Genomic DNA, 57671 nt, shown 5'->3' with positions numbered 1-57671 from the left:
CAGGATCTCGGCCTGCGTCTGCGTGTGGCGCTCCTCGCTCCAGGCGCCGATCGCGATCAGGTGCTCCTTCAGCCGAAGCAGCGGATCGCCCAGCGGCCAGCCGTCGGATTCCTGCTTGGGCCGATAGGCGGAGGGGTCGTCCGAGGTCGAATGCGCGCCGGCACGGTAAGTGACGTATTCGACGAGCGTCGGCCCGAGATTGCGGCGGGCGCGCTCGATGGCCCATTGCGCCGCGGCGTAGACCGCGAGGTAGTCGTTGCCGTCGACGCGCAGAGCCGGGATGCCGAAGCCCAAGCCGCGCGCCGCGAAGGTGCCCGAGCCGCCACGCGCGATGCCCTGGAAGGTCGAGATCGCCCATTGGTTGTTGACGACGTTGAGGACGACGGGCGCCTTATAGGTCGAGGCGAAGACGAGCGCGGCGTGGAAATCCGATTCGGCGGTCGAGCCGTCGCCAACCCAGGCGGCGGCGATCTTGGTGTCGCCCTTGATCGCGGAGGCCATGGCCCAGCCGACAGCCTGGACGAACTGCGTGGTGAGGTTGCCCGAGATCGAGAAGAAGCCGCTCTCCTTGGAGGAGTACATCACCGGCAGCTGGCGGCCCTTCAGCGGGTCGCGCCCGTTGGAGTAGATCTGGCACATCATGTCGACGAGCGGATACTCATGGGCGATCAGCAGCCCCGCCTGGCGATAGGTCGGGAAGTTCATGTCGCCGTCCGACAGCGCGATGCGGAAGGCGCAGCTCACTGCCTCCTCGCCGGTGTGCTGCATGTAGAAGGAGGTCTTGCCCTGGCGCTGGGCCATCTGCATGCGCGCATCGAAGCTGCGCAGCGTCATCATGTGGCGCAGGCCCCGGATCAGATCGTCGGGGCTGAGATCGGGCACCCAAGGGCCGACAGCCTGACCCTCGCGATCCAGCACGCGGATGATCGAATAGGCGAGGTCGCGAATGTCCTTGGGGTCGACATCGACCGGCGGGCGCTCCACCGAGCCCGCCTTGGGGATCACGACATGGGAGAAGTCGGGCTGCTCGCCTGGGCGGGACGCCGGCTGCGGCACGTGAAAGCGAAGGGGTGTGTCGGTCATGCGCTCCGTCCCTGATCCGCCATATCGTCCGGTCGGCCAGCATTCCGCCGTCCGGGCCGGACGGCAAGCCGTCCGTTTCCGCGGGGCTTTGGTCGCAAGCGGCGACGCATCCCTCTTGCCGTCAGGCTAGCCCGGAGCCGGCGGAGATTCCTGTCGAAATCAGTTGCGTCCGGAACCGTCTACGGAAATATCTTCTGTCTTCTACTCACAAAGCAGGATGATGTTCCGTGATACCGCGCAACCGCCGGAGCGATGAACCGGATGCCACCGATCTGCGGATTCTCTCCGCGCTGCAGGAGGACGGCCGTCTGACCGTCAATGCGCTCGCCGAAAAGGTCGGGCTTTCGCCCTCGCCCTGCTGGACCCGGGTGAAGCGGCTGGAGGAGAGCGGGGCGATCGAGAAATACGTCGCGGTGCTCGACCAGAAGGCGCTGGGCTTCGGCAATGTCGTCTTCGTCGAGATCACGCTCGACAAGCATGACGACAAGATCCTCGACCATTTCGGCGAGGCGCTGACCCGGATTCCGGAGGTGGTCGAGGCCTATCTCGTCACCGGTGAATACGACTATCTCGTCAAGGTCGTCGTCAGCGGCACCGACCATTACGAGCGCTTCCTGCGCGAGACGCTCTACCGCATCCCCGGCATCCGCCAGACGCGCACGACCTTCGGCTTGCGCACGCTGAAGCGCGCGATCTCGATCGACCCGCTGAAGATGCCGCGGCCGTGAGGGGATTGAGCCCGCCCGAACCCGCGAGGTCGTCCCGGGCTTGACCGGGACCCATTCCGGAACCTCTCCGTCAGCGCTCCGGAATGGATCCCGGATCTCCGCTTCGCTGCGTCCGGGATGACCCGCGTTTCAGTCGGACAACAACGTGCCCGCTATCCCAGCACGAACCCCTCATCCGCAGCCGCCAGCGCCACCGCCGCCTCCAGATCGGGCGCGGCCGCGGCGTGGATGGTGAACAACCCCTCGCCGGCCGTGACGTCGTCGCCGACCGCGCGCAGCAGGTCGATGCCGGCGCTCTTGTCGAAGGGGGCGCCGGCGCGGCGTGCGATGCCGGCGATGCGCCAGCCGTCGATCTCGCTGATCCGCCCGGCGCGGGGCGCGCGCATGGTGTGGGTCAGGGCGGCGGGCTTCGCCACGATGTCGCGGCGGCCCTGCGCCGCAATGATGCCGTCCAGAGCGGCGCGCGCCGCGCCCGAGGCAAGGAGTTCGGCCGCCCGCGCGCGGCCCTTGTCCCGGGTGCCGATGGCGGGGTCCCAGGCGAGGATGCGGCCGGCGAAGTCGAGCGCCTTCTCGCGCAGATCGGCCGGAGCCTGCGCATCGCCCTCCAGCACCCAGAGCACGTCGCGGACTTCGAGCGCAGGCCCGATGCCGCGCCCGATCGGCCCCGCACCGCAGGTGGCGACCGCCTCGACATGCAGGCCGACGGAACGCCCCACGCTCTCGAACAGCGCGCCGAGTTCCCGAGCCTCCGCCTCGCTGTGGAGCTTGGCGCGGCGGCCATAGGGCAGGTCGACCACGACATGGGTCGAGCCGGCGGTGAGCTTCTTCGAGATGATCGAGGCGACCGACCAGCGGTTGGAATCGATGCCGAGCGGGCGCGTGATCGCGTTCATCACGTCGTCGACGGCGGAATGGTTGAGGCGGCCATTCCAGGCGATGCAGGCGCGCGCCTGCGCCACCGTGCGGCGGACATCGTCCTCCGTCAGATCGACCCTGGCCAGCACCTCCATCGCATCGGCCGTGCCGGCGGCCGAGGTGATGGCGCGCGAGGAGGTCTTGGGCATGGCCAGCCCATGGGCGGCAACGATCGGCGCGACGATGAGCGTAATCCGGCTGCCGGGGATGCCACCCATCGAATGCTTGTCGACGACGATCGGCTCGTCCCAGCGCAGCGGCGTCGAGAACCCGGCGCGCACGCTCGCGAGCGCCGCGACCTCGGCATCGCTGAGCGAGCGTGTCGCGGCGACGAGGAAAGCCGAGATCTCGCCTTCCGGGTAGCGGCCCTCGACGATGTCGCGCAGCAGCATGGCATAGTCGGCGGCAGCGAGTTCGGCGCCCTGGATCTTGGCGCGCAGCGCATCGCGGCTGTGCTGCGGCGGCGTGCGCGTCAGCGTGATCTCGCTGCCTTCGGGCAGGCCAAGCTGCGCGAAGGCCTCGCGCGACAGGCCGATCTCGTGCGGCTGCAGCAGCCAGCCGGGCTCGACGACGTTGACGCGGGCGCGGATGCTGCGGCGGGTTCCATCCCGCTCGATGGGGCCCGCCACATCGACCTTGCCCGGCCCGTCGAAATCCGCGACGCCGATGAGGCTGTCGCGTGGCAGATAGGCGATGCTGTCGCGCCAGCCATCGATCGGTACGGGTTTGAGCGAGAGGCGGCGCGTGGCGGCGTCGATGGCGGCGAGGAAATGCTCGATGCCCTCCTCGACCGTTCCGTCATTGGAGACGGTGATGGTCTCGATGCCATCAGGCCATTGCGGCGGCTTGCGGGCGAGCCGCGCGGCGATGTCGTCTGCCGTCTCGCGCCCGCGGGAGGCGAGGCGGCGGGCGAGCGTCTCGGGCGAGGCGGTGACGTTGATGATGATCAGCCGCGGCACGGCGCCGGCGAGCGTCTCCAGAACGCCGCGCGAGCCATTGGCGACGATGTGGCGGCCGGCGAGAAGCTCATCCCGCAGCCCGGCGCGCAGCCCGTAATGCAGCCCATGCGCCTGCCAGGAGACCAGCAGCCCGCCGGCGGCCGCGAGCGCGGCGAAACTGGCCTCGTCGATCGCCTCGTGATCCTCGCCGCCGGCATCGGCCGGGCGGGTGATCAGGCGACGCGCGAAGCCGAAGCGCCCACCCTGCGCCAGGGCCCGCCGGGCCCCGTCCATCAGTGTATCCTTGCCGGCCCCGCTTGGCCCGACGACGACGAAGAGGATGCCTGGCCGCATGGAGTTCCGGTCGCCTTCAGGCCTCGTCGAGCCCGATGTCCACGGCGGGCGCCGACTGGGTGATCTTGCTGGTGGAGATGTAGTCCACGCCGGTCTCGGCGATGGCGCGGATCGTCTCGTAGCGGATGCCGCCCGAGGCCTCCAGCTTGGCGCGGCCGGCGACATAGGCCACCGCCTCCTTCATCTCCGGCACAGGCATGTTGTCGAGCATGATGACGTCGGCACCGGCGGCGACCGCCTCGCGCACCTGCTCCAGCCGGTCGCACTCGACCTCGAGCTTGGTCAGGACAGGCAGCTTGCGCCGGGCGCGCTCGACCGCCTGGGCGATGCCGCCGCAGACGGCGATGTGGTTGTCCTTGATCATCACGCCGTTATCGAGCCCGAGGCGATGGTTCAGCCCGCCGCCGCAGGCGACCGCGTGCTTCTCCAGCATGCGCAGGCCGGGCGTGGTCTTGCGGGTGTCGATCAGCCGGGCGTTCGTGCCCTTGATGATGTCGACATAGCGCGCGGTCTCGGTGGCGATGCCGGAGAGCCGCTGGACGATGTTGAGCGCCGTGCGCTCGGCGGTGAGGATGCCCTGGGCCGGCCCCTCGACGAGGATCAGCGTCGCGCCCTTCTCGACGCGGTCGCCATCCGCGGCCTCGACCTTGACCGACAGCCGCGGCTCGTAGCGGGCGAAGACGGCGGCCGCGACGTCGATGCCCGCCAGCACCATCGGCTCGCGGGCGTTCATGCGGAAGGCGCCGGTTTCCGTCGGCTCGATCATGAGCTGGACGGTCAGGTCGCAGGAACCGATGTCCTCGCTCAGCCAGAGGTCGATCAGCCGCTGGGTGGTGAAACGGTCATACATGCTCAGCCCCTGCCCTGTGCCCCGCCAGCTCGCGCAGGCTTCGCCATGGGGAGCGAATAGCACGGCCTCCCCGATTTGATGACTGTTTGTGTACCAACGATGCGAAGCGAGCTTGCACGTGTCAAGCAGCGATTGGAACGATGTCTTGCGAGGACTGCCGCCCAGGCGTCCGGCACGACGATTTCAGCGAAAAAGGGGCTGCTGTCGCGTGCAGGTTGTAAAGATTGACTGACGCATACGTGGCCTGATCGAGCGACGAACAGCATTGACAACCCGTATGCACACCAACAAACTCTGGCTCGTGCTGCGCAAGTCAGCATTCGACAAGGCGGCTTGAAGCCGCCGGGGAACGGCCGCTACGTCATATCATCCGCCGGCGGCATCGGCCGGCGGTCTTCGGTCGCGCGGCCCGCTGTCGGGCCGTGGCCCGACACCGAGCTGGGAGGATGACCATGAAGAGACTGGCTTTCGCATCGCTGGTGGTGGGTGCGCTGGCGCTCGGGGGGGGGCTCGCCGCTGCGCAGACCGCTCCCGCCAAGAAGATCACCCTGACCGGCGGATCCGTCGGCGGCGCCTGGAGCGCCATCGGCAACGCCATCGGCGAGACGATCCGGCGCGAATCGCCGGGCGCCTCCTTCGGCTACGAGCCTGGCCGTGAGGCTGCCAACATCCAGCTCGTCTCGACCGGCAAGGTCGAGCTCGGCATCGCCCATGCGCAGCTGATCAAGCGGGCGCAGGCCGGCGAGGAGCCGTTCAAGGCCCCCGTGACCAATCTGCGCGCCATCGCTCTGATCGACCCGCAGGCGGCCGTGCAGATCCTCGTGCGCGAAGACGCCGGCATCGAGAGCTTCGAGAGCATCCTCGCCGCCAAGAAGCCGGTGCGGATCGCGCTCAACCAGCGCGGCACGCTGATGGCCGTGACCGGCGAGGAGGTGTTCAAGGCCTATGGCATCACCGCCAAGGACATCGAGGGCTGGGGCGGGCGCATCCACCATGTCGATTACAATGCCGGCCTGGAGATGATGAAGAACGGCCAGGTCGACATCATCATCAACATGCTCGCCTTCCCGTCCGGCCAGATCAACAGCGCGACCCGCGAGATGAAGGTCAAGATGCTCGGCATCAGCCCGGAGGCGAGCGCCAAGCTCGGCGCCCTGCTCGGCACGGCGGCGATCACGGTTCCCGCCGGCACCTATCCGTTCCAGCCCGCCGCGATCCCGACGGTCACGGGCAGCGTCGTCCTGTTCGCCTCGACGGAGATGAAGGACGAGGATGCGGCCCTGATCGTCAACGGCATGCTGAAGCATTTCGACTATCTCAAGCAGGCGCATGCGACGCTCGCCCGTCTGGAGCCGGTCAACCTGACCCAGGTGGCCCCGCTCGCGCTCCATCCCGGTGCAGAGAGCGCCTTTCGGAAGGCCGGCGTATTGAAGTGACGGCGGCCACCGCGCCCGCTCGCCGCCGCTGTCCCGAGGTACGCCGATGCCCGTCCTGCTGAAGCTGCTCGCACCGGGTCGATCGCGCCGGCTCGACGGGCCGGAGCAATGGGCGGTTCATCTCATCGGCGTCGCCATCGGGCTCCTGCTGCTGGCGATGGCCTTCGGCTGGTACGTCAAACGCGAGATCGCGCTGTTTCTCTTCCTGGGCGGCGTGCTGGCGCTCGCCTTCCTGACGACCACGGCCAACCCGCTGCGCCCGACCGGCCGCTCCTGGCCGGCCTGGGGGCTGACCGCGTTGTCGGTGCTGTGCTGCGGCTATTTCATCGCGATGCAGCCGGTCCACGAGATGCGGCTGCCGATGATCGACGAACTCTCCCGCCTCGACATCGCCGCGTCGCTGGTGCTGATCGGCCTGGTGATGGAGGCGACGCGGCGCTGCATCGGCATGATCCTCGTCGTGCTCGTCGCGACCTTCCTGGCCTATGCGATCTTCGGCAACCGACTGACGGGTTCTTTCGCCCATCGCGGCTTCAACGCGCAGGAGATCGTCGACCACCTCGTCTTCTCGACGAACGGCCTGTTCGGGCCGGCGCTCGAGGTCGCGGCCTTCCTGGTCGTCGTCTTCGTGATCTTCGGCGCGCTGCTCGACCGGATCGGCGGCGCCGATTTCTTCTACGACGTCGCCAACAGCCTCGTCGGCAAGCAGGTCGGCGGCGCGAGCAAGGTTGCGGTCGTGTCGTCGGGCCTCTACGGCTCGATCTCGGGATCGCCGACGGCCGATGTCGTCACCACCGGCTCGTTCAGCATCCCGCTGATGATCAAGACCGGGGTCAGCCGGACCTATGCGGGCGCGGTCGAATCCGCGGCCTCGACCGGCGGGGCGCTGTTGCCGCCGGTGATGGGCTCGGCCGCCTTCCTGATGACGGACTTCACCGGCATCCCCTATGCGACGATCGCCCTGTCGGCGCTGATCCCGGCGCTGCTCTACTACCTGTCGGTCTTCCTCGCCGCGCATTTCAAGGCACATCGCGACGGGCTCCAGCCGATGTCGGAAGGCGAGACGCCCTCCATCCTCGCCGTGCTGCGGCGCGACTGGGCCTTTCTGCTGCCGATCGGCCTGCTGGTCTGGGGCGTGCTGAGCCTCAACCGGCCCTCCTTCGCCGGGGCCATCGCCTGCGCGGCGCTTCTGCCCGTCGCGCTGCTGCGGCAGCCTAACCCGTTGCGGCTCGCCCGGACGCTGTTCTTCGGCCTCAGCGACGGCATGCGCGGGATGATCGGCGTCGGCGTCGCCTGCGCCATCGCCGGGCTCGTCGTCGGCACGCTGTCGATGACGGATCTGACCGGCAAGATCAGCTCCGGGCTGTTTCACATGTCCGGCGGCAGCCCGATCCTGACCATCCTCGTCGCCGCCATGGTCATCATCGTGCTGGGCATGGGCATGCCGACCCCGGCGGTCTATGCGCTGTCTGCCGTGCTGGCGGCGCCCGCCCTGATCGCGCTCGGGATCGCGGTGCTGCCGGCGCATCTCTTCATCGTCTACATCGCCTCGATGTCGGCGATCACGCCGCCCGTGGCGGTGGCGGCGTTCGCGGCGGCCTCGATCGCCAAGGCCAATCCGGTGATGATCGCGATCGTCGCCTGCCGGATCGCGATGGTCGCCTTCCTCCTGCCCTTCGTCTTCATCTATCAGCCCGCGCTGCTCCTGATCGGATCGACCGAGCAGATCGTGATCTCGGCCGGCACCGCGGCGCTGGGCGTGCTGGCGCTCAACGCGGCCTTCGAGGGCTATTTCATCGTCATGCTGGACCGCGTGAAGCGCGCCCTGCTGCTGATCGCGGGGGTCTGCCTGTTCCTGCCGATCGCGACGACCGAAATCGTCGGATCCGTGCTGCTCGCCGCCGTGACGGTGTGGCTGTGGGCCGGCCGCAAGGCCGCGCCGCGGATGCCGAGGATCGCCTGACGCGATCAGTTTCCGAGATCGCGCGCGACGCGGAAACCGGCAACCTGGTCGCGAATGCCGGGCTCGCTGACGATGCGGGAATCCAGCGTGCGCGCCGCCGGCGGATCGGCCCATGAACCGCCCCTGAGGATTCGGCCCTCCTCCTCGCGGCAGATCGGCGGCGGGAAGGGCTGGCCCGGCACCGACGGGTCGGGCGGGCAGGTGTCGACCCACTCCCAGAGATTGCCGCTGAGATCGCCGAGCCCCCAGGCGCTGGCGGCGAAGCGGCCGACGGGTGCCGTATTGCGGAAACCGTCGCGGCATGGCGCCACCGTCCAGGACGGGTTGGCCAGCTTGGCGGTCTCGTCGGCGCCGTTGCCGATGGCGCAGAGGCGCGCCGGGTCGGCCATCTCCTTGGCCGAGGCTGCCGCGACATGGTGCCATTCGGGGTCGGTCAGAAGCCGGTAGCGCTGGCCGCTGCGCTTCGACAGCCAGGCGAGATAGGCCTTGGCGTCGCCATGGCTGATGCAGGCGACGGGGTCGTCATCGGTCTGCGGGAAGCCCGGGTCCTGCCAGGACAGCGTCGGGTCGAGCTTCCAGACGGGCGCGCGGACATGGCAGCCGAGTTCGACGACATGGCCCGACTGCGCCACGAAGGCACGGTACTGGGCTTTCGTGACCTCGAAGCGCCCGACTGCGAAGGGTTGCGGCACGGTGACCTCGACGAGGCGCGGCTTGGCGCCGGTCGAGAGCTGCATGCGGACATCGCCATCGGGCACCAGCACGAGGTCCGGGCAATCGGCGCAGTCGCGAAAGACTTCGCCAGATCCCGGCTTGACCCAGAGCCGCGTGCTGCCGGCCGCGAGATCAATGAAACCAAGGGCCACCAGCCGCGCCGTGATCCGCGCCTTATCGACCCCGGCGGCCAGCAATTCGAGCAGCGCCGCGCGGTCGGTGGTGGCAGCGATGCGCTTGGCCATATCGGCGGCGGGATCCGGCGGTGGCGCGACCGGGATCAGCTTCAGCGTGGGAACGGGAGTGCCCGCCGGGGGCAGGCCTTGCTGAGCCCGAACCGGACCCGCCGCCGTCAGCAGACCCAGCGCGGCGACACCCGCGAGCCATGCCGGGGCGGCGCCGGGCCGGCAGCGCTGCTGCAAGCCCGGCGCCTGGCGAGCCGCGCTCATGCGCAGGGCGCGGTCTTGAATTCGACGCGGCGATCGACCGCCGTGCTGGCGTCGTCGCGCGGCAGACCGACCAGCGCCTCGCGAAAACCGACGCCGGAGGGGCGCAGGCGCTGGGCAATGCCGGGCGCCTGGCCGGCCATCAGCGTGGCGATGCGCTCGGCACGGTCGCGCGAGAGGCGGTCGTTCAAGGCTTCCGGGCCGGTGCGGCTGGCATGGCCGACGACATCGAGGCAGACGCCCGCCTTGGTCGCCCGTGTCGCGATCTCGCGCAGCCAGTCGGGATAACGGGCCGACAGCCTGCGGTCGGCGTTGAAGGCGGTCGAGTTCGGCTCGAACAGGAACTTGACCCCGAGCTGCCCGAGCGAAAAGCCGCGCTCGACCATCTGGCCGAAGGTCTGGTCGGCCTCGCTGGTGGCGCCGAGCGCCGCATAGGAGAGATAGAGCCCGTTCAGCACGCGCAGCTGGTCGCCGCCGGGCTGCTGCTTGGCCTCCTGGTAGAGATCGCGGGCGCGGGCATGGTCGCCGGCCTCGTAAGCCGCACCGGCCTCGCGGATGCGGGCTGCGGCGCCGAGCTGGTCGAGATAGGCCGCCGACACCGGCGTGCCGGGCTGCGACTTCTGGCAGGCCTCGATATAGGCCCGGGTCGCCGCATCCAGCCCCCAGACCGGGGTGTCGGCATAGGACGCCGCCGGGGCGATATCGACATCGCCGACGACGGAGCGGGCGACGCTGCGGGCATAGACCGTCTTGGCCTCGCGCTCGACCAGGGCAAAGCAGATCCAGAAGGCGTCGCGCTCGCCGCCGGGCTGGCCGGCATTGTTGATGGTGTTGAAGGTGCCGATGAAGACGAAGCGGGCCTTGGCGACGTTTTCGGGCGTGAAGGCGAGGATCTTCACATGCGGGTAGCGCTCGGCGACCAGCGCCGCGATGCGCCTGTCGAACCCGCGCGTCGCGGCCGACTGGATGCCGGTGACGCCGTCGATCAGCGGATCGATGACCAGCGTGACCTCGCCGCCGCTGGCGGGAAGCTTGGCGAAGAGATCGGTCGCGGCCTTCATGAAGGCCTGTTCGAGCGGCACCAGCGCCGGAGCGCGGGCCGCGGCGACGGGCTGGGCGATCGCGGCCGGCGCGCTGCCGACGGCGGCGAGAGCCAGCATGACGGCGGTCGTCAGGCAACGAAGGGTCATGCGGCGGCTCCGGCGAACACCGTCGAAGTCCTGCTCTGCGCCCGGACGCCGACGAAGATGGATCGAGAACTGGACCATAACGTGATCTCCTTTTTTCGAGCAATCCTGCGGCCCGGTGCTGTGCCGAGCGGAGGCGCCATGAGAAGAGATTGCATCGATATCATCGCGATGACTGTCCCCCGGGGAACAGCGGCGCAGCCGACCCTGCGGCATCAGCCTGCGGATGACGAGGTGAAGACCGCGATCTCGCCCAGGCCGCGCAGTTCGACGCGGCCGAGCGGGCGCACCAACGCCGCGCCGCAGCGCTGGCCCGCCACCGGCCCGATGCAGATCGACGAGCCCAGCTCCTTGTTGAGGGCTTCGAGCCGCGCCGCCGTGTTCACTGCATCGCCATGGGCGGTGTAGTCGAGCTTGGCGCCGACGCCGACGTCCCCGACGATCGCGATGCCGGTCTCGATGCCCTGCCGCGTCCGGCCGAGCCCGATCGCCGCCGCGAGACCGTCGGCGCGATAGCGTTCCGTCCAGTCGAGGATCTCAACGGCACAGGCCAGCGCGCGCCGGGGATGGTCCGGCAGGTCCAGCGGCGCGTTGAAGAAGGCGTGGACGGCGTCCCCGACCAGCTTGTCGACCATGCCGCCATGCTCCCCGACGATGCGGGTAACGCCCTCGAAATAGCCGTCCAGCACGCTTACGAGCTGTTCGGGCCCGCTGTCGCGCGTCGTCTGGGTGAAGCCCTCGATATCGGTGAAGAGCGCGGTGATCTCGCGCCGCTCGCCCGACAGCTTCAGGCTGGACGGGCTGGCAACGATGCGCTCGACGACGCCCGGCGCCAGATGCTGCTCGAAACGCCGGCGCAGGCGGGCTTCGCGCAGACGCGTCTCGGAGAAACTGGCGAGCGAGGTCGCGAGGAAGGCGAGCAGCCCCGCAAGCGCCGGCAGCAGCGGGTCGAAGAGCAAGTCGGCCGCCGCGAGCGCCATGGCGAGGCCCAGCAGCGCGACCAGGAGCGCCGCCATGACCAGCGTGGCCATCGCCGGGCGCAGGCGGCGGGCGAGCCCGACCGCGGCGACAAGGACCAGCAGCGCGGCCAGGACTTCCATCGCAAAGGCTCCAGCGGGACGCTGCGGCACGACGCCGGCCGCGAGCTGGCGGATCGCATCCGCCTGCAGAAGCGAGGACGGCGTCAGCGGATCGCGTGCGCTCGCCCGCAGGGCCCCGAGTTCGGGAGCCGCGCCGCCGATCAGGACGATGGCGCCCGCCAGCGCCGCGAGATCGGCCTGGCCCAGCAGCAGATCGGAGGCGCGCAGCGTCACGGCTGTGCCCGAACCCGGCACGAGACGCAGCAGACCATCGGGCGGGAGCGGACGCGTCAGCGCGCCGATGCCGAGCCGCAGCGGCGCGGGCGACAGAAGGTAGCCCGAGGCGCCCGAGGCCAGCCGCAAGGCCTCCAGCGCCAGCCCCGGGCGAAGACGATCGTCGACCGCGACGAAGAGCGGCACGCGCCGCACCAGACCATCCTGATCCCCGGGCAGCGACAGCGTGCCCGAGCCCGCTGCCTGCGCGGCCAGCGCGGGCGGCGGGCCGGTGGCGCCGCTTTCGCGCCAGAGCGATGGCAGCATGACGCCGTCCCGGCTCAGCACCGGCACCTCAGCGACCGCATCGCGCCCGCGCGGATCGAGAACCCAGCCGAGCGCGACGGGGCCCGCGCCGGCCGCTTCGGCCAGCGCCTTGTCGCCATCCTCCAGCGTCGGCGCCAGCGCGGCGAGATCCGCCCGCCCGGTGGTGAGCGCCAGCTGGCGCGCGAGCGCGGCCGGCGAGCGCGTGTCGTCGCCCGCCAGCAGGATATCGAGCGCGATGGCGGCAGGCCTGGCCTCGGTCACCGCCGCGATCAGCCGCGCGATCGTCTCGCGTGGCCAAGGCCAGGGGCCGACGGCCTCCAGGCTGGCGGTGTCGATCGCGACGAGGGCGATTTTCGTGTCCGAGGCGGCGATGCGACCGCCGGAAACAGCGCCCAGCATCGCGTCGAAGAGGCGCTCCTGCGGCCATTCGCGCCAAGCGGACGGCGCCGCCAGCGACAGCAGCACGACGGCGAGGCCGGCGATCAGCCCCGCGAGGACCGGGCGCGACAGCGCGGGCCGGCGTTCAGCCATCGCCGATGCCGGCCAGCTTCGCCAGCAGGTCGGGGTCGCAGAAGATCCGGTCTGCAGTGCGGTGGATCGCGCCCGCCTGTTCCAGCGAGCCCAGCGCGGCATTGACCTTCGGCCGGCTGGCGCCGAGCAGCTGCGCCAGCTCGCCCTGCGAGAAGGCCATGTCGAGCGGGACGCGCTTGCCCGGCGCAGGCTTGCGACCCGCCAGCCCGACCAGGAGAAAGCGCGCCAGCCTGACCTCGATCGAATAAAGCGCGATGCCTTCGAGCTGGTCTGTGGTCTGGCGCAGCCGGCGGCACAGGAAGGCGATGATGCCGGCCGACAGGGCGGGATAGCGCGCGACCAGCTGCTCGAAGGGCGCCCGTCTCAGACTGTAAGCCAGCACCGCCGTCAGGGCGACCGCGTCGGCGCTGCGCGCACCGCCGTCGAGCACGGCGATCTCGCCGAGCAGTTCGCCGCCGACGGCGTGGCGCACGCTGAGTTCGCGCCCGTCCTCCGTCGTGACCGCCAGGCGGACCCGGCCCTCGGCGACGAGGATGAGGCGGTCGCCGGCATCGCCGCGGGCAAACAGCATCTGGCCCTGGTCGAAGCGCTGTTCGCGGAACTCGGCGGCGCAGGCGAGCAGCGCCTCGGGCGACAGCCGCGCGAAGATCGCGGCCTCGCCCAGCATCGCGGCGATGGCGGCCTGGTCCATCTCAGGCGATCTGCGCCAGGGCGTCGCGGATGCGGGCCTCGCCCCAGGCCCGTGCGGGTGTCGGCGGTGCGCCCCGGCTGGCGATGTCCGTGCCCTCGCCCGAGGTGAGCACGACCTCGCGGCCGCCGGCCCGCACCGCGACCTCGCCGCGGGCGACGAAGACGCCGAAGACGCCGTTGCTGGGCCCGGCAAAGAAGCGCGTGCCCCGCACGGCGATCAGCCCGTAGGACGACCGCACCCGGATGCGGCCCGTCTCGCTGCCGGGCGGCTTGTCGACCAGAAGCGCGCCGGCGCCGAGCGTGATGGTGCCGCCGGCATCGACGATGAAACGGTCGATGGTGATGCGGGCGTTCTCGCCGAGACGCAGCTCCGTCGCCCGGCCGAGCCGGAAACCGGCGCGAGCGCCATCGCCGGTTTCGACGCGGTCGCCGACGAAGACCGGGCCGTCGGCCGAAAGCCTGCGGCGGGCCTCGTTGCGTTGGGCCATGGCGTCCCCGCGCAGATCGGTCACCAGCCCGGCCGCGGCCGGTCCCCCGGCCTGTGCCAGCGCCGCGGCAGGCAAGCCCGCGATGCCCAGCAGCGACGTCGCCTGCAGCAGGCGCCGACGATCGATCGTCGCGGCGCCATCATCCCTTACCCCGCCCTGCGTCATCTGGATGCCTTCGCCTCGTCGTCCCGGCCGTGCCCGTCCCGGCCTCAGCTGCATCTTCCCCATGATCTCGCCCATGCGGTCAAGGCATGCCTGCAAGACCACCGCATGCGCCCCGCCAGGGAGACCCCCGACATGATGGTCGCTGCGGCCGTGTTTCGGGTTCATTCCCGCTCTCGCGCTGCACAATATTGCCGTTCGCCCTGCGCCGACTGCGTCTCGCCCCCGCCGTTGCTGCCATGGCGGGCGCGCTCCGCCTGCGTCATCCTCGCGACGTTGACCGGCCGCTGCGTGCCGGCTTTGAACGAGGGCTGCCGATGATCCAGGACCATCCCGACCGGACCAGCGGCGCCCAACTCGTCGTCACCACCGCCGACGGCGCCTCGCTGCGCGTGCTGGTGGAAGGGCGGGGACGGCCGCTGCTGCTGGTCACGGGTCTCGGCGGCAGCGCCGGATTCTGGACCGGCAGCGCCGAGGCCCTGGGCCGCTCCTTTCGTGTGGTCCGCTTCGATCAGCGGGGAATCGAGGCCAGTACGCGCGGAAGCGCGCCCTGCAGCATCGAGGAACTGGCGCGCGACTGCCTGAGCGTCCTCGACGGGGCGGGGATCGAGCGTGCCGTGGTGCTGGGGCATTCGACCGGCGGTTGCATCGCCCAGTCGCTCGCGAAGCTGGCGCCCGCACGGATTGAGGGCCTGATCCTGAGCGGTAGCTGGCTGAAGCCGAGCCGCTACATGGCCGGCTATTTCGGCGCCCGCCGCGAGATCCTCGCCAGCCATCCGCAAGCCTATGCCGCCAGCTCGGTGTTGTGCGCCTATCCGCCGGCCTGGATCGAAGCGAACTGGCACATCTACGAGGCTGCGCTCGCGGCGGCGCCGAAAACGGCTGCCGCGCAGGCCGTGATGCGCGAGCGCATCGATGCGCTGCTCGCCTTCGACGGCGCCGCGCAGGCCGGATCGCTCGCCATGCCCACCCTGGTGCTGGGCGCGCGCGACGACATGGTCGTTCCGGCCTTTCTGCAGGAGGAACTCGCCGCCGCCCTGCCCGGCTGCAGCAAGACGATGCTCGACACCGGCGGCCATCTCTTCCCGATCTCGCGGCCCGACGCGTTCACCTCCACCATCGCCGACTGGATCGGCCGGCTCGCCTGAAGGCGCCGCGACGCCGTGGGCCCGCGTCGAATTGGCCCCTAGCCAGGGCGCGGGGTTGGACTATTCCCGGAGCGAGGCCCGGGCGCAGAACCGTCGGGGCTCTGCTCCAACGAGGACATCCATGCACGCCGTCGTCCGTTTCGCGCTACTGGCCACCCTGATCGCCCCCGTCATGGCCCTGCCCGCCGCCGCCCAGGATCTCGCTGCCGGCGAGCGCTCCTGGAACAAGTGCCGCGCCTGCCACCAGATCGGCGAAGGCGCCAAGAATATCGTCGGCCCGCAGATGAACGGTTTGTTCGGGCGCGTGGCCGGCTCGGTCGAGGGCTACAGCTATTCGGCCGCCAACAAGAATTCGGGCATCACCTGGGACGAGGCGGTCTTCGCCGACTACATCAAGGATCCGCGCGCCAGGATTCCCGGCACGAAGATGGTGTTCGCCGGCATCAAGAACGAGAAGGAGATCGTCGATCTGACCGCCTTCCTCAAGCAGTTCGGCGCGGACGGCAAGAAGCTCTAACATCGCAGCCGGCTCCGCCCCGCCGGCGATCGATGCGCGGCGGGGGTATGCGCGGCGGGTGCGGGTGACTGTTCCCGCCCGCGCGCATCGGCAGCATGATGGCGTCCAGCCCGGCTCGGCTCGAGCCCGGTCGTGATGCGCCTCAGGAGCTCCGCCCATGCCGCTCGACCCCGCCCTTCGTGACCGGATCCTCGCCTCCGTCGAGGCCGGGTTCGCCGAGCAGATCGCCTTCACGCAGGAGCTGATCCGGTTTCCCTCGCTGCGTGGCGAGGAGCATGCCTGCCAGGATTTCGTCTTCCGGGCCCTGAAGGACCGCGGCTTCACCCTGGACCGCTTCAAGATGGACGAGGCGGCGATCAAGGCCCATCCGGGCGGCGCGCCGTTCTCCGAACATCACTCCGACGCGCCGATCGTGGTCGGCATCCATCACCCGCGCGCGGAGACCGGGCGCTCGCTGATCCTGCAGGCGCATGTCGATGTGGTGCCGACCGGCCCCGTCGACCAGTGGACCCATGCGCCCTTCGACCCCGTGATCGATGGCGACTGGCTCTATGGCCGCGGCAGCGCCGACATGAAGGCCGGGCACGGCGCCAATTTCGCCTGCCTCGACGCGCTCAGGCGCATCGGCCTGCAGCCAGCGGCAACGCTGTATCTGGAATCGGTGGTCGAGGAGGAATCGACCGGCAACGGCGCTCTGATGACGCATCTGCGCGGCTATCGCGCCCAGGCCGCGCTGATCCCGGAGCCGGAATACGAGATGCTGGCGCGGGCCAATGCCGGCGTGATCTGGTTCCAGTTCGAGGTGCGCGGCGTGCCGGTTCATGTCCGCGAAATGGGGGCCGGCGCCAATGCGATCGACGCCGCCTACCGGGTGATCGCCGCGCTGCGCAGGCTCGAGGAGGAGTTCAACGCCGAGAAGGCCGGCCGCGCGCATTTCGAGGACCAGGCGCATCCGATCAACCTCAACATCGGCAAGATCGAGGGCGGCGACTGGGCCTCCTCGGTGCCGTGCTGGTGCCGGGTCGATTGCCGCGTCGGGCTCTACCCCGGCGTCACAGCGCAGGAGATCGCGCAGCGCATCGAGGACTGCATCCGGGCGGCGTCGCGGGCCGACAGTTTCCTCGCCAACAACCCGCCCAAGGTGACCTTCAACGGCTTCTGGGCCGAGGGCTATGTGCTGGAACCCGGCAGCGAAGCCGAAGCCGTGCTCGGCCGCGCGCATCAGGCCGCGCTCGGCAAGCCGCTGCAATCCTTCATGACGCCGGCCTATCTCGATGCCCGCGTGCATGCGCTCTACGACGAGATTCCGGCGCTCTGCTACGGCCCGATGGGCGAGGCCATCCATGCCTTCGACGAGCGCGTCAGCCTCGCCTCGCTGAAGCGGATCACCGGGTCGATGGCGCTGTTCGTCGCGGAATGGTGCGGGCTGGAAACCGTGCCCGGCTGAGCGCGGCCTCTCTGCCGCATGCCCCTTGTTTCACCGGCCCGAGCCCCCAAATGCAGCATGTCGGCGTGTGGAATGCTCTTTCCATCTTAGCGCTTCGGCGCAATATCTGTATCGCTGACTGAATGCGCCGAATCGGTCGCGTCGGCGGGCTATGGAAAGGGAGGGCACGACCCAGCGATGAAGAAGTCGAAGCGTCCCCCCGGAGAGATCCGGGCGCAGATCGCGGCCATGCCGGTCCGTCGCCTCGCAGGCGGCGCGCCGGAAGTCATGCTCGTGACCTCACGCACGACCCAGCGCTGGATCGTTCCCAAGGGTTGGCCGATCAAGGGGCTGACGCCGGCGGAGGCCGCGGCGCGGGAGGCCTTCGAGGAAGCTGGCGTCATCGGCCGGATCCTGCCCGAACCGGCCGGCCGCTACACCTACTGGAAGCGGATGTCCGACCACTTCATCCTGTGCGACGTGACGCTGTATCTGCTCGAGGTGGACCGCCAGCTCGACACCTGGCCGGAGCAGGCGCAGCGCCGCAGCCAGTGGTTCAGCCTCGACGATGCCGCCGATCTCGTCGACGAGCCGGAACTCGCCACCGCGCTGCGCAACGTCACGCTGGCGCTGGCCGCCTGAACGGAAACGGCCTGCCGTCGGCTCAGCCGCCAGGCTGCGGCGCCGGCAGGAGTTCGTCGCGCGCCTGGCGCGCCCTGGCTTCCTTGGTCTCCAGCAACCGGCTCTCGCGTAGCGCATTGGCGCTCTCCAGGATCGGGTAGCCGATCGAGGCGATGTGGCCGTGGATCCGCTTGAGATCGCGGATGATGTCGAGATGGATGGCGCTGGTCTCGATCGATTCGGGGCGGCCGCTGCGCAGCCGCTGGAAATGGCTTTCGGTCGCCTGCCGCTCGGCATCGCGCATCGTCGCCTTCTCGGCGAAGAGCTGCCGCGCCAGCGCCAGATCCCGCGTCGCGAAGACGTTGAGCGCGAGCGCGAGCCCCGATGCGACGCGCTGGTGGAAGCCGCGGATCTCCGCAAGCCCCTCGGCCGAGAAGGCATAGCGCTTGCGGATCTTCTTCTCCGCGAGTTCGCGCAGGTTCTTGTCGATGATGTCGCCGATATGCTCGAGATTGGTGATCAGCGTGATGATTTCGAGCAGGCGGCGCCCTTCCTCATCCGTCAACTCGTTGCGCGAGACCCGCACGAGATAGAGCTTGATCGCCTCATGGATGGAATCCACCCCGTCATCGGCCTGCGCGATGGCGCGCGACAGCTTGAGCTCGTCCTTCTCCAGCAGCGTCATCGTATCCCGCAGCATCGTCTCGACGCGATCGCCGAGATGGAGCGCCTCGCGCATCGCGCAGGCCAGCGCCTCGGTCGGGCTGTCGAGCACGTTGGGGTCGAGATAGCGTGGCGCGACCGCGGTCTCGGCCGTGTCCTTGTCGGGCATCAGGCGGCCGACCAAGGCGGCAATGGGGGTGACGAAGGGCAGGAACAGCAGCGCACCGATGAGGTTCAGCGCGACGTGGAACTCGATGGCGAGGCGGATGTCGGGCAGGGGCAGCGCCAGCAGCCAGCCAGAGAGTGGGCCGACGAAGGGCAGCACCATCAGTGCGAGTATGAAGCGCGTCACCAGATTGGCGACAGCGGCCCGGCGCTGCGCCATGGGAGCGCCGAGCTGGTCGAGCACAGGAATAAGGGCGTTGCCGAGATTGGCGCCGATGACCAGCGCCACAGCGGTGGCCGGCGGGAACAGCCCGGAGGCGGCGAAGGTCGCGATCAGCAGGATGATGGCGATGCTGGAGTGGGTGAGCCAGGTCGCCGCGACCGCAACGAGCACGGCCAGCAGCGGCTCGTCGCCCAGCGCGCCGAGCAGGGTCCGGAAGGTCGGCGACTGCGCCAGCGGGGCGGCCGCCGCGTTGAGCTCGATCAGCGAGAGCAGGATCAGGCCGATGCCGACCAGCACGCGGCCGATGTTGCGGGCGCGGTCCATCGCCTCATGGCCCAGATACAGCGCGACGCCCAGCGCCAGGCACAGGCCCCACAGCCAGCCCAGATCCAGCGAAATGACGAAGGCGGCGACCGAGGTGCCGAGATTGGCGCCCAGCAGCACCGCCAGCGCCATGGCCGGGGCGATGAGCTTGCGTCCGGCGAAAGAGGACACCAGCAGCGACGTCGCCGTCGAGCTCTGCAGGACCATCGTCACGGCGACGCCGCTGCCGAAGGCCGCGAAGCGGTTGCGGGTGAAGCTCTGGAGTGCCTGGCGCAGCGACGAGCCGAAGGCGCGCATCGCGCCCGTGCGCACCAGCCTGACCGCCCAGATCAGCAGCGCCACGCCACCGGCGAGGTGGATCAGGATCGCGGTGGCGCTGTCGCTCGTGCTCGTCATCGTCGGGGCTTTTCTCCGGGGTCGAGCCCCACGCTAACGAACAATCCTGTCTTTTTCATTAGCCAACTCAACACTCATGGGCGGAAAAAGTGCTGATTTTACGGCAGCCCAGTCTCATTTTTTCAGCATTCCGGCGCGGCCGGGCCGTCAGATCCCAGCGGAGGCGATCATCCGTCCGGCCCGCGACCGGTCAATCACCGCGAGGCCGGCAGCTGATGCCCGTCATCGCCTCCAGGTCCCCCCTGAGTGCGGGCGTGCAGCACAGCACGGGGTTGCCCGTGGCAATGCCGTCCCCGGCGAAGAAATCGCTCACCGCGGCGCCCGCCTCGCTGGCGATGACCAGCCCCGCCGCGACGTCCCAAGCGTTGATGTGGAGTTCGGCATAGGCCTCGCTGCGGCCGATGGCGACATGGCAGATGCCGAGCGCGCCCGAGCCCGAGCGCTTCATCGCCGCGCCGGCCTTGTAGCCGCGCTCGATCACCGCGAGGTAGCTGGCAGCGGGCACGCGGGTCGACCAGCCCAGTTCGACAGAGGCGCGGTTGATGTCGCTCGCGCCGGAGACCCGGATCGGCTGGCCGTTCATGGTGGCGCCCTGCCCCCGGCGCGCGGCGTAGACCTCCTCGAGAGCGGGTGCCGCGATGACGCCGATCTGCGGCACGCCGTTGCGCAGGAAGCCGATCGAGATGCACCAGTTGCGGTCGCCGCGGGCGAAGTTCGCCGTGCCGTCGATCGGGTCGATGATCCAGACCGCGTCGGACGCCTGCCCCCCACCCTCCTCGCCGATGATCGCGTCGGTGGGAAACAGCACGGCAAGGCGCTGGCGCAGGAAGTCCTCGACCGCGCCGTCGGCCACCGTCAGCCAGTCCTGCGCGCCCTTCATGGTGATGCCGAGGCTGTCGCTCCGGTTGAAATAGCCGAGCGCCATCCGGCTCGCCTCGCTGACGAGGCCCAGCACCGCATAGTAGCGCAGTTCGAGATCGGCCGGGGTCATGTCAGGCCTCCGTCAGCGAAACGGCGACCGGCAGCCCGGTCCTGGCGGATTGCGTGGCCGCGTCGGCCAGAATCTGCGCCTTCAAGCCGTCCAGACCCGAGGGTGTCGGCGCCTTGCCGCCCTTGCAGGCCGTGAAGAAGGCCTCGAGTTCGGCGCGGTAGGCGGCGGCATAGCGTTCGAGGAAGAAATTCTGCACGGGATCGGCGCGGAAGCCCGTGCTCGTGGCGCTTTCGACCGTCGTCTCGTGGATGTTGCCGGCGCGCAGCATGCCCTTGGAGCCATGGACCTCGATGCGCTGGTCGTAGCCATAGGTGGCGCGGCGCGAATTGGAGATCTGCGCGATCCGGCCCGAGGCCGTCTTCATCAGCACCGCGGCGGTATCGACATCGCCGGCCTCCCCGATCGCGGGATCGACCAGCGCCGCGCCGAGCGCGAAGACCTCGACCGGCTCTTCGGCGAGGAGGAAGCGGGCCATGTCGAAATCATGGATCATCATGTCGCGGAAGAGCCCGCCGGAGCGCTTCACGTAGTCAACGGGTGGCGGCGAGGGATCGCGCGAGATCACGCTGACGATCTCGATCGCGCCGGCCTCGCCCGCCCGCAGCCTGGCCTCCAGCGCAGCGAAGCTCGGATCGAAGCGGCGGTTGAAGCCGATCATCAGCGGCTGGCCCGATCGTTCGACCGCAGCCAGGCAGCGGCGGATGCGGGCGGCGTCGAGATCAACCGGTTTCTCGCAGAACACGGCCTTTCCGGCGGCGACGGCAGCCTCGATCAGATCGGCATGGGTGTCGGTCGGCGTGCAGATCAGCACGGCGTCGATGCCGGAATCCGACAGGATGGCTTCGGCGGTCGCCGCCTTCGCGCCGCTGGCGGCGGCGAGCGACGCCGCCGCGTCGGGCATGGCATCGGCGACGGCGACGAGCTCGGCGTCCGCGCGCGCCACGACGTTCAGCCCGTGGATCCGGCCAATCCGGCCCGCCCCCAGCAATCCCACCCGCATTCTCGTCGATCCCGTCGTCATCTTGTCCGTCCTGTCGTCTGTCCTGTCGAGGCCCCGATGGCGGCCATCGTCTCGGGGCGCAAGGTCTCAATCATGCGCGCCCAGAATCGTCTGGTCGAAATCGATGTTCGCGCCGGTCATCAGGCCGGACTCGGCCGACGCCAGATAGGCGACGGCGCGCGCGACCTCGCGCGGGTCGATCAGGCGACCGAAGGGCTGGCCGGCGGCGGCTGAATCGAGCCAGCCATCCTGCGCGCCATGGCGGCTGCGCATGATCGCGTCCTCGCCAGGCGTCGCCATCCAGCCGATGTTCAGCCCATTGACGCGGATCCGGTGCGCCAGCAGCCCATAGGCGACGTTTTTCGTCAGGGTCGCCAGCGCCCCCTTGGAGATGCTGTAGGCGGAGAGGAAAGGCTGGCCGCCATGGGCCGACATCGACTGGATATTGACGATGGCGCCGGCGATCGCCTTCCGGCGCATCAGCTCGGCGGCATCCTGGATCAGGAAGAAGGGCGCGCGCAGGTTCACCGCCATGATGCGGGCGTACAGCTCGGGCGACGTTTCGAAGATCGTGCCGCGATCGGTGTCCCCCGCCGCATTGACGAGGATGTCGAGGTGGCCGAAGGCCTGTTCGGCCGCCGGCACGACCGACCGGACGGCGGCGAGATCCGAGAGATCGGCGACATGGAAGCGGGCGTCGCAGCCGGCCGAGGTCAGGCTGGCGGCGACCGCCTGCCCCCGCGCCCGGTTGCGGCCAGTTAGCAGCAGGCCCGCCGCGCCCCGCGCCGCAAGTTCGCGCGCGATCGCCTCGCCGAGACCCTGGCTGGCGCCAGTGACGATCGCAACCTGGCCGGCGAGAGTCCGGCTGACCGATTCGACATCAGACACCTGAGCAGCCTCCCGGGCAGCGGCACGTTTCTTTGATTTTAGACGGCGATGGAATAATCGTTCCATTTTTTGGGTCGGCAAGTCAAGCGATCCGACCCTGAAGGCAAGCTGGCCCAGCCGGCTGCCTTGACAAGCCCGGCTGGTTTGGGCGTCCCTCCAGCCGCGCCGGAAACGGCCCTCACGGAGCGAATTTCGCGATCATGGCGACAGGCAGCAGGGCATATCCGAATCGGGCGCGGTTGTCCGCGCCGGCCTTGGCGATCAGCGGCGAGGCTTCGGCCCGCGCCTGGGCCGAGCGAGGTTGAGCGCAGCGCGTCGCGCGCAATCCTTAGCCTTCCAGCCCGCAATCCCCGCCTCAGCGCAAGCAAAGGGCCGCTCTCCCGGCGGCATCAGCCATGACCGAAACGCCCCTGTACGCCCGCAGCGCCATCCTGACGCTGTCCTGCCCCGACCGCCCCGGCATCGTCTCAGCCGTCTCGACACTGCTGTTCGACGCCGGCTGCAACATCCTCGACGCGCAGCAGTACAACGATGTCGAGACCGGCCAGTTCTTCATGCGTGTCGTCTTCGCCCGGCTCGACGCCAGCCGCCCGCATGAGGCGGTCGCGACCGCCGTCGGCGATCTCGCCCAGCGCTTCGGGATGACGTTCACGCTGCGCGAGCGTGCGACCAAAAAGCGCGTCATGCTCCTGGTCTCCAAATTCGACCATTGCCTGACCGACCTGATCTATCGCTGGCGCATCGGCGAACTGCCGATGGACATTTCGGCCATCGTTTCCAACCATGGCCGCGAGCATCTCTCCTCGACCGATCTCGGCGACCTGCCCTTCCATCATCTGCCGGTGACGCGGCAGACCAAGATGGAACAGGAGGCGGCGATCTGGCGGCTGGTGCAGGAGACGCAGACCGATCTCGTCGTCCTCGCGCGCTACATGCAAATCCTGTCCGATGGATTTTCCGCCAAGCTGCTTGGCCGCTGCATCAATATTCATCACTCGTTCCTGCCCGGATTCAAGGGCGCCAAACCCTATCACCAGGCCCATGAGCGCGGCGTGAAGCTGATCGGCGCGACCGCGCATTACGTCACGCCCGACCTCGACGAGGGCCCGATCATCGAGCAGGATGTCGAGCGCATCTCGCATCGCGACACGCCCGACGATCTGGTGCGCAAGGGCCGCGATATCGAGCGGCGCGTGCTGGCGCGCGCCGTCCTGCACCATCTCGAGGACCGGGTCGTCCTCAACGGCAAGAAAACGGTCGTGTTTCCGGATTGACCGGCATAAAATTGCGGACAGCCCGCTGACCGCGGCACAATCATCCATTTGCGGCGGATTCAGGCCCTGCGCCCTGCGATGGGCGCACATTTGCTCTGCGCCGCACAGTTGACGCTTTCGTTGGCACATGGCTTGCTGAGGGCGACCGAGAGGGAAAACGGCGCAGCAAGCGCCGGAAAACCGGCAATGAGCTTATGAGTGGAGACATCCCCATGAAAGACCAGGAACTGGGCCAGTTGATCGCCCGCGTGAAGGAAGGCGCCCTGTCGCGGCGCTCCTTCATCAAGAAAGCGGCCGCCGTCGGCCTTGCTGCGCCCTTCGCCAATCAGTTGCTGGCGTTCAACGGTGTCGCGATGGCGAACGCCTCGCTGCCCTACAAGCCGACCAAGGCGGGCGGCGGTGGCCCGCTCAAGATGCTGCTCTGGCAGGCACCGACGCTGCTGAACCCGCATTTCGCCAGCGGCACCAAGGACCAGATCGCCTCGCGCGTCTTCTTCGAGCCGCTCGCCGGCTGGGACAAGGAAGGCAATCTCTTCCCGCAGCTCGCCGCCGAAATTCCGAGCAAGGCCAATGGCGGTCTTTCGGCCGACGGCAAGGAAGTCATCTGGAAGCTGAAGCAGGGCGTGAAGTGGCATGACGGCAAGCCGTTCACGGCCGACGACGTCGTCTTCACCTGGGAATACGCCGCCGATCCGGCGACCGCCGCCTACACCACCGGCGCCTACAAGGACATCAAGGTCGAGAAGGTCGACAACTTCACCGTCAAGGTGATCTTCCAGAACCCGACGCCGTTCTGGGCCGACGCCTTCGTCGGCGTTGCCGGCATGATCATCCCCAAGCATCTCTTCGGCGAGTACAAGGGCGCCAAGTCCCGCGAAGCTCCGGCCAATCTCAAGCCGGTCGGCACCGGCCCCTACAAGTTCGTGGAGTTCAAGCCCGGCGACATCCTGACCGGCGAGCGCAATCCCGACTATCACGTCGCCAACCAGCCGCATTTCGATACGCTCGAGGTCAAGGGCGGCGGTGACGCCGTTTCGGCGGCCCGCGCCGTGCTGCAGACCGGCGAATACGATTATGCCTGGAACCTCCAGGTCGAGGACGAGGTCCTCAAGCGCATGGAGACCGGCGGTCGCGGCAAGATCAGCGCCGTGGTATCGGGCGATATCGAGTTCATCATCCTCAACACGACCGATCCGTGGACCGAGGTCGATGGCGAGCGCTCGAGCATCAAGACCAAGCATCCGACCCTGTCGGATCCGAAGGTCCGCGAGGCGATCAACCTCCTGATCGACCGCGACTCGATCCAGAAGTTCATCTATGGCCGCGGCGGCATCGCCACGGCGAGCTTCGTCAACCAGCCGGCCAAGTTCAAGTCGACCAAGCTCAAATACGAGTTCAACATCGACAAGGCGAACAAGATCCTCGACGACGCCGGCTACAAGCGCGGTTCCGACGGCATCCGCGAGAAGGACGGCAAGAAGCTCAAATACGTCTACCAGACCTCGATCAACGCGCCGCGCCAGAAGACGCAGCAGATCATCAAGCAGGCCTGCCAGCGTGCCGGCATCGACCTCGAGCTGAAGTCGGTGACAGCCTCGGTGTTCTTCTCGTCGGACGTCGCCAACCCTGACACCTACACCAAGCTCTATGTCGACATGGAGATGTACACGACCACGCAGCCGCAGCCCGATCCGGAGCGCTTCCTGAACCAGTTCGTGTCCTGGGAGATCGCCAACAAGGAGAACAAGTGGCTGGGCCGCAACGTCTCGCGCTACTCGGACCCGGCGGCGGACGAAGCCTACAAGGCCGCCCAGAAGGAGCTCGACCCCGACAAGCGCGCCGCGCTCCTGATCAAGGTCAACGAGATCTTCTGCGAGGCCCATGTCATCCTGCCGCTGCTGTCGCGGACCCGCGTGGCCGCGTCGCTGACCAACCTGATGCATGATCACAGCGGCTGGGACGTCGATACCTGGAACCTCGCGGCCTGGTATCGCAGCTGATATCGATGGGGGCGGGCATCCCGGCGTGGCCTAACGCTGCGCCGGGACGCTCCGCCCCCTCTTCATTTTTTGACGAGGCGGACAACGCCGGTGGCCTCGCGACCGGCGCTTCACCAATTATGGCGGCGCAAGACCGCATGCGAAAAGAGTTTGTTTGATGGGCGCTTACCTGCTGAGGCGATTGCTGATCGCTATTCCGAGCCTGCTCGGCATCAGCCTGATCCTGTTCACGGTGCTCGCACTGGCGCCCGGCGACCCGTTCTCCGAGATGGCCACCAACCCCAACGTTCCGCCGGAAGTGCGCGAGGCCCTGCGCGCGAGCTTCGGCCTGAACGACCCGATCATGGTGCGCTATGTACGCTGGCTCTCCAACATGGTTCAGGGTGACTGGGGCTTCTCCTTCGCCAGCCGGATCAACGTCGACGATCTGATTATGCAGCGCGTCCCCACCACGCTGTTCATCGTCGGCTCGTCGCAGATCCTGGCGTTGTGCATTGCCCTGCCGGTCGGCATCTACGCCGCGACGCGGCCCTATTCGATCTTCGACCAGGTCGCCAACACGCTCGCCTTCATCGGCTTCTCGCTGCCGACCTTCTTCACTGGCCTGCTGCTGATCCTGATCTTCTCGGTGACGCTCGACTGGTTCCCCTTCGTCTACCGCTCCGATCTCGCGGCGACGGGCTGGCGCTGGTACTGGGAGATGTTCCGGCAGGCGATCATGCCGATCACCGTGCTCGGGCTGTTCCAGGCGGCCTCCTACACCCGCTATGTCCGTTCGGCCGTGCTCGACGTGATCCGGCTCGACTATGTCACCACGGCGCGCGCCAAGGGGCTGGGCGAGAAGACCGTGACGCTGCGCCACATCACGCGCAACGCACTCATCCCCGTCGTCACGCTGATCGCGCTGCAGATGCCGGCCGTGTTCGGCGGCGCCATCGTCACCGAGCAGATCTTCCGGATTCCCGGGATCGGCTCGCTCCTCATCGACGCGATCCTGGCCAACGACACCCCGGTCATCATGGCCGTGACCTTCGTCTTTGCCTGCCTCGTCGTCCTTTTCAATCTCATCGCGGATATCCTTTATGGCTGGCTCGACCCTCGCATCTCCTTCAGCTGATCCCGTGTCGGGCCCGGCTCAAACGAGCGCCGCGACCTCGCCAGGGCGCGAGACGTGGAAGCGCTTCCGTCGCCACAAGCTGGCGATGGCGAGCAGCTTCGTGCTCGGCACGCTGATCCTCGGCGTGGTCGTCGGCCCCTGGCTGTGGCCGGTCCCGATCAACGAGATCGATTTCACGGCGCAGTTGCAGACGCCGTCGTGGAAACACCCCTTCGGCACCGACGATCTCGGGCAGGATCTGCTCGCCCGCATGATCTATGGCGGGCGGATCTCGCTGGCTGTGGGGCTCGCGGCGATGGTCGTCGCGACCTTCTTCGGCATCCTGATCGGCGCGATCGCCGGCATGTCGCGCGGCGCCGTCGACAACTTCCTGATGTGGGTGACGGACCTGTTCCTGTCGCTGCCGCAGCTGCCGCTCCTGCTGCTGGTGATCTATTTCTTCCGCGAGCAGCTCAAGGCGGTGTTCGGCGTCGAAGGCGGCGTGTTCATCCTGATCGTCATCGTCATCGGCGGGCTGAAATGGATGCCCGTGGCACGGCTTGTGCGTGCGCAGTTCATGTCGTTGCGCGAGAAGGAGTTCGTCGAGGCCGCGCGAGCCCATGGCGCGACCAAGTTCCGGCAGATGGTCCACCACATTCTGCCCAACGCGATCGGCCCCGTGATCGTGGCGGCCACGATCGAGGTGTCGTCGGCGATCATCGCCGAATCGACGCTGTCGTTCCTGGGGCTGGGCTTCCCGCCCGACATTCCGACCTGGGGTCGCCTGCTGTTCGATGCGAAGGACCATCTCGATTCGGCGCCGCACTGGGCGCTGTTTCCCGGCGCGGCGATCTTCCTGACCGTGCTCTCGATCAATTTCATCGGCGACGGACTGCGCGACGCCCTCGATCCACGTCGCGTCATCTGACCTTAAACTCCCGGAAGGCATTCGCATGACCACTCCCATCCTGTCCGTCAGCAACCTCAGCACCTCCTTCCGGGTCGAGGGCGCCTGGAAGCAGGTCGTCCGCAGCGTCTCATTCGACATCGCGCCGAAGGAAACCCTCGCGGTCGTCGGCGAGTCGGGTTCGGGCAAGAGCGTGACGGCGCTCTCGATCATGCGGCTGACGCCCCAGGGCTCGAGCAAGATCGAGGGCTCGATCAAGCTCGCCGGCCAGGAACTGCTGACGCTGCCGGAGCCGCAGATGCGCCGCATCCGCGGCAACGACGTCGCGATGATCTTCCAGGAGCCGATGACTTCGCTCAACCCGGTGCTGACGATCGGCTTCCAGATCGCCGAGGCGCTGATCCTGCACCGCGACATGTCGCGCGCGGAGGCCGAGGCCGAGACGATCCGGCTGCTGGAGAAAGTCCGCATTCCCGCGGCGAAGTCGCGCTTCCACGAATATCCGCACCGCTTCTCCGGCGGCATGCGCCAGCGCGTGATGATCGCGATGGCGCTGGCCTGCAAGCCCAAGCTCCTGATCGCCGACGAGCCGACCACCGCGCTCGACGTGACCATCCAGGCGCAGATCCTGCAGCTGATCAAGGAGTTGCAGGAGGAGGAGGGCATGTCCGTGCTCTTCATCACCCACGACATGGGCGTCGTCGCCGAGATCGCCGACCGCACGGTGGTGATGTATAATGGCCAGGCCGTCGAGACCGGGGCGACCGAGGACATCTTCGCGCGCGCCAAGCACCCCTACACCCGCTCGCTGCTCTCGGCCGTTCCCAAGCTCGGCTCGATGGAGGGCCGCTCGCGGCCGATGCGCTTCCCGGTCGTCGACCGCGCTACCGGCGAATCCGACATTCCCGAAGAGACGCCCGACACCGTGAAGTCGGCCGAGCGGCCGGTGCTCGAAGTCTCGAACCTGACCACCCGCTTCGAAATCCGCTCCGGCCTGCTCAGCACCGTGACCGGCCGCGTCCATGCGGTGGAGAACGTCGCTTTCAGCGTGCAGGCGGGCGAGACGCTGGCGCTGGTGGGCGAATCCGGCTGCGGCAAATCGACGACCGGCCGCTCGGTGATGCGCCTGATCGAGCCGCAGGCGGGCTCGGTGCTGCTCGACGGCGTCGATGTGCTGAAGCTCAACCAGACCGATCTGCGCGAGCAGCGCAAGCGCATGCAGATGATCTTCCAGGACCCCTTCGCCTCGCTCAACCCGCGCATGAATGTCGGCGCCGCCATCGCCGAGCCGCTGCTGATCAACAAGCTCGCGACCCGCTCGGAAGCGCGCGACCAGATCGCCGAACTGCTGCGCCGCGTCGGGCTTCAGCCCGACATGGCCAGCCGCTTCCCGCACGAGTTCTCGGGTGGCCAGCGCCAGCGCATCTGCATCGCGCGCGCGCTCGCCGTCGAGCCGCGGCTGATCGTGGCGGACGAGGCCGTGTCGGCGCTCGACGTCTCGGTCAAGGCGCAGGTGGTGAACCTGATGCTGGAACTGCAGGCCCGCATGGGGCTGGCCTATCTCTTCATCTCGCACGACATGGCGGTGGTGGAGCGCGTCAGCCATCGCGTCGCGGTGATGTATCTCGGCGAGATCGTCGAGATCGGCCCGCGCGAGGCGATCTTCGGCAATCCCCAGCACCCCTACACCAAGCGGCTGCTCGCCGCGGTGCCGATCGCCGACCCGACGCGGCGCCACGAGAAGAACCCGGTCTCCAACGACGAGATCAAGAGCCCGGTGCGCGCGCCCGACTATGTCCCGCCCATCCGCCAGTTCCGCGAGGTCTCGCCGGGCCATGCCGTGATGATCTGGGGCGAGGAGTGGGAAAAGAAGACGATCGAGGCCGTCGCGGCCTGATCTCGTCTCGACGCGTGCCGGTCGCTCGCGAGAGCGCCGGCCTGCTTGTTGATTCGGGGGGGCTTCGGCAGCGGGGCCCCCGAATGGTTCAGCCAGACTCCCGTCATCCTGGACCAGCCGCGAAGCGGCGCAGGCCGGGATCCATCATGGGGCGATGTCGCGCCTTATGATGGATCCCGGTCGGCCTGTGGCCGCCCAGGATGACGGTGGTGGTTCAGATCGACTCGACCCACCAGACGCGGCCTCACGCTTTCGGCAGATCCGGCACGCGATAGGCCGTGGTCGACTTGATCCGCTCCATCGCGAAGCGCGAGGTGACGTTCTTGAGCGGGATCGTCTCGATCAGTCGCTTGTAGAACAGGTCGTAGGCCGCCATGTCGGCGACGACGACCCGCAGCATGTAATCGACATCGCCGGCCATGCGGTAGAACTCCATGACCTCGGGCATGGCGGAGACCAGCTGCGCGAATTTCTCCAGCCAGGGCCCCGAATGGTCCGCCGTCTCGATCTGGACGAAGACCGTCAGCCCCAGGCCGATCCTCTCCGGCGCGACCAGTGCGACGCGCTTGAGGATGACGCCTGACTGTTCGAGCTTCTGGATGCGCTTCCAACACGGCGTCTGCGACAGCCCGACCCGATCGGCGAGTTCGGCGATCGAGATGTCGGCGTCGGCCTGCAGCACCGTCAGGATTTTTCGGTCGATCGCGTCCATGCTGCAATTCTCACCGAAAAGAGAAGATTTAAACTGATAGCCCCACCAACGGCGGATCAATCATCTTTTTAGGCTCTACGCCTTGTATTCTGGTAGAAAATCCTTTTCTCCCTCTGTCAAGAGCGCCTGTTCTGGCGCGGTCGTGGACGAGGATTTGACCGATGGATCGCCGCCAGTTTCTGCTCGCCGGCTCCGGCCTGATCGCTGCCGCCCCCTTCGCGCCCGCGCTGGCGCAGGCCCCCGTCGCGGCCCGGATCGGCTACATCCCGATCATCGGCACCGCTCCGGTGTTCGTCGCCCAGGGCGAGGGCTGGCTGAAGGAGGCCGGCATCGCCGCGACCTTCACCGTGTTCGAATCCGGCCCCAACATGATCCAGGCCTTCGCCTCGGGCACGATCGACTTCTATGTCGCCGGCATTGCGCCGCTGGCGGTGGCGCGTTCGCGCGGCGTCGATGTTCGTGTCGTCGCCGCGACCGCCGTCGCCGAGAACGTCTTCGTGGCGACGCCGGCCCTGGCCAAGTTCTTCACACCGGGCACCGCGCCTGCCGCCGCCTTCAAGGCGCACAAGGCCGCGACCGGCAAGGCGGCGCGGCTGGCCACCCAGCCCGCCGGCTCCGTGCCCAACACCGTGCTGCAATACTGGCTTTGGGAGGTCGCCAAGGCCGAGAAGGGCGATGTGGAGGTGGTGCCGATGGGGATCGACGCGACCCAGCAGGCGGTGCTTGCCGGCGCCGTCGAGGGCGGCATCGTGCGCGAGCCGGCGCTCACCATCGTCCAGTCCCGCAACCCGGGGATCAGGCTGATCGCCGGCGGGCAGGAGCTGTTCCCTGGCCAGCCCGGCACGGTGGTCGCCGGTTCGGGCGCCTTCGTGACCAAGAACCCGGAGGCCGTGCAGAAGCTGGTCGACAGCCTGGTGCGCGCTGCCGCCCTGATCGCGAAGGACCCGGACAAGGCCGCGCCCCATATCGGCGCCGCGCTCGGCAAGGGCATCGTCGACCCCGCCCTGATCCGCAAGGCGCTGGTCTCGCCGGCCTCGACCTTCGAGATCGATCCGCGCAAGATCATCGAACCCTCGCGCGCCATGCAGGCCTACCAGGTCAAGCTCGGCTCGCTGGAGAAAGAACTGCCCTTCGACGGTCTGTTTGAGACGCAGTTTTTCGAGCGGGCGGTGAAGGCGGGCGGATGATCTCACCGGTCTTCTGCAGAAACATGTCGTCATCCTGGGCAAGCCGCGAAGCGGCGCAGGCCCGGGATCCATCTTAGGGCTACGTCGCACTCGATGATGGATCCCGGACGACCTGCGGTCGCCCAGGATGACGGAGCCCGATGTGACCGTCATAGAGGTCTACCCTTGCAAACCCTCCGGGCGCCCGCCCTCGCCTTCCTGGGCCTCGTCGCCTTCCTGCTGCTGTGGGAGGCGATTCCGTTCTTCGAGCTGGTCAACCCGGCCTTCCTGCCGGGGCCGAGCGCGCTGCCGCGTGCGTTTCTGTCGGAGATCCGATCGGGCGCCTGGCTGTCGGCGATCCTGGGCTCGCTGGGGCACTATTTCACCGGGCTGATTGTCGGGTCGCTCCTGGGCGTCGGGCTGGGCGTGCTCGTCGGCATGTCGCGGATGGCGGAAGAAGCCACCGCCTGGGTGGTGCGGGTGCTGCGGCCGATTCCCGGACTCGCCTGGGTCCCGTTCGCGATCATCTGGTTCGGGGTGAATCCCTCGGCGGCCGTCTTCATCATCGCCATCGGCGTGTTCTGGATCGTGTTCTTCGCGGCCCAGGGCGCGATCCGCGGCGTCGACCGCGACCTGATCGAGGTGGCGGACGCCTTCGGCTTCACCTCCTCCTGGCAGCGGCTGAGCAAGATCCTGCTGCCGGCGGCGATGCCCGGCATCCTCGTCGGCGTCAGGACGGCGCTGGGGCAGGCCTGGATGGCGGTGGTGGCCGCCGAGATCTTCGGCGTGGCGGGCGTCGGTCAGCGCATGATGCAGGCCTCCAGCCTGCTCGCGACCGACATCGTCGTCGTCTACATGCTGACCATGGCCGGGCTCTACGGGTTCCTCGACACCCTGTTCGTCGCCTTCCAGAAATGGGTGCTGCGTTGGAAAGCGTGATCGACAAGCCCGTCATCGAGATCCGGGGCCTCTCGCTGACCTTCACCCGTGACGGCGAGGCCACCGAGGTTCTGCGCAGGCTCGACCTCTCGGTCGCGCGCGGCGAGTTCCTGGCCATCGTCGGGCCGTCCGGCGTCGGCAAATCGACGCTGCTGCGGGTCATCGCAGGCCTCGCGAAGCCGAGCGCGGGCGAGGTCGCGATCCATGCCAGCGACACGACGCGACGCCCCGTCGCGCTCGTCTTCCAGGATTCGCGGCTTCTGCCGTGGCGCAAGGTCGCCTCCAACGTCGCCTTCGGACTGGAGGGGCAGACGCCGCGCGCCGAGCGCCTCGCCAAGGCGCAGGAGACGCTCGATCTCGTCGGTCTGGGGGCGCTGGCGCAGCGCTGGCCGCATCAGTTGTCGGGCGGCCAGCGCCAGCGCGTCTCGCTGGCGCGTGCGCTCGCCGTCGAGCCCGAGATCCTGCTGATGGACGAGCCCTTCTCGGCGCTCGACGCGCTGACGCGGGAAACCCTGCAGGACGAGCTGATCCGCGTCTGGCAGCGCACGGGCAAGACGGTGCTGTTCGTGACCCACGACATCGACGAGGCCGCCTACCTCGCCGATCGGGTGGTGATCCTCTCGGGCGCACCCGGGCAGATCATCGCCGAGCATAAGATCACCGAGCCGCACCCGCGCCGGCGCGGCGGGGCGGCGGAAGCCGACATCGTCAGGGCGATCCGTCTCGGGCTCGGCGCGGATACGGTCAGCGACGGCGCGGCGATCTGAAGCGGAGAGCTTCCGCCCTAAGTCCTTAGCGCAAGGAACCCGATCGTCATCCTGGGCGACCGCAGGTCGTCCCGGGATCCATCATAGGGCGGGACCTTCGCCCGATGATGGATCCCGGCCTGCGCGGCTTCGCCGCTTGTCCAGGATGACGTGGCGTTTCCCTGCCAACCTATTCGGATCAAGGCCTCGCCGTCGGCACGCCCTCGCGGATCTTCTTCGAGAAGTCGGGATCGTCGAGCGAGATCGCCCGCGCCCGCTCGCCGATGCGGGCCTGGCGGACCAGTTCGTCGAGCGGGATGTCGCTGCGGACCGCACCGATGCGCTGGAGATAGCCGGGCAGGAAGCCCGAGAGCAGCACGCGCGGATCGAGCGGCAGCGAGAACTTCCAGGCCGGGGCGACGGAACCGACCAGCGTGTAGACCACCGTGGTGCAGTTGGTCGTCAGCGTGTTGTACCAGCGCGGCCTGCCCGCCAACTCGTTGACGTCGGCGACATAGGCCAGCAGGACGTCGCGCGCCTGCGCGGGCGTCGCGGCGATGCGGAAGAGCCGGACATCCTCCTTGCGGGCATGGCTGCGCAGGCCGACGAGATCGCGCTCGGGCGCCGCGACATAGGCCATCTCGTAGCTGCGGAAGAAGCCGGCGAGCGCCGACCACTCCTCGCCCTTCTCGCGGCGGACCTCGATCGAGAAGGTCAGCGGCGGCTGGTCGGCGAAGGGGAAGCTGACGAGCAGATGCGCGATCGCCTCGCCCGACCAGTAGGAGAGAAACAGGTCGATGCCCTCGACCTTGCTCAGATCGTAGCGGCGGGTTTCCCAGCGCTCGTCATAGTCCGTTTCGGTGCGCCAGTTGAAATTGCGCAGGTTCGAGACGGTGAGCGTGTCGCCCTCCCGGGCGATCGCGGGCAGGCGCGCGAGTTCGGGGATCCAGGCACGGTCGTGCGACGGAGCCAGCCCGTTCCACCAGCCGAGCAGGCCGAGGAAAAGGACCGCAAACGAAAGCGGCAGGCGCGCCGCGCCGCTCCACAGGCCAATGGCGCCGGCGAGCCCCGCGATGCCGAAGCCGATCGCGGCGACCGTGCCGGTCGAGCCGGGCAGGCGGAAGATCAGCAGGCCCGCGGCCCAGGTAGCAGCGCCGAGGATGGCGAGCGTGGCGAGGAGGCGGAAGAGGATGATCAGGATGGGCACAGCGTCACCGCCCCGACGTTTGAGATGCGGCTCGCGGGGACACCTTCCTTACAGGAGAGGGGTTCCCCGCGCCATTGCCGGATGCCGTGAGGCCCTCACGCCGCCAGCGAATTGACGGGCGCCGCCGCCTTCACCGCGTCGTCGACATGAGCCTCGAACTTCTCGAAGTTCTTGGCGAACATGCCGATCAGGTTCTTGGCCGTCTCGGCGAAGGCGGCTTTGTCCTGCCAGGTCTTGACCGGATAAAGGATGTGCGGCTCGACGCCGGGAACGGACGTGGGAACGGCGAAACCGAAATAAGGATCCCGGCGGAAATCGGCGCGGTTGAGCGAACCGTCGAGCGCCGCCGTCAGCAGGCGCCTCGTGACGCGGATCGGCATGCGCCGGCCGGTGCCATACTGCCCGCCGGTCCAGCCGGTGTTGACCAGCCAGCAATCGACGTGGTGCTTGGCGATGAAGTCGCGCAGGAGGTTGGCGTATTCCGAGGGGTGCCGCGGCAGGAAGGGCGAGCCGAAGCAGGTCGAGAACTCCGGCTCGACGCCGACGAGGCCGCGCTCGGTGCCGGCGACCTTGGCGGTGTAGCCGGAGAGGAAGTGGTACATCGCCTCGGCGGGTGTCAGCTTGGCAATCGGCGGCATGACGCCGAAAGCGTCCGCCGTGAGCATGACGATGTTCTTCGGCACGCCGGCGCGGCCCGTGCGCGAGGCGTTGGGAATGAAGTCGAGCGGATAGGCCGAGCGGGTGTTCTCGGTCTTGCTGCCGTCGTCGAAATCGACCTCGCGGGTGATCTCGTCCATGACGATGTTCTCGAGCACCGTGCCGAAGCGCAGCGAGGCGGCGTGAATCTGCGGCTCGGCCTCGGCCGAGAGCTTGATCGTCTTGGCGTAGCAGCCGCCCTCGAAATTGAAGATGCCGTCCTTCGACCAGCCATGCTCGTCGTCGCCGATCAGCGTGCGGTCGGGATCGGCCGAGAGCGTGGTCTTGCCGGTGCCGGAAAGGCCGAAGAAGATGGCGGAATCGTCCTTCGCGCCGACATTGGCCGAGCAGTGCATCGGCACCACGCCCTTGGTCGGCAGGACGAAGTTGAGATAGGTGAAGACGGACTTCTTCATCTCGCCGGCATAGGCCGAGCCGCCGATCAGGACGATCTTGCGGGTGAAGTCGATCGCGATGACCGTCTCGCTGCGGCAGCCATGGCGGGCCGGGTCGGCCTTGAAGCTCGGCAGATCGACGATCGTCATCTCGGGGACATAGGCCGCGATCTCTTCCCGGGCCGGGCGGATCAGCAGGTTGCGAATGAACAGCGAGTGCCAGGCCATCTCCGTATAGACCCGCGCCTTGACGCGGTGGGCGGGATCGGCCCCGCCATAGAGGTCCTGGGCGAAGAGGTCCTTGCCTTCGGCATGGGCGACGAAATCGGCGAGCAGCGTTTCGAACTGCTCAGAGCTCATCGCATTGTTGTTGTCCCACCAGACGGTCTTGTCGGTCAGGGCGTCGCGGACCGTGAACTTGTCCTTGGGCGAGCGGCCGGTATGGGCGCCGGTGTCGGCGACGAGCGCGCCGTCCCGCGACAGGGCGGATTCGCCGCGCGCCAGCGACTCCTCGTAGAGCCGCGCCGCCTCGAGGTTCCAGAACACGGTCTTCAGATGGCGAAAGCCGAAGGTTTCCGCCCCCTGGGCGGTGTTGAACGGACCGATGGTTTTCACAGGAACCTCCCGAGGCGCAGCCCTGAAGACGGCCGCCTGATCTGCAAGACTGCGCGAGCCGGGGCTGGCGCGGACGAACCTGAACGCGTTCGATAACCGTCCCTTAAGGGTATGATGACGCCGGCTCAAGTGACGGCCAAGGCCCCTACCCGAACATTCTCACCTAAATCGATTAAATCGAATCAACGTGGTAAATCAGGGGGCTAGGCCGGCTGCCGCGCCTTGATCGCCAGATCGACCAGGATCTTTCGCATCGCGCCGGCGTCGCTCACCGCGGCTGGAAAGGCCAGCCGCAACACCGTGTCGCCGCGCACCAGATCGGCGCCCTCGGGGTCGAGCCCGGTGAGGCGCCAGTCGCCATCAGCGGCACCGAGCAACCCGGTCGCATAGGCGCGGATCGCGTCGGCATGGTCGGCGTTCATATGCGCGATCGCCTCCTCCTCCATCGCGGCGATGGCCTCGGCTGCGTGCGCGTCGCTGAGGAGGTCGCCCGCGCCGAGTTCATAGGCGCGTCCGAAGCCGCCATTCAGGCTGGCGCTGTCGAGAGCGAGCGCGAAAAACGAGAAATCGCCAAAATCGGCATAGAGCGCCGCCTTCGGCTGGCGCGCCAGGAAGCGGCGGCGGATTCGGGCGCCGGCCTCGCTCGCGCGCTCGATCTTGCGGGCGTGCAGCTTCAGCGTGATGCGGGCATGGGCCAGCGGATCGCCCTTGCCGCCCGGCGCCAGCAGCAGCGAGCAGCGCGGATCGGCCTCGAGATTGCCGGTATGGGAGGACAAGGCCGAGATCAGGATCAGCGGCGTGCCGTCGCCGTCGGTGGCGAGGCTGACGAGGCTGGCGGAGGGGTGCCCGTCGCGGCCGAGCGTCGCGAGCGACCCGGAGCGGGCGCTGCGCAACAGCTGCCTGCCGAGCGCGCGGGCCTGATCGTCGGTCGGGCGGATGAGGTCCTTGCGCTCCTCGGCCTGGATCGGTGTCTGCGTCATGGAACCTATCGGCCTTTCGGGTCTTTACTGTCGTTAGGACATAGGCAAACCGCCCTGCCGTCGCTAGATTGTGGCCACGGTTTAGCCGCTCTCTCGCGGGAGTGGACATTCGCTATTGCAACGCGGCCAAGAGACAAAGAGCTGATGCCAACCATTGCGCTGGTCGATGACGACCGCAACATCCTGACCTCGGTGTCCATTGCGCTCGAAGCCGAGGGCTATCGCATCATGACCTATACCGACGGCGCCTCGGCGCTGGACGGGCTCAAGCAGAACCCGCCGGACCTCGCCATCTTCGACATCAAGATGCCCCGCATGGACGGCATGGAGCTGCTGCGGCGGCTGCGCCAGAAATCCGACCTGCCGGTGATCTTCCTGACCTCGAAGGACGAGGAGATCGACGAACTGTTCGGGCTCAAGATGGGCGCCGATGATTTCATCCGGAAGCCCTTCTCGCAGCGACTCCTGGTCGAGCGGGTCAAGGCGATCCTGCGCCGTGCGGGCGCCAAGGACCCGGCGGCGGCGCCGCGCAGCGAAGACGCCAAGGCGCTGGAGCGCGGCCTGCTGCGCATGGACCCCGAGCGCCACACCTGCACCTGGAAGGGCGAGCCGGTGACGCTGACCGTGACCGAGTTCCTGATCCTGCAGTCGCTGGCGCAGCGGCCCGGCGTGGTGAAGAGCCGCAACGCCCTGATGGACGCCGCCTATGACGACGAGGTCTATGTCGACGACCGCACCATCGACAGCCACATCAAGCGGCTGCGCAAGAAGTTCAACCAGGTCGATGTCGATTTCGACATGATCGAGACCTTGTACGGCGTCGGCTACCGGTTCAAGGAAGGCTGACGCCCCGGATGGCTTCGTCGCTGCGCTCGCCGCACTGACGGGGACAGGATACGACCTGCGCGATGGCAACGATCAACGACGAGCGCAGGGCGGAGGACCGCAAGCGAGAGCGGGCGCCGACATTGCGGCAGCGCCTGCGGGGGCTCACGCGGCGCAGCCTGCGGGCCGTGTCGTCGGGGGCGGCGTCCAGCCTGACGCGGCGCATCGTCGTGCTCAATCTCGGCGGCCTCGTCGCGCTGCTGGTCGGCTTTCTCTACCTCAACCAGTTCCGCGAGAGCCTGATCGAATCCCGCGTCCAGAGCCTTCTGACGCAGGGCGAGATCATCGCCGGGGCGATCGCGGCCTCGGCCACCGTCGAAACCGACGCGATCACCATCGACCCCGACAAACTGCTGCAGCTCCAGGCGGGCGAGAGCGCCGGCATCGCCGAAGACCCTCTCGATTTCTCGATCAACCCCGAAAAGGTCGCGCCGCTGCTGCGCCGGTTGGTGACCCCCACCAAGACGCGGGCGCGGATCTACGACCGCGACGGGCTGCTGACGCTCGATTCGCGCAGCCTTTATTCGCGCGGCGACGTGCTGCGGCTCGATCTGCCGCGGGTCGGCGAGCCCGACGAGGCGCCGCTGCTGGAGCGGACCTGGAACCTGCTTCGCAACCGGCTCGGCCGCCCCGACGTCCCGGCCTATGACGATTTCGAGAACGCCAACGGCCGATCCTATCCGGAAGTCGCGCGCGCGCTCAGCGGATCGCCGGCGAGCATCGTGCGGGTGAACACGCGGGGACAGACCATCGTCTCGGTGGCGGTGCCGGTGCAGCGTTTCCGCGCGGTCAAGGGCGCGCTCCTGCTGTCGACGCAGGGCGGCGACATCGATGCGGTGATCGTCTCCGAGCGCTATGCGATCTTCCGGGTGTTCGCGATCTCGGCAGGCGTCATGATCGTGCTGTCGGTGCTGCTCGCCGGCACCATCGCCGAGCCGATCCGCAAGCTCGCCGACGCGGCCCAGCGCGTGCGCAGGGGGGTGAAATCGCGCGAGCAGATCCCCGATTTCGGCAACCGGCATGACGAGATCGGCCATCTGTCCGGCTCGTTGCGCGAGATGACCAAGGCGCTCTACAGCCGCATCGAGGCGATCGAGAGTTTCGCCGCCGACGTCGCCCATGAGCTGAAAAACCCGCTGACCTCGCTGCGCAGCGCGGTGGAGACCCTGCCGCGGGCGAAGAACGACGAGTCGCGCGGGCGGCTCATGGCGGTGATCCAGCATGACGTGCGCCGTCTCGACCGGCTGATTTCCGACATCTCCGACGCCTCCCGGCTCGATGCCGAACTCGCCCGCAACGATTCCGGGCCGGTCGACCTGGCCCAGGTGCTGGAGGCCGTCGTGTCCGTGCAGAACGAGACGCGCCGCGAAGGCCAGCCCCGGATCGAACTCGTCAGCGAGCGGCGCCGGCCCGGCGGGCGCGACGGCTTCATCGTGCTCGGCCATGATTCCCGGCTCGGGCAGGTTCTCGTCAACCTGATCGACAACGCCCGCTCCTTCTCGCCGCCCGACAAGCCGGTCCGCGTCCTGCTGACGCGCGTCGCCGACCAGGTCCTGATCACGGTCGAGGATGAGGGGCCGGGCATCGAGTCCCATGCGCTGGAGCGGGTGTTCGAGCGCTTCTATACCGACCGGCCCCATGACGGCTTCGGCCAGAATTCTGGGCTCGGGCTGTCGATCTCGCGCCAGATCGTCGAGGCGCATCGCGGCACGATCCGGGCCGAGAACCGGCTGGGACCGGCCGGTCCCGATGGCGAGCAGCCGCGACTGGGCGCTCGCTTCATCGTCAGCCTGCCCGCTCTTCAGCAGACCGCCTGAGCCGATGACACGCGACAGCACGATCCATGGGACGACCGTCGCGATCGGCGAGGCCGGGGTGCTGATCCGGGGCGCGTCCGGATCTGGGAAGTCGGTCCTGGCGCTCGCCATGATTGCGCAGGCGCAAAGCGCAGGCGGTTTCGCGCGCCTCGTCGCCGACGACCGCACGGCGCTGCAGCCACGCGGCGGGCGCCTGCTGGCGCGGCCCGTCGCGCCACTCGAAGGGCTGATCGAGCGCCGCGGGCTCGGGCTGACGCCGGAGCCCTACCAGCCGGCGGCGGTCGTGCGCCTGATCGTCGATCTGAGCGGCGCCGAGCCGACGCGCATGCCGCAACCGGAGGATCTCGTCGATCGCCTGGGAGGAATCGACCTGCCGCGCCTCACCGTGATGGGGCGCGCGGGCGACGAGCGCCTGGTACTGGCGGCCCTGCGGCTGTTCACGGATGCCGGCTGATGTTTCAGCCAATGTTTCAAATGCGACAAGTTTTCATCAAGCCGGCTTGCCTATCCTTCGCACCTGCCGCATAAACCGCCACCTTGTCCGGGCGCCGAAAGCGCTCTTCGGTGCCATATTGAATGATCGGACTGGTCCTCGTGACGCATGGGCATCTGGCCACGGAGTTCCGTGCCGCGCTCGAACACGTCGTCGGCCCCCAACAGCATCTCGCCACCATCGCCATCGCGCCCGATGACGACATGGAAAGCCGTCGCCGCGACATCATCGCGGCCGTCGAGGCTGTCGAGACCGGCAAGGGCGTCATCGTCCTCACCGACATGTTCGGCGGCACGCCCTCCAACCTCGCCATCTCCGTGATGGAGCCCGGCCGCATCGACGTCGTCGCCGGCGTCAACCTGCCGATGCTGATCAAGCTCGCCAGCGTGCGCGAGGAGAAGACCCTCGACGAGGCCGTGACCAGCGCGCAGGATGCCGGCCGCAAATACATCACCGTCGCCAGCCGCGTTCTGGCGGGCAAATAGGGGCGGTCCGTGGACGACAGGCAGGACATCGAGGATTGTGACTGCCCCGAGGTCGAGATTCCCGCCGGCGCGATCTATGGCGAGTTCCAGATCGTCAACAAGAAGGGGCTGCACGCCCGCGCCACGGCGAAATTCGTGCAATGCGCCTCGTCCTTCGACGCCGACGTCACCGTCACCCGCTGCGGCGAAACCGTGGGCGCGACCTCGATCATGGGCATCCTGACGCTCGGCGCCGGCATCGGCTCGACGATCACGGTCGTGGCCAAGGGTCGCGAGGCCAAGGAAGCGCTGAAGGCGCTGGAGACCCTCGTGGCGGACCGCTTCGGCGAGGGCGAGTAAGTCCGGGCCGGCTCGCGGGGGCGGCGTGCCGCCGACGCTGTTTCACGTCAATCCCATACAAGAGCCCACAATCAGGTCGCGCAGCTGTCGTCCGCGATATGACCAAACGTCACTAAAGCGACAGACAACTCCCTTTCGATCGATCACATAAAGACATCTTTATATCTTTGATTGCCTTTGGGCGTGGGCGCTGCTATGGACCCGCCCGTCATTCGAAGACCATTTGGAGCACGCCCCGTGTCGAAAACCGATTACATCGTCAAGGACATCAGCCTCGCGGACTATGGCCGCAAGGAAATCAACATGGCCCAGGACGAGATGCCGGGCCTGATGGCCATCCGTGAGGAGCACAAGGGCAAGTTCCCGCTCAAGGGCGCCCGCATCGCCGGCTGCCTGCACATGACCATCCAGACCGCCGTGCTGATCGAGACGCTGAAGGACCTCGGCGCCGATGTGCGCTGGTCGTCGTGCAACATCTTCTCGACCCAGGACCACGCCGCCGCCGCGATCGCCGCGACCGGCACCCCCGTCTTCGCCATCAAGGGCGAGACGCTGGAGGAGTACTGGGAGTACGTGCTGAAGACCGCCACCTGGAGCGATGGCGGCACGCCCAACATGATCCTCGACGATGGCGGCGACCTGACCATGCTGATCATCCTCGGCGCCGAGGCCGAGGCCGGCAAGGCCGCGTTCCTCGACAAGCCCAGCAATGACGAGGAGACCATCTTCTTCGCGCTGATCAAGCGCGAGCTTAAGGCCAATCCGGGCTGGTTCACCAAGACCCGCGACGCAATCAAGGGCGTCTCGGAAGAGACCACCACGGGCGTCCACCGCCTGTACGAGCTGGCCAAGGCCGGCCGCATGCCCTTCCCGGCGATCAACGTCAACGACTCGGTCACCAAGTCGAAGTTCGACAACCTGTATGGCTGCCGCGAGTCGCTGGTCGACGCGATCCGCCGCGGCACCGACGTCATGATGTCGGGCAAGGTCGCGGTCGTCGCCGGCTATGGCGACGTCGGCAAGGGCTCGGCCGCTTCGCTGCGCCAGGCCGGCTGCCGCGTGCTCGTCACCGAGATCGACCCGATCTGCGCGCTGCAGGCGGCGATGGAAGGCTACGAGGTCGTGACCATGGATGACGCCGCCCCGCGCGCCGACATCTTCGTGACCGCGACGGGCAACCTCGACGTCATCACCGTCGACCATATGCGCGACATGAAGCACCGCGCGATCGTCTGCAACATCGGCCATTTCGACTCGGAGATTCAGGTCGCCGGCCTGAAGAACTTCAAGTGGGACAACGTCAAGCCGCAGGTCGACGAGGTCGAGTTCCCCGACGGCAAGCGCATCATCCTGCTCTCGGAAGGCCGCCTGGTGAACCTCGGCAACGCCACGGGCCACCCGTCCTTCGTGATGTCCTGCTCGTTCTCGAACCAGACGCTGGCCCAGATCGAGCTCTGGAACCATCACGCCAAGTACGAGAACAAGGTCTACACCCTGCCCAAGCATCTCGACGAGAAGGTCGCGGCGCTGCATCTGGCCAAGGTCGGCGCCAAGCTGACCGTGCTCAACGATGCGCAGGCCAAGTATCTGGGCCTGGCCCCGACCGGCCCGTTCAAGCCCGAGCTCTACCGCTACTGACATCCGGCGAAAGCCGCGTGGCAGGAGGCCCGGCGTTCGCGCCGGGCCTTTTTTGTTTGTCGGGCCCCGAGTCTTTTGGGCATCAGCCGCTACTAATAGCCCCCGGGGGCGCCCCTGCCCCTACTGCTTGACGACTGGCGCATCCTCGCCAGCGCCACCGAAAAATCACCCGATTTACCGGCGATTAAGCACTTCCTGCCGGACTCCACGGATGATTAGAGTGACGCTGATTCGGGTCTCCAGCGCCTCTGCGCGAGCCGCATCGAAACACAGTGATCAGTATCGTGGCAGGCGTGCGTCGGGGCCTTTCTGAGGGACCTCATAGGACGGCGCATCGCCGTTCGCCGCCCATTTGCGGGCATAACGAACCCGGCGGCCCGGCGCTGCCCAAGGAAGATGGACGCGGGATGAAACGGTCGAGCCGACAGGAACGAAGCAGCGGTGGCTGGCGCGCGCACGCGCTTCTGCCGGGCCTCGCGGCCAGCCAGGCTCCGTCGTCCGCGATGGCCCAGGCCGAATGGCTGGCTCCCTTGCGGCCCGATCTGTTCAGCACCGGGGCTTTGTCGATCGTGCTGGCGGGGCTGACCGTGTTCGCCGCGACAACGTCTCTGGTCTATGTCCGCGAGCGGGCCCGCTGGCACCGGCGGGAAGCCGCGCTGGCCGGCGAACTGGAAGCGACGCGGGGGCAGCAGGACCGGCTGGCGGCGCTCCTGGCGACGGACCCGCAGGTCGTGGTGAGCTGGACAGGCCGTCATGCCGACCCGGTCTTCGAGGGCGACAGCGGTTTCCTCGGCGCGCCCGGCGCCACGCTGGCCCTGGCCTATGGCGCCTGGGCCCCGCCCGCCGACGCCAAGAAGCTCGAACTCGCCACGGATGCGTTGAAGGAGCGCGGCGAGTCCTTCGGCTTCACGCTGCGCAGCAAGACCGGACCCTTCATCGATGTCGAGGGGCGCCCCGTGGCCGGCCGCGCCGTCATCCGTTTCCGCGAGGTCTCCGGCGAGCGCGCCCAGGTGATGGCGCTGCGCGGCGACCTCGACCGGCTCGGCAGCGAACACAAGGCCCTGGCGGGGTTGCTCGCCGGCCTGCCGCAGCCGGCCTGGACGCGGACGCCCGAAGGCCGGTTGAGCTGGTGCAACGCCGCCTATGCCCGCGCGGTCGAGGCCACCGATGGGACCGAGGCGGTCAAGAACGGGCTCGAACTGCTCGATCGCAGCGAGCGCGAGGCCGCGGCGCGGGCGCGGCGCGAGGGACAGGCCTTCTCCGCCCGGGCCCCGGCCGTGATCGCCGGACAGCGCCGCACGCTCGACATTCTCGAACTGCCGACGCCGACGGGTTTCGCTGGCCTCGCCACCGACATGAGCGAGCTCGAGGCGGTGCGCACCGATCTCCAGCGCCAGATGGACGCCCATGTCCGCACGCTCGACCGGCTCAAGACCGCGGTGGCGGTGTTCGACGCCTCGCAGCGGCTGGTCTATCGCAATTCCGGCTTCGACACGCTCTGGTCGCTCGACGCCGGCTTCCTCGACGGGCTTCCCAGCGACGGCGAGATCCTCGACCGGCTGCGCTCGGAACGACGTCTGCCGGAACTCGGCGACTACCGCAGCTGGAAGGCCGGCGTGCAGGCCGCCTACACCTCGACGCGGGCCAATGAGGACTGGTGGTATTTGCCCGATGGGCGGACCATCCACGTCGTGTCCAGCCCGAACCCGCAGGGCGGCGTGACCTATCTGCTCGACGACGTGACCGAGCGCTTCACGCTGGAATCGCGCTTCAACGCGCTCTCCCGCACGCAGCGCGAGACGCTGGATTCGCTGCGCGAGGGCGTCGCCGTGTTCGGCTCGGACGGCCGGCTGAAGCTGTCCAACCCGGCCTTCGCCCAGTCCTGGAAGATCGAGGCCGACCTCGCCGGCGCGGCTCCGCATATCGACGAGGTCGTGCGGCTGTGCCGCCCGCTCTTCCCGCAGGACGAGATCTGGGGCGAACTGCAGAGCGCCGTCACCGGCGTGCGCGACGCCCGCGAGGATTATGTCTGCCGGATGGAACGGCGCGACGGCACCGTGCTCGACTGCGCGGCGGCGCCGCTGCCTGACGGGGCGACGCTGATCTCCTTTGCCGACGTCACGGCGAGCGTGAATGTCGAGCGGGCGCTGACCGAAAAGAACGAGGCGCTGGAGAAGGTCTCGCGGCTGCGCGAGGATTTCGTCCACCACGTCTCCTATGAGCTGCGCTCGCCGCTGACCAACATCATCGGATTCGCCCAGTTGCTGGGGACCGAGGCGGTCGGCGCGCTCAACGAGAAGCAGCGCGACTACACCTCCCACATCGTCCGCTCCTCGGGCGCTCTGCTCGCGATCATCAACGACATCCTCGACCTCGCGACGATCGACAATGGCGCGCTGACGCTGGAGCTCGAAGAGGTCGACGTCGCCGACACCATCGCCCAGGCGGCGGCGGGGCTGCATGACCGCCTGACCGACAGCAAGCTCGACCTCAAGGTCGTGATCTCGCCCCAGGCCGGGCCCCTGCGCGCCGATGGCAAGCGGCTGCGCCAGGTCCTGTTCAACCTGATCTCCAACGCGATCGGCTTTTCCTCGCCCGGGCAGACGATCACGGTCAGCGCCACGCGTGACGAAGGCCATGTCCGCCTGACCGTCGCCGACCAGGGCCGCGGCATCCCCGCCGAGGTCAAGGAGAAGGTGTTCGACCGCTTCGAGAGCCATTCGCTCGGCTCCAGCCACCGTGGCGTGGGGCTCGGCCTCTCCATCGTGCGCTCGATCGTCGAGCTCCATGGCGGGCGCGTCGAGCTCGATTCGGCGCCCGGGCGCGGGACACGGGTCACCGCGGTGTTTCCCTCCGCCGGAATCCCGATGTCGGATGCGGCGGAATGACCGAGGACGCGCGGAAAGCCGGCACGCACCGGATGGTGCTGGCCGATGAGGCGGCGACGCTGCGTCTGGCGGCCGACCTCGCCGCGATCCTCAAGCCCGGCGACATCGTCGCGCTGTCGGGGCATCTGGGAGCCGGCAAATCGCTGCTGGCGCGGGCGATCCTGCGCGAACTCGCCGACGACCCAGGGCTGGAGGCGCCGAGCCCGACCTTCACCCTCGTCCAGAGCTACGAGACGTCGCGCGGCACCGTGCTCCATGCCGATCTCTACCGCGTGCGCTCCCCCGACGAACTCGACGACATCGGCCTGGTCGAGGATCTCGACCGGCTGATCCTGCTGGTCGAATGGCCCGATCGCGCCGGCTCGCGCCTGCCCGGTGGCCGTCGGCTCGACATCGTGCTCGACGTCGACCCCGAAAATCCCGAGACCGGGCGCATCGCCGACCTGTCGGGCGGCGTGCTCTGGCGCCAGCGCCTGTCGATCGCGGTCGCGACGCGGCTGCTGATCGACGAAGCGGGCTGGGACGATGCCCGCCGCGACTACATGCAGGGCGATGCGTCGAGCCGCGCCTATGAGCGCCTGACCCGGGCGGATGGCAGCAGCGCCGTGCTGATGATCTCGCCGCCGCGGCCCGACGGTCCGGCGATCCGGCTCGGCAAGCCCTACAGCGCCATCGCGCATCTCGCCGAAACCGTGGACGCCTTCGTCGCGATGGACCGGGGCCTGCATTCGCTGGGCTATTCCGCGCCCGAGATCTACGCGCAGGACCTGACGACCGGGCTGCTGCTGATCGAGGATCTGGGCAGCGAAGGCGTGCTCGACGGCGCGGGGGCGCCGATCCCCGAGCGCTATGAGGCGGCGGCCCGCCTGCTCGCCGACCTGCACCGCCACACCCTGCCGACGATCCTGCCGGTGAGCGAGGGGCGCGACCATGTCGTGCCCGATTACGACCGCGCGGCGCTGGCGATCGAGACCGAGTTGATCCTCGACTGGTATGCGCCCCATATCGCGGGCGTCACCCTGCCCGCGGTGACGCAGGCCGAGTTCTCGCGGATCTGGAACCGGCTCTTCGACGAGATCCTGGAGGCGCCCGGCACCTGGACGCTGCGCGACGTGCATTCGCCCAACCTGATCTGGCTGCCGGACCGGCACGGTCATGCCAAGGTCGGGCTGATCGACTTCCAGGATGCCGTGATGGGCCACCCGGCCTATGACCTTGCCTCGCTCGGCCAGGATGCGCGCGTCGATGTACCGGCCGCGCTGGAACTGCGCCTGCTCGCGGCCTATGGCCAGGCCCGGCGGGCCGACGATCCCGATTTCGACCTCGGCGGCTTTGCCCGCGCCTACGCGATCCTCGGCACGCAGCGCAACACCAAGATCGCCGGCATCTTCGCGCGACTCGACAAGCGCGACGGCAAGCCGGCCTATCTCAAGCACTTGCCGCGGATCGAGGCCTATCTGCGCCGCAACCTCGAACACCCCGCGCTGGCCGAGCTGAAGGGCTGGTACCAGGCGCATCTGCCGCGTCTGTTCGAAGCGGGCTGAGGTTTTCGCAAGCGATTACCACCCCCTCTGCCATCATCCGGACAAGCGGCGCAGCCGCGCCGATCCGGGATCCATGCCTGAACCGCTCCGGAATGGATCCCGGGCCTCCCTCCGGTCGCCCGGGACGACCGCCGCGAATGTCTGATAGGTTCGCGCGATAGAGGAGATTCGCGTGACGCAGGCCCCTTCCCAACCGATCCGCCGCGCCATGGTGCTGGCGGCAGGCCTCGGCAAGCGGATGCGGCCGATCACCGACACGCTGCCCAAGCCGCTGGTGGCGATCGGCGGCAAGCCGATGCTCGACCATGCTCTCGACCGGCTGGCGCAGGCCGGCGTCGAGGAGGCGGTCGTCAATGTCCATCATCTCGCCGACCAGATCGAGGCGCATCTCGCCGGCCGAGCGAAGCCCCGCGTGACGATCTCCGACGAGCGGGCGCTGCTGCTGGAGACCGGAGGCGGGGTGAAGAAGGCGCTTCCGCTGCTGGGGCACGAGCCCTTCTTCCATGTGAACTCGGATTCGCTGTGGAGCGAGACGGGCGGCTCCGCCATGCAGGCCATGGCGCAGGCCTGGGACGCCAGGCGGATGGACATGCTGCTGCTGCTGGCGCGGCGCGAGGGCAGCATCGGCTTCGACGGACGCGGCGATTTCTTTCTTGATGCGCACGGGCTGCTGACACGGCGCGGCAGCGCGGATAGCGCCCCTTACGTCTATGCCGGCGTCGCCATCATGAAGCCCGATCTCTTCGCCGACACGCCGGAGGGGCCGTTCTCCCTGAACCTGCTGTTCGACCGCGCCATTGCGGCCGGGCGACTGCATGGGATCGTGCTCGACGGGCAGTGGCTGCATGTCGGCACGCCCGACGCAATCGCGCCCGCGGAGGCTGCCTTCGCGGCGGCGCGACGCGCGCCTGCGCGAGCCGATGCCTGATCTCAACCTTTTCACGATTCCCGCCGGTGCGCCGTTCCTCGACGTGCTGGCGCAGGCGATGCTGGCCGGGCGCTTCGGCGCCGTGCATGACCCCGACGATCCCGCCGCCATAGCGCGGACGACGCTGTACCTGCCGACGCGGCGGGCGGCGCGGGCCTTTGCCGCCTGCCTCTCCGACAAGCTCGACGGCCGGCCGCTGCTGCTGCCCCGGATCATGCCGCTCGGCGATGTCGACGAAGCCGAGACCGCGCTGATCGGCACTGGAGCCTTCGCCGCGGACCAAACCGTGCCGATCGAGCCGCTGGCGCGGCGGATGATCCTGACGCGGCTCGTGGACGCCTGGGGCCGCAGCGCCAACCGTAGCCATCTGCGGCTCGACCCTTCGGAACCGTCGCTGGTGCCGGCGACGCTGGCGGAAGCCTATGGGCTGGCCGGCGACCTCGCCGCGCTGCTGGACCAATTGCAGACCGAAGGAGTTCCCGTCGAACGGCTGAAGGCGCTCGACGCGGCGCGCTTCGACAAAATCTGGCAGCTCAATGCGAGTTTCCTCGCCATCCTGGGCGAGGCCTGGCCGGCGATCCTGAACGAGCGGGGCGCCTGCGACCCGGCTGATTTCCGCAACCGCATGCTCGCCGCCGAGCGCGAGCGGCTATTGTCGGGCGCGGTGACCGGGCCGATTATCGCCGCCGGCTCGACCGGCACCGTGCCGGCCACGGCGCGGCTGCTTGCCGCCATCGCGCGCCTGGCCAACGGGGCGGTGGTCCTGCCCGGCCTCGATCTCGATCTGCCGGACGCGGCCTGGGACGCGATTACCGCCGAGCCCGCGCCCTCGCATCCGCAAGCCGCCCTGCACCATCTGCTCGAGACGCTGCAGGTGACGCGCGAGGACGTCGCAAGCCTGGCTGAGCCCGATCAGCCGCGCGCTGCGCGCTCGCACCTGCTGCGCGAGGCGCTGCTGCCGGCTTCCGTCACGCAAAGCTGGGCCGATCTGCGCGAGCGCCTTCCCGCCGAAGAGGCGGGGCTGGGCTTGCGCGATCTGCGCCTGGTCGAGGCGGCCGACGAGCGCCAGGAGGCGCTGACGGTCGCGATCGCCCTGCGCGAAACGCTGGAGGAGCATGGCGCGCAAGCGGCCCTGATCACGCCCGATCGCGGCCTGGCCGAGCGGGTGACGGTGGAACTCAGACGCTGGAACATCGCGGTCGATGATTCCGCCGGACTGCCGCTGGCGCGCTGGCCGGCTGGCTCGCTGCTGCGGCTCGTGCTGGAGGCCGCTCTGGCGCCGATGACGCCGGCCGCTTTGGTGCCGCTGCTTGCCCACCCGCTCTGCCGGCTCGGGCTTTCCCGCGAGGATGTGACGCGCGGCGCCAGCGCACTGGAGATCGGGCTGTGGCGGGGCGAGGCCGTCGGCCGCGGGCTGGCGGGGCTGCATGAGCAGCTCGGGCGCTGGAACGAGCTGCTCGGTGCGCGCCATGCGCCGGGCCCGCGACGCCGCCTCAGCGAGGCGGATGGCGCGGCGGCCTCACAGGTGCTGGCGGCGCTCGGCACCGCACTGTCGCCGCTGCTGGAGGCGCTGTTCCTGCAGGAGCCCTCGCTGTCGGGGGTGACGCAGGCCGCACGGGCCGCCGTCGAGGCGCTCAGCCGCGACGAGGACGACCGCGCCTGGGCCTTCGCCGGGCCCGATGGCGAGGCGCTGGCCGGGCTGTTTGACGATCTCGGTGCGGCGCAGGCCGAGATGCCGATGGGAGGTCGGCCGGCCGATTTCGTCGCAATCCTCGACGGGCTTCTGGCCGAGCAGGTGGTCCGGCGCAGCGGCGGCGGCCATCCGCGCGTCAAGATCTGGGGTCTGCTCGAAGCCCGCCTGCTGGAGGCCGACCATATCGTGCTGGGCGGGCTCAACGAAGCGGTCTGGCCGCCGCAGACGAAGACCGATTCCTTCATCAACCGGCCGATGCGGACGGAGCTGGGCCTGTCGCCGCCGGAGCGGCGCGTCGGCCAGACCGCGCATGATTTCATCATGGCGCTGGGCGCGCGCCGCGTGACGCTGACCCGCGCGCGCAAGGCGGGCGAATCCGAGACCATCGCCTCGCGCTTCTGGCAGCGGCTGAAAGCGGTGACGCCCGAGCCGGTCTGGACCCGCGCGATCGAGGAGGGCCAGCGGCTGACCGCCCTGGCGTCGGTGCTTTCGGCGCCCGCGGATGTTCGCCCGGTCCAGCGCCCGGCGCCGAAACCGCCGCGCGCGCTGCAGCCGCTCTCGCTCAGCGTCACCGATGTCGAGACCCTGTATCGCGACCCCTACCAGATCCATGCGCGCCGGATTCTCAAGCTCGACGCGCTGCCGGCCCTGATCGAGGACCCGACGGCGCAGGATCGCGGCACTCTCCTCCACGACATCGTCGCCGATTTTGCGCTGGCCTATCCCGAGCAGTTGCCGGCGGACGCGCTCGGACGGCTGATCGCGATCGGCGAGCGCAAGTTCCAGCAATTTGCCGATGCGCCGGAGGTGCGGGCCTTCTGGTGGCCGCGCTTCCTGATCACGGCCGGGCACTTCATTGGCTGGGAGGGTGAGCGGCGGGGGCTGATCGCGCGTGTCGGCGTGGAGCTCGCCACGGGTGCGGAGTTCGCGCTCGCCGACGGCGCCCGCTTCCGGCTCAGCGGCCGGGCCGACCGGATCGAGCTGACGCGCGAGCCCGCCCTGCGGATCATCGACTTCAAGACCGGTGCGCCGCCGAGCAAGGCGCAGGTCGAGAAGGGCTTTGCGCCGCAGCTCACGCTGGAGGCGGAGCTCGCGGCACGCGCCGGTTTCCCGCCGCTCGCCGGGCCGACGGCGGTCGAGGCGCTGCTCTATCTCAAGCTGCATCATGATCCCAAGGGCTGGGCCAGGGACAAGCCGCTCACCTTCGACGGCGAGAGCCTGGCCGATGTCGCCGCGCGCCATCTGGAGCGGCTGCTGGCGCATCTCGACGCGCTGCGGAGCGGGCGCGAGGCCTTCGTCTCGCGCCGGGCGCCGGACTACATCAAGTTCGCCTCGCCCTACGACCATCTCGCCCGGGTCAAGGAATGGGCGGCGGCCTCCGACAGCGACGAGGGGGGCGAGGCATGAAGCCCGGCTGGATCGTTCCGCCGCTGACCGACCAGCGCCAGGCGCTGGCGGCGAACCCGCGCCTCAGCGCCTGGGTCTCGGCCAATGCCGGCTCGGGCAAGACGCATGTGCTGGTCAACCGCGTGCTGCGGCTGCTGCTCGACGACGTCGCGCCCGGCCGCCTGCTCTGCATCACCTACACCAAGGCCGCCGCGGCCAACATGGCCAACCGCGTCTTTGCGGCGCTGAGCGCCTGGGCGACGCTGCCCGAAGACGCGCTGGTCGCGACGCTGGCGAAGCTCACCGGCGAGGCGCCGTCGCTGGCGCAGCGCAAGGCGGCGCGACGCCTGTTCGCCCAGGCGCTGGAGACGCCGGGAGGCCTGCGGATCGAGACCATCCACGCCTTCTGCACGCGCGTGCTGCAATCGGCGCCATTCGAGGCGAATGTGCCGCCGCGCTTCGAGGTCGCCGACGATCTCGCCCAGGCCGAAATGCTGCGCGCGGCGCGGCGCGAATTGCTGATGGCGATCGCCGCCGACCCGCAAGGGGCCGAGGCCGGAGCGCTCGACCTGCTCGCCCGGCAGGCCGCGCAGGACACGTTCGAGGCGATCATCCAGGAGGCGCTGCGCCAGCGGGCCCTGTTCAGCGATACCGAGGGCCGCGCGCGCGACCAGGGCGAGATGCGCGATGGCATTGCCACCGTGCTGGGCATCGCGCCCGATCTGGCGGCGGAGACGGTGCGGGAGGGCTTCCGGGAGGATCTCGCCGGCATGGCCGATCTCGCGATCCTGGTCGAGGCGCTCGACGCCGGCAGTCCGACGCGGCAGAGCTTCGCCGCGACGCTGCGCGCCCTGATCGCCCGCGCCGATGACGGCGATCCGGTCGCCTTCTGCCGGCGCGGCTTTCTCACGGAGGCCGGCACGGTCAACAGCAATATCAGCGGCCGCGGCAAATCCGCCTTCGAGGGCGCCTTGCTGGCGGCGGTCGAAACCCTCGCCGCGCGGCTTTGCCACGCCATCGACCAGCTCAACGCCATTGCGATCCGCGACCGCAGCCATGCGCTGGCCCTGCTGGTGACGCGGATGCTCGCCTCCTATCAGCGCCAGAAGAGCGAGCGCTCGCTGCTCGATTATGACGATCTGATCGCCAGGACGCGCTCGCTTCTGACCCGGGTCGAAGCGGCCTGGGTGCTCTACAAGCTCGATGCCGGCATCGACCACATCCTGCTCGACGAGGCGCAGGACACCAGCGACGCGCAATGGGCGATCCTGCGCCAGCTCGCCGAGGAGTTCAGCGCCGGGGGGCGCGATCAGGGTGGCACGCCGCGCACGGTCTTCGTCGTCGGCGACGAGAAGCAGTCGATCTACGGCTTCCAGGGCGCGGCGCCGGCCGCCTTCAACACGCAGAGGCGCCAGCTCGGCCAGCGCATCACGGAAGCCGAGCAGCGCTTCGAGCCGATCAGCCTCAACACCTCCTTCCGCTCGGCGCCCGACATCATGCAGGCGGTGGATGCGGTGTTTGCCGTCCCTGAGCATGCGCGCGGGCTGGTCTTCGACGGCTCAGAGCGGCCCGAAACCCATGACACGGTGCGCCAGGGTGCGACGGGCTGCGTCGATCTCTGGCCGCTTTGCGCCAACGACACCGGCGAGCCGCCCGATGCCTGGACGACGCCGGTCGATGCACCCGAGCGGCGCAGCGGCACGGCCAAGCTCGCCCAGCGGATCGCGACGACGCTGGCGACCTGGATGCGCCGGGGCGTCGACGATCTCGGCCAGCCCTTCTCGCCGGGCGACGTGATGATCCTGCTGCGCCAGCGCGGCGCCTTGTTTGAAACCATCGTCAAGGCGCTCAAGGATGCCGGTGTGCCTGTCACCGGGCGCGACCGGCTGACGCTTGCCGACCACCCGGCGGTCGAGGACCTGCTCGTGCTCGGGCGGACGCTGCTCCTGCCCGAGGACGACCTGACGCTGGCCACCGCGCTCAAGACACCGCTGGTCGGGCTCGACGACGACGATCTGCTGCGGCTGGCGCCGGGGCGCAGCGGCTCGCTGCGGGCCGCGCTGCGCGAGGCCGCGGCTTCCGAGCCGCGTTTTGCGGCCGTTGAAGCGCAGCTGACCGAGCTTGCCGCCGAGGCCGGGCGCTGCGGGCCGTTCCGCTTCTTTGCCGGGCTGCTGGGGCCCGGTGGCGGCCGCAATCTCGCTCTGGCGCGGCTCGGCGCCGAGGCGGGCGACGCGCTCGACGCCTTCCTCTCGGCCGCGCTCGAGCATGAGCGGCGCTACGGCCCGTCGCTGTCGGGCTTCCTGCGGCATGTCGGCGAAGCCGCGACCGATGTGAAGCGCGACCTCTCCTCCAGCCGCGGCGAGGTGCGGGTGATGACCGTGCATGGCGCCAAGGGGCTGGAGGCGGGAATCGTGATCCTCGCCGACCTCGCGCCGGAGCCCGGCGCCAAGCGGTTGCCGAAGATCCTGGCGGTCGAGCCGCCGCGCCGGCAGGCCGTGCCGATCTGGCCGCCGGCCAGCGCGGAGGATGCCCGCGCCACGACTGCGGCCAAGGCGCGCGTCATCGATCAGATGGTCGAGGAGCATCACCGGCTGCTCTATGTCGCGATGACGCGGGCTGAGGACCGGCTGATCATCTGCGGGGCGCAGGCCAAGGGCGAGGCGCCCGCCGGCAGCTGGTATGCGATGGTCGAGGCCGGGCTGGCCGCTTCGGCCCCGGGGCTCGTCGACATCGACGACGGCGCGACCCGGCGCTTCATGACCTCGCGACCGCAGCCGCACCCCGTCGGGAAGCCGACGACGGCTGCCACGCCCGAACCCGCGCCCGCCTGGCTGCGCATCCCGCCGCCGCGCGAACACGAGCCGGCGCCGCCGCTAAAACCCTCCAGCGCGCTCGCCGCGGCCGACGGTCCCAACCGGCCGGCTGAGGGCCCCTTCCTTGCGGAAGCCGCCGCGGCCGGGCGGTTCGCCCATCTTCTGTTGCAACTGCTGCCTGATGTTGTGCCCGACCGGCGCGTGGCGGTGGCCCACGCGCTGGGGCTGGCGCGCGCCGCATTGCTGGCGCCCGCGCGGCGTGACGTCATCATCGCCGACGCGCTGGCACTGCTGGCCGAACCGGGCCTCGCCGCCCTGTTCGGGCCCGGCTCGCTGGCCGAGGTGCCGGTCGCCGGGCTGGTTCAGTTGCGGCCCGGCGAGAAGCGATCCGTCTCGGGCCAGGTCGACCGGCTGGCGGTCTCGCCCGACGAAGTCATCATCGCCGACTTCAAGACGACGGCGCGCCCGCCGCGCGACGAGAGCGCCATCGCCGAAACCACACTCGCACAGCTCGCGGTCTACCGGGCCTTGATCGGGCAGATCTATCCCGGCCGGCGGGTGCGGGCGCTCCTGGTCTACACCGCGACGCTGACGCGGCTGGAGCCCGATCCCGCCCGGCTCGACGCGGTGCTGGCGGGGCTGGGCCTGGCGGCGCCGTCGCCCGCCGCCGAAACGGGCGCCGCGCTGATGGGAACCCCATGAAGCTGTTTCCACGCTCTCTGCTGGTGCGACCCCGCCTGCTGATCGCGCTCGCGGCGATGGCGGCGCTCGCCCTGCTCCTGCCGAGCGGCTGGAGTTGGACCACGCGGCTTCTCGTCGCCTGGGACGCCGGCGCCCTGCTCTACATCCTGCTGGTGTCGGGCACGATGCTCACCGAGACCGTCGCGCAGATCCGAGCCCGTGCGGAGCGGCAGGACGAGGGCGCGGGCGCGATCCTGATGATCGCCTGTCTCGCCGCCACGGCGAGCATCGCCGCGATCGGGCTGCAGCTCTCGGGTCTGGGAGGTCTTCCACCCGCCGAGCGCGGTCTGCACCTGGCGCTGGGCGGCTTCACGATCCTGTGCTCCTGGACCGTGCTACACTTCTTCTTCACGCTGCATTATGCGGGCGCCTATTACGCGGCCGATGCCGCCGCGCCCTGCCTCGACTTTCCCGGCAAGGCCGACCCCGACTATGTCGATTTCCTGTATTTCGCCTACACGATCGGCTGCACCTCGCAGACCTCCGACGTCGCCGTGACGACGCGCGACGCCAGGGGGATCGTGCTGGTCCACTCGATCCTGTCCTTCATCTTCAACACCAGCATCCTCGCGCTCGGCATCAATGTCGGCGCGAGCCTGGTCGCGGGCGGCGCGTGAGGCGGGCATGTGCCGGGGACAGGGCCGACCCTGCGCCGGACGCGCCTTGACCCCGGCCCGGCGCGTTCATAGCTTGCCGGCTGAAGGCGGCGCTGCCGTCAAAACGATATGAAAGGCCGAAAGCCATGGCGACGAGCAAAGTGACCGATGCGAGCTTCGAGGCGGATGTCCTCAACTCCGCAGAGCCGGTCGTGGTCGATTTCTGGGCCGAATGGTGCGGCCCCTGCCGCATGATCGGACCGGCGCTCGAGGAGATCGCCGGCGAGATGGGCGGCAAGGTCAAGATCGTGAAGATGAATGTCGACGAGAATCAGGCGATTCCCGCCCAGTTCGGCATTCGCTCGATCCCGACGCTGATGCTGTTCAAGGACGGCAAGCTGGCCTCGCAGAAGGTCGGCGCGGCGCCCAAGAGCGACCTGTCGCGCTGGATCGCCGGCGCCGTCTGACATCGGCCTCTGCGGTGATTGAAAAAAGGCCCGCCATCCCTGGGATGGCGGGCCTTTCTCATGGCGGTTGTGCCAGCCTTGCCGATCAGGCGCGGCGGCGCATGCCGTCGACGCTGAAGGCGCCGGGGCCCGAAGCGAAGAGGTAGAGGAAGATGAAGCAGAACAGCATGGCGGCCTCGCCGCCGTTCAGGATCGGATAGAAGCCCTTCGAGCCATGCGCCATCCAGTAGGCGAAGGCCATCAGACCCGACAGGATGAAGGCGGCCGGGCGCGTCAGGAAGCCGACGAGCACGAGAGCGCCACCGACGATCTCCAGCATGCCGGCCGTCCAGGGCAGCGAAAACGCTGCGGGCATGCCCCAGGACGGAGCAGCCGGGAAGGCGAAGATCTTCTGCGTGCCGTGGGAGATGAAGCTCAGGGCCGTGAAGATCCGCAGCAGCGCCAGGAAATACGGATCGAAGCGCTTAACAAAATCGAGCGAGGGCATGGGTCTCTCTTTCTGGTGCGGAGCGCGTGCTGGACGCAAGCGTCCGCCGCATGTCGGTTGGTCCCGGCGTTTCCATTCCCGCTGATTTTTCAAGCCTGATGACGGATTGTCGCAGATGCCGCAAGGTGGCCGGGGGGCAGAGGCGGGCTTGCAGCTTTGCAACATCTTCACGTTCCCGCGAACCGGGCCCGCGGCCGCCGCCCGGCAAGCTTAACCCCCCCTTAAAAGCGCCATGTTTAACTCCTGTTTGGACCCTTGGCCGGCTGATGGCGGCAGCGGCGATCGGCGTGACGGGGCAGGATGAACGACGCGACGAGACGGGCCGGGCGGCGCGAGCCCTCCTTCGAACCAGGACGGGGCGAAAGCCGCGACGATTTCGACATGCGCCTCTCAGACGAAGACCGCCCCTCACGCAGCCACCGCGCGCCGCAGCGGCCCGAAATCCGCAACCAGCCCCGACGCGACAAGCGCAACGGCGGCGGCGGCGGCCGGCGGCGCGGGCGCAAGGGGCGCTCGTTTCTCGGCGGATTGTTCTACTGGACGCTGGTGCTCGGGCTCTGGGGCGCCATCGGACTCGGCGGGCTCGTCGCCTATCATGCGGCGCAGCTGCCCCCGATCAACCAGCTGACCGTGCCGAAGCGGCCGCCCAACATCGCGATCCTGGCGGCGGACGGCTCGCTGCTGGCCAATCGCGGCGAGACCGGCGGGCGCACCATCACCATCGGCGAGGTGCCGCCCTATCTGCCCAAGGCTTTTGTGGCGATCGAGGACCGGCGCTTCTACGAGCATTTCGGCATCGACCCGATCGGGCTGGCGCGCGCCATGGTCAACAATCTGCGCCGGACCGGCGGCGTCCAGGGCGGCTCGACCCTGACCCAGCAGCTCGCCAAGAACCTGTTCCTGACGCAGGAGCGCACGGCGGCGCGCAAGATCCAGGAGGCGATCCTGGCGCTCTGGCTGGAGCGGACCTATTCCAAGGACCAGATCCTCGAACTCTATCTCAACCGCGTCTATTTCGGCTCCGGCGCCTATGGCGTCGAGGCCGCGGCACAGCGCTATTTCAACAAATCGGCGCGCTCGGTGACGATCGCGGAAGCCGCGATGCTGGCGGGCCTGGTCCAGGCGCCGTCCCGGCTTGCGCCCAACCGCAACCCCGAAGCCGCCGAGAAGCGTGCCCAGCTCGTCATCGCCGCGATGGCCGACCAGGGGCTGATCTCGCAGAATGCCGCCAAGACCGCGCTGGTCGCGCCCGCCGAGGCCTCCGAGCGCATTGGCGCCGGCTCGGTCAACTACGCCGCCGACTATGTGATGGACGTGCTCGACGACTTCATTGGCGCGATCGAGGGCGACGTCACCGTGCTGACCACGATCGACA

46 protein-coding genes (2 of these 46 running past the window's edge) are annotated in these 57671 nt (G+C 68.8%); 29 read left to right on the top strand and 17 right to left on the bottom strand.

Features of this window, described 5'->3' with window-relative positions:
- Window positions 1-1083, bottom strand: the 5' portion of a protein-coding gene (locus Q8S38_RS04645; RefSeq protein ID WP_305679249.1) for a 3-methyl-2-oxobutanoate dehydrogenase (2-methylpropanoyl-transferring) subunit alpha. Its footprint begins 147 nt before the window's first position; 1083 of the gene's 1230 nt are visible here — the first part of the coding sequence; the start codon lies at window positions 1081-1083; its stop codon lies beyond the left edge, outside the window.
- Between the two features lie 227 nt (window positions 1084-1310).
- On the opposite strand from Q8S38_RS04645, the gene Q8S38_RS04640 reads away from it, so the two are divergent.
- A complete protein-coding gene (locus tag Q8S38_RS04640; RefSeq protein ID WP_069053540.1) occupies window positions 1311-1811 on the top strand; it encodes an Lrp/AsnC family transcriptional regulator in 501 nt (166 codons plus the stop codon).
- 152 nt (window positions 1812-1963) lie between these two features.
- Here the strand turns inward: Q8S38_RS04640 and phnN are convergent, their stop codons facing one another.
- Complete coding sequence (gene phnN, locus Q8S38_RS04635; RefSeq protein ID WP_305679248.1) at window positions 1964-4018, bottom strand: phosphonate metabolism protein/1,5-bisphosphokinase (PRPP-forming) PhnN; 2055 nt, start codon at window positions 4016-4018, stop codon at window positions 1964-1966.
- Window positions 4019-4034: 16 nt separating this feature from the next.
- Window positions 4035-4868 (bottom strand): carboxylating nicotinate-nucleotide diphosphorylase, encoded by an 834-nt coding sequence (gene nadC / locus Q8S38_RS04630; RefSeq protein WP_305679247.1) that lies wholly within the window; start codon window positions 4866-4868, stop codon window positions 4035-4037.
- Between the two features lie 452 nt (window positions 4869-5320).
- On the opposite strand from nadC, the gene Q8S38_RS04625 reads away from it, so the two are divergent.
- Both Q8S38_RS04625 and Q8S38_RS04620 read left to right on the top strand, forming a co-directional pair.
- The gene (locus Q8S38_RS04625; RefSeq protein ID WP_305679246.1) at window positions 5321-6304 is read left to right on the top strand and encodes a TAXI family TRAP transporter solute-binding subunit; all 984 of its coding nucleotides are present in this window, start codon (window positions 5321-5323) and stop codon (window positions 6302-6304) included.
- Between the two features lie 46 nt (window positions 6305-6350).
- A complete protein-coding gene (locus Q8S38_RS04620) occupies window positions 6351-8267 on the top strand; it encodes a TRAP transporter permease (RefSeq protein WP_305679245.1) in 1917 nt (638 codons plus the stop codon).
- 5 nt (window positions 8268-8272) lie between these two features.
- Here the strand turns inward: Q8S38_RS04620 and Q8S38_RS04615 are convergent, their stop codons facing one another.
- The 5 genes from Q8S38_RS04615 to Q8S38_RS04595 all read right to left on the bottom strand — a co-directional run bounded on the left by Q8S38_RS04615 (window position 8273) and on the right by Q8S38_RS04595 (window position 14107).
- Window positions 8273-9430, bottom strand: a complete 1158-nt coding sequence (locus Q8S38_RS04615; protein ID WP_305679244.1) for a formylglycine-generating enzyme family protein — start codon at window positions 9428-9430, stop codon at window positions 8273-8275.
- Window positions 9427-10617, bottom strand: a complete 1191-nt coding sequence (locus Q8S38_RS04610; protein WP_305679243.1) for an OmpA family protein — start codon at window positions 10615-10617, stop codon at window positions 9427-9429. Before Q8S38_RS04610 ends, Q8S38_RS04615 begins: the two co-directional genes overlap by 4 nt.
- Window positions 10618-10829: 212 nt before the next feature.
- Window positions 10830-12764 (bottom strand): adenylate/guanylate cyclase domain-containing protein, encoded by a 1935-nt coding sequence (locus tag Q8S38_RS04605; protein ID WP_305679242.1) that lies wholly within the window; start codon window positions 12762-12764, stop codon window positions 10830-10832.
- Complete coding sequence (locus tag Q8S38_RS04600) at window positions 12757-13455, bottom strand: Crp/Fnr family transcriptional regulator (RefSeq protein WP_305679241.1); 699 nt, start codon at window positions 13453-13455, stop codon at window positions 12757-12759. The genes Q8S38_RS04605 and Q8S38_RS04600 overlap by 8 nt, the downstream gene beginning before the upstream one ends.
- Before the next feature lies 1 nt (window position 13456).
- A complete protein-coding gene (locus tag Q8S38_RS04595) occupies window positions 13457-14107 on the bottom strand; it encodes a FecR family protein (protein ID WP_305679240.1) in 651 nt (216 codons plus the stop codon).
- 314 nt (window positions 14108-14421) lie between these two features.
- Between Q8S38_RS04595 and Q8S38_RS04590 the strand changes: the two genes are divergently transcribed.
- The 4 genes from Q8S38_RS04590 (at window position 14422) to Q8S38_RS04575 (ending at window position 17837) form a co-directional block, all read left to right on the top strand.
- Entirely contained in the window at window positions 14422-15252 is an 831-nt protein-coding gene (locus Q8S38_RS04590; RefSeq protein ID WP_305679239.1) for an alpha/beta fold hydrolase, read from the top strand.
- A gap of 121 nt (window positions 15253-15373) precedes the next feature.
- Window positions 15374-15769 carry a c-type cytochrome gene (locus Q8S38_RS04585; protein WP_371125829.1) on the top strand — a complete coding sequence of 132 codons (396 nt, stop codon included), beginning with the start codon at window positions 15374-15376 and terminating at the stop codon, window positions 15767-15769.
- A gap of 157 nt (window positions 15770-15926) precedes the next feature.
- The gene (locus tag Q8S38_RS04580; protein WP_305679238.1) at window positions 15927-17216 is read left to right on the top strand and encodes an ArgE/DapE family deacylase; all 1290 of its coding nucleotides are present in this window, start codon (window positions 15927-15929) and stop codon (window positions 17214-17216) included.
- 177 nt (window positions 17217-17393) lie between these two features.
- A complete protein-coding gene (locus Q8S38_RS04575) occupies window positions 17394-17837 on the top strand; it encodes an NUDIX hydrolase (RefSeq protein ID WP_305679237.1) in 444 nt (147 codons plus the stop codon).
- Window positions 17838-17859: 22 nt separating this feature from the next.
- Here the strand turns inward: Q8S38_RS04575 and Q8S38_RS04570 are convergent, their stop codons facing one another.
- The 4 genes from Q8S38_RS04570 to Q8S38_RS04555 all read right to left on the bottom strand — a co-directional run bounded on the left by Q8S38_RS04570 (window position 17860) and on the right by Q8S38_RS04555 (window position 22466).
- Window positions 17860-19587 (bottom strand): Na/Pi cotransporter family protein, encoded by a 1728-nt coding sequence (locus Q8S38_RS04570; RefSeq protein ID WP_305679236.1) that lies wholly within the window; start codon window positions 19585-19587, stop codon window positions 17860-17862.
- A 190-nt stretch (window positions 19588-19777) separates the two neighbouring features.
- Window positions 19778-20578, bottom strand: coding sequence for an inositol monophosphatase family protein (locus Q8S38_RS04565; RefSeq protein WP_305679235.1), 801 nt, complete (start codon window positions 20576-20578; stop codon window positions 19778-19780).
- A gap of 1 nt (window position 20579) precedes the next feature.
- Window positions 20580-21599, bottom strand: a complete 1020-nt coding sequence (gene iolG, locus Q8S38_RS04560) for an inositol 2-dehydrogenase (protein WP_305679234.1) — start codon at window positions 21597-21599, stop codon at window positions 20580-20582.
- Between the two features lie 66 nt (window positions 21600-21665).
- A complete protein-coding gene (locus Q8S38_RS04555; protein WP_305679233.1) occupies window positions 21666-22466 on the bottom strand; it encodes an SDR family oxidoreductase in 801 nt (266 codons plus the stop codon).
- A 395-nt stretch (window positions 22467-22861) separates the two neighbouring features.
- On the opposite strand from Q8S38_RS04555, the gene purU reads away from it, so the two are divergent.
- The 5 genes from purU (at window position 22862) to Q8S38_RS04530 (ending at window position 29640) form a co-directional block, all read left to right on the top strand.
- Window positions 22862-23740 carry a formyltetrahydrofolate deformylase gene (purU, locus tag Q8S38_RS04550; protein ID WP_305679232.1) on the top strand — a complete coding sequence of 293 codons (879 nt, stop codon included), beginning with the start codon at window positions 22862-22864 and terminating at the stop codon, window positions 23738-23740.
- 212 nt (window positions 23741-23952) lie between these two features.
- Window positions 23953-25740 carry a peptide ABC transporter substrate-binding protein gene (locus Q8S38_RS04545; RefSeq protein ID WP_305679231.1) on the top strand — a complete coding sequence of 596 codons (1788 nt, stop codon included), beginning with the start codon at window positions 23953-23955 and terminating at the stop codon, window positions 25738-25740.
- 157 nt (window positions 25741-25897) lie between these two features.
- Window positions 25898-26857, top strand: a complete 960-nt coding sequence (locus Q8S38_RS04540; RefSeq protein WP_305679230.1) for an ABC transporter permease — start codon at window positions 25898-25900, stop codon at window positions 26855-26857.
- Window positions 26823-27764: an ABC transporter permease gene (locus Q8S38_RS04535; protein WP_305679229.1), complete on the top strand. Its 942-nt coding sequence runs from the start codon at window positions 26823-26825 to the stop codon at window positions 27762-27764. The genes Q8S38_RS04540 and Q8S38_RS04535 overlap by 35 nt, the downstream gene beginning before the upstream one ends.
- A gap of 25 nt (window positions 27765-27789) precedes the next feature.
- On the top strand, window positions 27790-29640 hold the full coding sequence (locus tag Q8S38_RS04530) for an ABC transporter ATP-binding protein (protein ID WP_305679228.1): 1851 nt from the start codon (window positions 27790-27792) through the stop codon (window positions 29638-29640).
- A gap of 244 nt (window positions 29641-29884) precedes the next feature.
- Here Q8S38_RS04530 and Q8S38_RS04525 read toward each other — a convergent pair whose 3' ends face one another.
- Window positions 29885-30352: an Lrp/AsnC family transcriptional regulator gene (locus tag Q8S38_RS04525; protein ID WP_305679227.1), complete on the bottom strand. Its 468-nt coding sequence runs from the start codon at window positions 30350-30352 to the stop codon at window positions 29885-29887.
- A gap of 161 nt (window positions 30353-30513) precedes the next feature.
- Between Q8S38_RS04525 and Q8S38_RS04520 the strand changes: the two genes are divergently transcribed.
- The 3 genes from Q8S38_RS04520 to Q8S38_RS04510 all read left to right on the top strand — a co-directional run bounded on the left by Q8S38_RS04520 (window position 30514) and on the right by Q8S38_RS04510 (window position 33224).
- Window positions 30514-31539: an ABC transporter substrate-binding protein gene (locus Q8S38_RS04520; RefSeq protein WP_305679226.1), complete on the top strand. Its 1026-nt coding sequence runs from the start codon at window positions 30514-30516 to the stop codon at window positions 31537-31539.
- Between the two features lie 165 nt (window positions 31540-31704).
- On the top strand, window positions 31705-32457 hold the full coding sequence (locus Q8S38_RS04515) for an ABC transporter permease (protein WP_305679225.1): 753 nt from the start codon (window positions 31705-31707) through the stop codon (window positions 32455-32457).
- The gene (locus tag Q8S38_RS04510) at window positions 32457-33224 is read left to right on the top strand and encodes an ABC transporter ATP-binding protein (RefSeq protein ID WP_305679374.1); all 768 of its coding nucleotides are present in this window, start codon (window positions 32457-32459) and stop codon (window positions 33222-33224) included. Before Q8S38_RS04515 ends, Q8S38_RS04510 begins: the two co-directional genes overlap by 1 nt.
- A 178-nt stretch (window positions 33225-33402) precedes the next feature.
- Here the strand turns inward: Q8S38_RS04510 and Q8S38_RS04505 are convergent, their stop codons facing one another.
- The 3 genes from Q8S38_RS04505 to Q8S38_RS04495 all read right to left on the bottom strand — a co-directional run bounded on the left by Q8S38_RS04505 (window position 33403) and on the right by Q8S38_RS04495 (window position 37096).
- Window positions 33403-34410, bottom strand: a complete 1008-nt coding sequence (locus tag Q8S38_RS04505) for an Lnb N-terminal periplasmic domain-containing protein (protein WP_305679224.1) — start codon at window positions 34408-34410, stop codon at window positions 33403-33405.
- Between the two features lie 95 nt (window positions 34411-34505).
- Window positions 34506-36116, bottom strand: coding sequence for a phosphoenolpyruvate carboxykinase (locus tag Q8S38_RS04500; RefSeq protein WP_305679223.1), 1611 nt, complete (start codon window positions 36114-36116; stop codon window positions 34506-34508).
- A gap of 203 nt (window positions 36117-36319) precedes the next feature.
- Complete coding sequence (locus Q8S38_RS04495; protein WP_305679222.1) at window positions 36320-37096, bottom strand: HugZ family pyridoxamine 5'-phosphate oxidase; 777 nt, start codon at window positions 37094-37096, stop codon at window positions 36320-36322.
- A gap of 144 nt (window positions 37097-37240) precedes the next feature.
- On the opposite strand from Q8S38_RS04495, the gene Q8S38_RS04490 reads away from it, so the two are divergent.
- From Q8S38_RS04490 to trxA, 13 genes are all read left to right on the top strand, one after another.
- Complete coding sequence (locus Q8S38_RS04490) at window positions 37241-37942, top strand: response regulator transcription factor (protein WP_108045638.1); 702 nt, start codon at window positions 37241-37243, stop codon at window positions 37940-37942.
- 62 nt (window positions 37943-38004) lie between these two features.
- Window positions 38005-39798 carry a sensor histidine kinase gene (locus Q8S38_RS04485; RefSeq protein WP_305679221.1) on the top strand — a complete coding sequence of 598 codons (1794 nt, stop codon included), beginning with the start codon at window positions 38005-38007 and terminating at the stop codon, window positions 39796-39798.
- A 4-nt stretch (window positions 39799-39802) separates the two neighbouring features.
- Window positions 39803-40252, top strand: coding sequence for an HPr kinase/phosphorylase (locus Q8S38_RS04480; RefSeq protein WP_305679220.1), 450 nt, complete (start codon window positions 39803-39805; stop codon window positions 40250-40252).
- Window positions 40253-40374: 122 nt separating this feature from the next.
- On the top strand, window positions 40375-40776 hold the full coding sequence (locus Q8S38_RS04475; RefSeq protein ID WP_305679219.1) for a PTS sugar transporter subunit IIA: 402 nt from the start codon (window positions 40375-40377) through the stop codon (window positions 40774-40776).
- Between the two features lie 27 nt (window positions 40777-40803).
- Complete coding sequence (locus Q8S38_RS04470) at window positions 40804-41115, top strand: HPr family phosphocarrier protein (protein ID WP_371125833.1); 312 nt, start codon at window positions 40804-40806, stop codon at window positions 41113-41115.
- Between the two features lie 237 nt (window positions 41116-41352).
- Complete coding sequence (gene ahcY, locus Q8S38_RS04465) at window positions 41353-42753, top strand: adenosylhomocysteinase (RefSeq protein ID WP_305679218.1); 1401 nt, start codon at window positions 41353-41355, stop codon at window positions 42751-42753.
- A 503-nt stretch (window positions 42754-43256) separates the two neighbouring features.
- The gene (locus tag Q8S38_RS04460) at window positions 43257-45641 is read left to right on the top strand and encodes a sensor histidine kinase (RefSeq protein ID WP_305679217.1); all 2385 of its coding nucleotides are present in this window, start codon (window positions 43257-43259) and stop codon (window positions 45639-45641) included.
- Window positions 45638-47185 carry a tRNA (adenosine(37)-N6)-threonylcarbamoyltransferase complex ATPase subunit type 1 TsaE gene (gene tsaE, locus Q8S38_RS04455; protein ID WP_305679216.1) on the top strand — a complete coding sequence of 516 codons (1548 nt, stop codon included), beginning with the start codon at window positions 45638-45640 and terminating at the stop codon, window positions 47183-47185. Before Q8S38_RS04460 ends, tsaE begins: the two co-directional genes overlap by 4 nt.
- Before the next feature lie 172 nt (window positions 47186-47357).
- Window positions 47358-48113 (top strand): nucleotidyltransferase family protein, encoded by a 756-nt coding sequence (locus Q8S38_RS04450; protein WP_371125828.1) that lies wholly within the window; start codon window positions 47358-47360, stop codon window positions 48111-48113.
- On the top strand, window positions 48106-51213 hold the full coding sequence (addB, locus tag Q8S38_RS04445; RefSeq protein WP_305679215.1) for a double-strand break repair protein AddB: 3108 nt from the start codon (window positions 48106-48108) through the stop codon (window positions 51211-51213). The genes Q8S38_RS04450 and addB overlap by 8 nt, the downstream gene beginning before the upstream one ends.
- Window positions 51210-54707 (top strand): double-strand break repair helicase AddA, encoded by a 3498-nt coding sequence (addA, locus tag Q8S38_RS04440; RefSeq protein ID WP_305679214.1) that lies wholly within the window; start codon window positions 51210-51212, stop codon window positions 54705-54707. Before addB ends, addA begins: the two co-directional genes overlap by 4 nt.
- Entirely contained in the window at window positions 54704-55363 is a 660-nt protein-coding gene (locus Q8S38_RS04435) for a DUF1345 domain-containing protein (protein ID WP_305679213.1), read from the top strand. The genes addA and Q8S38_RS04435 overlap by 4 nt, the downstream gene beginning before the upstream one ends.
- 125 nt (window positions 55364-55488) lie before the next feature.
- Window positions 55489-55809, top strand: coding sequence for a thioredoxin (trxA, locus tag Q8S38_RS04430; RefSeq protein WP_305679212.1), 321 nt, complete (start codon window positions 55489-55491; stop codon window positions 55807-55809).
- A gap of 85 nt (window positions 55810-55894) precedes the next feature.
- On the opposite strand, the gene Q8S38_RS04425 is transcribed toward trxA, so the two are convergent.
- Window positions 55895-56296, bottom strand: a complete 402-nt coding sequence (locus tag Q8S38_RS04425; RefSeq protein WP_305679211.1) for a DoxX family protein — start codon at window positions 56294-56296, stop codon at window positions 55895-55897.
- A gap of 300 nt (window positions 56297-56596) precedes the next feature.
- Between Q8S38_RS04425 and Q8S38_RS04420 the strand changes: the two genes are divergently transcribed.
- Window positions 56597-57671, top strand: the 5' portion of a protein-coding gene (locus Q8S38_RS04420; RefSeq protein WP_305679210.1) for a transglycosylase domain-containing protein. It continues 1073 nt past the right edge of the window; 1075 of the gene's 2148 nt are visible here — the first part of the coding sequence; its start codon is at window positions 56597-56599; the stop codon falls past the right edge of the window.

It is taken from the genome of Allobosea sp., assembly GCF_030695125.1.
In the GTDB taxonomy this organism is placed as follows: Bacteria; Pseudomonadota; Alphaproteobacteria; order Rhizobiales; family Beijerinckiaceae; genus Allobosea.
This window is presented reverse-complemented; position numbering and strand designations above follow the sequence as displayed.

Excerpts from the sequence above, each read along its gene's own strand:
- phnN (WP_305679248.1), bottom strand. The coding sequence starts at position 4,018 with ATGCGGCCAGGCATCCTCTTCGTCGTCGTCGGGCCAAGCGGGGCCGGC.
- nadC (WP_305679247.1), bottom strand. The coding sequence starts at position 4,868 with ATGTATGACCGTTTCACCACCCAGCGGCTGATCGACCTCTGGCTGAGC.
- Q8S38_RS04625 (WP_305679246.1), top strand. The coding sequence starts at position 5,321 with ATGAAGAGACTGGCTTTCGCATCGCTGGTGGTGGGTGCGCTGGCGCTC.
- Q8S38_RS04620 (WP_305679245.1), top strand. The coding sequence starts at position 6,351 with ATGCCCGTCCTGCTGAAGCTGCTCGCACCGGGTCGATCGCGCCGGCTC.
- Q8S38_RS04615 (WP_305679244.1), bottom strand. The coding sequence starts at position 9,430 with ATGAGCGCGGCTCGCCAGGCGCCGGGCTTGCAGCAGCGCTGCCGGCCC.
- Q8S38_RS04610 (WP_305679243.1), bottom strand. The coding sequence starts at position 10,617 with ATGACCCTTCGTTGCCTGACGACCGCCGTCATGCTGGCTCTCGCCGCC.
- Q8S38_RS04605 (WP_305679242.1), bottom strand. The coding sequence starts at position 12,764 with ATGGCTGAACGCCGGCCCGCGCTGTCGCGCCCGGTCCTCGCGGGGCTG.
- Q8S38_RS04600 (WP_305679241.1), bottom strand. The coding sequence starts at position 13,455 with ATGGACCAGGCCGCCATCGCCGCGATGCTGGGCGAGGCCGCGATCTTC.
- Q8S38_RS04595 (WP_305679240.1), bottom strand. The coding sequence starts at position 14,107 with ATGACGCAGGGCGGGGTAAGGGATGATGGCGCCGCGACGATCGATCGT.
- Q8S38_RS04590 (WP_305679239.1), top strand. The coding sequence starts at position 14,422 with ATGATCCAGGACCATCCCGACCGGACCAGCGGCGCCCAACTCGTCGTC.
- Q8S38_RS04585 (WP_371125829.1), top strand. The coding sequence starts at position 15,374 with ATGCACGCCGTCGTCCGTTTCGCGCTACTGGCCACCCTGATCGCCCCC.
- Q8S38_RS04580 (WP_305679238.1), top strand. The coding sequence starts at position 15,927 with ATGCCGCTCGACCCCGCCCTTCGTGACCGGATCCTCGCCTCCGTCGAG.
- Q8S38_RS04575 (WP_305679237.1), top strand. The coding sequence starts at position 17,394 with ATGAAGAAGTCGAAGCGTCCCCCCGGAGAGATCCGGGCGCAGATCGCG.
- Q8S38_RS04570 (WP_305679236.1), bottom strand. The coding sequence starts at position 19,587 with ATGACGAGCACGAGCGACAGCGCCACCGCGATCCTGATCCACCTCGCC.
- Q8S38_RS04565 (WP_305679235.1), bottom strand. The coding sequence starts at position 20,578 with ATGACCCCGGCCGATCTCGAACTGCGCTACTATGCGGTGCTGGGCCTC.
- iolG (WP_305679234.1), bottom strand. The coding sequence starts at position 21,599 with ATGACGACGGGATCGACGAGAATGCGGGTGGGATTGCTGGGGGCGGGC.
- purU (WP_305679232.1), top strand. The coding sequence starts at position 22,862 with ATGACCGAAACGCCCCTGTACGCCCGCAGCGCCATCCTGACGCTGTCC.
- Q8S38_RS04545 (WP_305679231.1), top strand. The coding sequence starts at position 23,953 with ATGAAAGACCAGGAACTGGGCCAGTTGATCGCCCGCGTGAAGGAAGGC.
- Q8S38_RS04540 (WP_305679230.1), top strand. The coding sequence starts at position 25,898 with ATGGGCGCTTACCTGCTGAGGCGATTGCTGATCGCTATTCCGAGCCTG.
- Q8S38_RS04535 (WP_305679229.1), top strand. The coding sequence starts at position 26,823 with ATGGCTGGCTCGACCCTCGCATCTCCTTCAGCTGATCCCGTGTCGGGC.
- Q8S38_RS04530 (WP_305679228.1), top strand. The coding sequence starts at position 27,790 with ATGACCACTCCCATCCTGTCCGTCAGCAACCTCAGCACCTCCTTCCGG.
- Q8S38_RS04525 (WP_305679227.1), bottom strand. The coding sequence starts at position 30,352 with ATGGACGCGATCGACCGAAAAATCCTGACGGTGCTGCAGGCCGACGCC.
- Q8S38_RS04520 (WP_305679226.1), top strand. The coding sequence starts at position 30,514 with ATGGATCGCCGCCAGTTTCTGCTCGCCGGCTCCGGCCTGATCGCTGCC.
- Q8S38_RS04495 (WP_305679222.1), bottom strand. The coding sequence starts at position 37,096 with ATGACGCAGACACCGATCCAGGCCGAGGAGCGCAAGGACCTCATCCGC.
- Q8S38_RS04490 (WP_108045638.1), top strand. The coding sequence starts at position 37,241 with ATGCCAACCATTGCGCTGGTCGATGACGACCGCAACATCCTGACCTCG.
- Q8S38_RS04485 (WP_305679221.1), top strand. The coding sequence starts at position 38,005 with ATGGCAACGATCAACGACGAGCGCAGGGCGGAGGACCGCAAGCGAGAG.
- Q8S38_RS04480 (WP_305679220.1), top strand. The coding sequence starts at position 39,803 with ATGACACGCGACAGCACGATCCATGGGACGACCGTCGCGATCGGCGAG.
- Q8S38_RS04475 (WP_305679219.1), top strand. The coding sequence starts at position 40,375 with ATGATCGGACTGGTCCTCGTGACGCATGGGCATCTGGCCACGGAGTTC.
- Q8S38_RS04460 (WP_305679217.1), top strand. The coding sequence starts at position 43,257 with ATGGCCCAGGCCGAATGGCTGGCTCCCTTGCGGCCCGATCTGTTCAGC.
- tsaE (WP_305679216.1), top strand. The coding sequence starts at position 45,638 with ATGACCGAGGACGCGCGGAAAGCCGGCACGCACCGGATGGTGCTGGCC.
- addB (WP_305679215.1), top strand. The coding sequence starts at position 48,106 with ATGCCTGATCTCAACCTTTTCACGATTCCCGCCGGTGCGCCGTTCCTC.
- addA (WP_305679214.1), top strand. The coding sequence starts at position 51,210 with ATGAAGCCCGGCTGGATCGTTCCGCCGCTGACCGACCAGCGCCAGGCG.
- Q8S38_RS04435 (WP_305679213.1), top strand. The coding sequence starts at position 54,704 with ATGAAGCTGTTTCCACGCTCTCTGCTGGTGCGACCCCGCCTGCTGATC.
- trxA (WP_305679212.1), top strand. The coding sequence starts at position 55,489 with ATGGCGACGAGCAAAGTGACCGATGCGAGCTTCGAGGCGGATGTCCTC.
- Q8S38_RS04425 (WP_305679211.1), bottom strand. The coding sequence starts at position 56,296 with ATGCCCTCGCTCGATTTTGTTAAGCGCTTCGATCCGTATTTCCTGGCG.